At 38.1% G+C, this 57,671-nt stretch carries 41 protein-coding genes, 3 tRNA genes and 3 rRNA genes (2 of these 47 running past the window's edge); 29 read left to right on the forward strand and 18 right to left on the reverse strand.

The genetic code is table 11. From position 1 onward, the window contains the following. The 9 genes from MUB18_RS08775 to MUB18_RS08815 all read right to left on the reverse strand — a co-directional run. Nucleotides 1–1,992, reverse strand: partial view of a beta-N-acetylhexosaminidase gene (locus MUB18_RS08775; RefSeq protein ID WP_248755673.1) — the 5' portion only. 45 nt of this gene lie to the left of the window's left edge; 1,992 of the gene's 2,037 nt are visible here — the first part of the coding sequence; its start codon is at nucleotides 1,990–1,992; its stop codon lies off the left edge, out of view. Nucleotides 1,993–2,144: 152 nt separating this feature from the next. Then, the gene (pth, locus tag MUB18_RS08780; protein ID WP_045753797.1) at nucleotides 2,145–2,708 is read right to left on the reverse strand and encodes an aminoacyl-tRNA hydrolase; all 564 of its coding nucleotides are present in this window, start codon (nucleotides 2,706–2,708) and stop codon (nucleotides 2,145–2,147) included. Nucleotides 2,709–2,804: 96 nt separating this feature from the next. Further along, entirely contained in the window at nucleotides 2,805–3,551 is a 747-nt protein-coding gene (gene pstB / locus MUB18_RS08785; protein ID WP_248755674.1) for a phosphate ABC transporter ATP-binding protein PstB, read from the reverse strand. Continuing rightward, complete coding sequence (gene pstA, locus MUB18_RS08790) at nucleotides 3,541–4,398, reverse strand: phosphate ABC transporter permease PstA (RefSeq protein ID WP_248755675.1); 858 nt, start codon at nucleotides 4,396–4,398, stop codon at nucleotides 3,541–3,543. The genes pstB and pstA overlap by 11 nt, the downstream gene beginning before the upstream one ends. Continuing rightward, nucleotides 4,388–5,278, reverse strand: coding sequence for a phosphate ABC transporter permease subunit PstC (pstC, locus tag MUB18_RS08795; RefSeq protein ID WP_045753799.1), 891 nt, complete (start codon nucleotides 5,276–5,278; stop codon nucleotides 4,388–4,390). The genes pstA and pstC overlap by 11 nt, the downstream gene beginning before the upstream one ends. Nucleotides 5,279–5,286: 8 nt before the next feature. Beyond that, nucleotides 5,287–6,141, reverse strand: a complete 855-nt coding sequence (locus MUB18_RS08800) for a substrate-binding domain-containing protein (RefSeq protein WP_045753800.1) — start codon at nucleotides 6,139–6,141, stop codon at nucleotides 5,287–5,289. Nucleotides 6,142–6,318: 177 nt separating this feature from the next. Continuing rightward, nucleotides 6,319–6,915 carry a 50S ribosomal protein L25/general stress protein Ctc gene (locus tag MUB18_RS08805; protein WP_045753801.1) on the reverse strand — a complete coding sequence of 199 codons (597 nt, stop codon included), beginning with the start codon at nucleotides 6,913–6,915 and terminating at the stop codon, nucleotides 6,319–6,321. Nucleotides 6,916–7,056: 141 nt separating this feature from the next. Continuing rightward, entirely contained in the window at nucleotides 7,057–8,013 is a 957-nt protein-coding gene (locus MUB18_RS08810) for a ribose-phosphate pyrophosphokinase (protein WP_045753802.1), read from the reverse strand. 844 nt (nucleotides 8,014–8,857) lie between these two features. Then, nucleotides 8,858–8,928, reverse strand: a tRNA-Gln gene (locus MUB18_RS08815). A gap of 290 nt (nucleotides 8,929–9,218) precedes the next feature. On the opposite strand from MUB18_RS08815, the gene MUB18_RS08820 reads away from it, so the two are divergent. The 13 genes from MUB18_RS08820 (at nucleotide 9,219) to MUB18_RS08880 (ending at nucleotide 27,810) form a co-directional block, all read left to right on the forward strand. Next, entirely contained in the window at nucleotides 9,219–12,230 is a 3,012-nt protein-coding gene (locus MUB18_RS08820; protein WP_248755676.1) for a DUF2723 domain-containing protein, read from the forward strand. 288 nt (nucleotides 12,231–12,518) lie between these two features. Further along, nucleotides 12,519–14,255 carry a GMC oxidoreductase gene (locus MUB18_RS08825; RefSeq protein WP_248755677.1) on the forward strand — a complete coding sequence of 579 codons (1,737 nt, stop codon included), beginning with the start codon at nucleotides 12,519–12,521 and terminating at the stop codon, nucleotides 14,253–14,255. A 5-nt stretch (nucleotides 14,256–14,260) separates the two neighbouring features. Next, complete coding sequence (locus MUB18_RS08830; RefSeq protein WP_248755678.1) at nucleotides 14,261–14,899, forward strand: gluconate 2-dehydrogenase subunit 3 family protein; 639 nt, start codon at nucleotides 14,261–14,263, stop codon at nucleotides 14,897–14,899. Between the two features lie 152 nt (nucleotides 14,900–15,051). Further along, complete coding sequence (locus MUB18_RS08835) at nucleotides 15,052–16,449, forward strand: APC family permease (RefSeq protein WP_248755679.1); 1,398 nt, start codon at nucleotides 15,052–15,054, stop codon at nucleotides 16,447–16,449. 220 nt (nucleotides 16,450–16,669) lie between these two features. Next, nucleotides 16,670–17,218: a bifunctional pyr operon transcriptional regulator/uracil phosphoribosyltransferase PyrR gene (pyrR, locus tag MUB18_RS08840; RefSeq protein ID WP_045754571.1), complete on the forward strand. Its 549-nt coding sequence runs from the start codon at nucleotides 16,670–16,672 to the stop codon at nucleotides 17,216–17,218. A 28-nt stretch (nucleotides 17,219–17,246) separates the two neighbouring features. Then, nucleotides 17,247–18,185: an aspartate carbamoyltransferase catalytic subunit gene (locus MUB18_RS08845; RefSeq protein WP_045754572.1), complete on the forward strand. Its 939-nt coding sequence runs from the start codon at nucleotides 17,247–17,249 to the stop codon at nucleotides 18,183–18,185. Between the two features lie 235 nt (nucleotides 18,186–18,420). Then, nucleotides 18,421–21,456 carry a tetratricopeptide repeat protein gene (locus MUB18_RS08850; RefSeq protein WP_248755680.1) on the forward strand — a complete coding sequence of 1,012 codons (3,036 nt, stop codon included), beginning with the start codon at nucleotides 18,421–18,423 and terminating at the stop codon, nucleotides 21,454–21,456. 5 nt (nucleotides 21,457–21,461) lie between these two features. Then, entirely contained in the window at nucleotides 21,462–23,198 is a 1,737-nt protein-coding gene (locus MUB18_RS08855; protein WP_248755681.1) for a TonB-dependent receptor, read from the forward strand. A gap of 43 nt (nucleotides 23,199–23,241) precedes the next feature. Beyond that, a complete protein-coding gene (locus MUB18_RS08860; protein WP_248755682.1) occupies nucleotides 23,242–24,423 on the forward strand; it encodes an SPOR domain-containing protein in 1,182 nt (393 codons plus the stop codon). A 34-nt stretch (nucleotides 24,424–24,457) separates the two neighbouring features. Then, complete coding sequence (locus MUB18_RS08865; RefSeq protein ID WP_045754576.1) at nucleotides 24,458–25,159, forward strand: MotA/TolQ/ExbB proton channel family protein; 702 nt, start codon at nucleotides 24,458–24,460, stop codon at nucleotides 25,157–25,159. Between the two features lie 43 nt (nucleotides 25,160–25,202). Further along, nucleotides 25,203–25,610 (forward strand): ExbD/TolR family protein, encoded by a 408-nt coding sequence (locus MUB18_RS08870; RefSeq protein WP_045755600.1) that lies wholly within the window; start codon nucleotides 25,203–25,205, stop codon nucleotides 25,608–25,610. A gap of 61 nt (nucleotides 25,611–25,671) precedes the next feature. Further along, on the forward strand, nucleotides 25,672–26,499 hold the full coding sequence (locus MUB18_RS08875; RefSeq protein WP_045754577.1) for an energy transducer TonB: 828 nt from the start codon (nucleotides 25,672–25,674) through the stop codon (nucleotides 26,497–26,499). Between the two features lie 12 nt (nucleotides 26,500–26,511). Further along, on the forward strand, nucleotides 26,512–27,810 hold the full coding sequence (locus MUB18_RS08880) for a bifunctional folylpolyglutamate synthase/dihydrofolate synthase (RefSeq protein WP_248755683.1): 1,299 nt from the start codon (nucleotides 26,512–26,514) through the stop codon (nucleotides 27,808–27,810). Between the two features lie 192 nt (nucleotides 27,811–28,002). Here MUB18_RS08880 and MUB18_RS08885 read toward each other — a convergent pair whose 3' ends face one another. The 5 genes from MUB18_RS08885 to MUB18_RS08905 all read right to left on the reverse strand — a co-directional run bounded on the left by MUB18_RS08885 (nucleotide 28,003) and on the right by MUB18_RS08905 (nucleotide 34,997). Beyond that, nucleotides 28,003–29,022 (reverse strand): asparaginase, encoded by a 1,020-nt coding sequence (locus MUB18_RS08885; RefSeq protein WP_045754579.1) that lies wholly within the window; start codon nucleotides 29,020–29,022, stop codon nucleotides 28,003–28,005. An 8-nt stretch (nucleotides 29,023–29,030) separates the two neighbouring features. Continuing rightward, nucleotides 29,031–29,798 (reverse strand): TatD family hydrolase, encoded by a 768-nt coding sequence (locus MUB18_RS08890; protein WP_045754580.1) that lies wholly within the window; start codon nucleotides 29,796–29,798, stop codon nucleotides 29,031–29,033. A 415-nt stretch (nucleotides 29,799–30,213) separates the two neighbouring features. Next, the gene (locus tag MUB18_RS08895) at nucleotides 30,214–31,209 is read right to left on the reverse strand and encodes an FKBP-type peptidyl-prolyl cis-trans isomerase (protein WP_045754581.1); all 996 of its coding nucleotides are present in this window, start codon (nucleotides 31,207–31,209) and stop codon (nucleotides 30,214–30,216) included. 19 nt (nucleotides 31,210–31,228) lie between these two features. Further along, nucleotides 31,229–32,239: a DHH family phosphoesterase gene (locus MUB18_RS08900; RefSeq protein ID WP_094773302.1), complete on the reverse strand. Its 1,011-nt coding sequence runs from the start codon at nucleotides 32,237–32,239 to the stop codon at nucleotides 31,229–31,231. A 118-nt stretch (nucleotides 32,240–32,357) separates the two neighbouring features. After that, nucleotides 32,358–34,997, reverse strand: coding sequence for a PQQ-binding-like beta-propeller repeat protein (locus tag MUB18_RS08905; protein WP_248755684.1), 2,640 nt, complete (start codon nucleotides 34,995–34,997; stop codon nucleotides 32,358–32,360). Between the two features lie 156 nt (nucleotides 34,998–35,153). Between MUB18_RS08905 and MUB18_RS08910 the strand changes: the two genes are divergently transcribed. The 5 genes from MUB18_RS08910 to MUB18_RS08930 all read left to right on the forward strand — a co-directional run bounded on the left by MUB18_RS08910 (nucleotide 35,154) and on the right by MUB18_RS08930 (nucleotide 41,462). Then, on the forward strand, nucleotides 35,154–35,543 hold the full coding sequence (locus MUB18_RS08910; RefSeq protein ID WP_248755685.1) for a DUF423 domain-containing protein: 390 nt from the start codon (nucleotides 35,154–35,156) through the stop codon (nucleotides 35,541–35,543). 79 nt (nucleotides 35,544–35,622) lie between these two features. Beyond that, nucleotides 35,623–38,124: a primosomal protein N' gene (gene priA / locus MUB18_RS08915; RefSeq protein WP_248755686.1), complete on the forward strand. Its 2,502-nt coding sequence runs from the start codon at nucleotides 35,623–35,625 to the stop codon at nucleotides 38,122–38,124. A 133-nt stretch (nucleotides 38,125–38,257) separates the two neighbouring features. Then, nucleotides 38,258–38,914: a protein-L-isoaspartate(D-aspartate) O-methyltransferase gene (locus MUB18_RS08920; RefSeq protein WP_045752957.1), complete on the forward strand. Its 657-nt coding sequence runs from the start codon at nucleotides 38,258–38,260 to the stop codon at nucleotides 38,912–38,914. A gap of 312 nt (nucleotides 38,915–39,226) precedes the next feature. Continuing rightward, nucleotides 39,227–41,050, forward strand: a complete 1,824-nt coding sequence (locus MUB18_RS08925) for a MutS-related protein (protein ID WP_248755687.1) — start codon at nucleotides 39,227–39,229, stop codon at nucleotides 41,048–41,050. A 7-nt stretch (nucleotides 41,051–41,057) separates the two neighbouring features. Further along, nucleotides 41,058–41,462 carry an acyl-CoA thioesterase gene (locus MUB18_RS08930; protein WP_045752955.1) on the forward strand — a complete coding sequence of 135 codons (405 nt, stop codon included), beginning with the start codon at nucleotides 41,058–41,060 and terminating at the stop codon, nucleotides 41,460–41,462. A gap of 47 nt (nucleotides 41,463–41,509) precedes the next feature. Here MUB18_RS08930 and MUB18_RS08935 read toward each other — a convergent pair whose 3' ends face one another. Both MUB18_RS08935 and MUB18_RS08940 read right to left on the reverse strand, forming a co-directional pair. Next, nucleotides 41,510–41,884, reverse strand: a complete 375-nt coding sequence (locus tag MUB18_RS08935) for a DUF779 domain-containing protein (RefSeq protein WP_045752954.1) — start codon at nucleotides 41,882–41,884, stop codon at nucleotides 41,510–41,512. 340 nt (nucleotides 41,885–42,224) lie between these two features. Then, the gene (locus MUB18_RS08940) at nucleotides 42,225–43,727 is read right to left on the reverse strand and encodes an aldehyde dehydrogenase family protein (RefSeq protein ID WP_317233184.1); all 1,503 of its coding nucleotides are present in this window, start codon (nucleotides 43,725–43,727) and stop codon (nucleotides 42,225–42,227) included. A 252-nt stretch (nucleotides 43,728–43,979) separates the two neighbouring features. Here MUB18_RS08940 and MUB18_RS08945 point away from each other — a divergent pair, with 252 nt between their 5' ends. Further along, nucleotides 43,980–44,888: a helix-turn-helix domain-containing protein gene (locus tag MUB18_RS08945; RefSeq protein ID WP_045752952.1), complete on the forward strand. Its 909-nt coding sequence runs from the start codon at nucleotides 43,980–43,982 to the stop codon at nucleotides 44,886–44,888. A gap of 3 nt (nucleotides 44,889–44,891) precedes the next feature. On the opposite strand, the gene smpB is transcribed toward MUB18_RS08945, so the two are convergent. Next, the gene (gene smpB, locus MUB18_RS08950; protein WP_045752951.1) at nucleotides 44,892–45,347 is read right to left on the reverse strand and encodes an SsrA-binding protein SmpB; all 456 of its coding nucleotides are present in this window, start codon (nucleotides 45,345–45,347) and stop codon (nucleotides 44,892–44,894) included. 393 nt (nucleotides 45,348–45,740) lie between these two features. On the opposite strand from smpB, the gene spt reads away from it, so the two are divergent. The 10 genes from spt to rrf all read left to right on the forward strand — a co-directional run bounded on the left by spt (nucleotide 45,741) and on the right by rrf (nucleotide 56,633). Further along, nucleotides 45,741–46,940, forward strand: a complete 1,200-nt coding sequence (spt, locus tag MUB18_RS08955; protein ID WP_045752950.1) for a serine palmitoyltransferase — start codon at nucleotides 45,741–45,743, stop codon at nucleotides 46,938–46,940. 9 nt (nucleotides 46,941–46,949) lie between these two features. After that, complete coding sequence (locus MUB18_RS08960) at nucleotides 46,950–48,074, forward strand: hypothetical protein (protein WP_045752949.1); 1,125 nt, start codon at nucleotides 46,950–46,952, stop codon at nucleotides 48,072–48,074. Then, the gene (locus MUB18_RS08965) at nucleotides 48,071–49,066 is read left to right on the forward strand and encodes an NAD-dependent epimerase/dehydratase family protein (RefSeq protein ID WP_248755688.1); all 996 of its coding nucleotides are present in this window, start codon (nucleotides 48,071–48,073) and stop codon (nucleotides 49,064–49,066) included. The genes MUB18_RS08960 and MUB18_RS08965 overlap by 4 nt, the downstream gene beginning before the upstream one ends. Before the next feature lie 9 nt (nucleotides 49,067–49,075). Continuing rightward, nucleotides 49,076–49,765: a CDP-alcohol phosphatidyltransferase family protein gene (locus MUB18_RS08970; RefSeq protein WP_045752947.1), complete on the forward strand. Its 690-nt coding sequence runs from the start codon at nucleotides 49,076–49,078 to the stop codon at nucleotides 49,763–49,765. 3 nt (nucleotides 49,766–49,768) lie between these two features. Further along, nucleotides 49,769–50,155, forward strand: a complete 387-nt coding sequence (locus MUB18_RS08975; RefSeq protein WP_045752946.1) for a GtrA family protein — start codon at nucleotides 49,769–49,771, stop codon at nucleotides 50,153–50,155. Nucleotides 50,156–51,476: 1,321 nt separating this feature from the next. Beyond that, nucleotides 51,477–53,006: ribosomal RNA gene (locus tag MUB18_RS08980) — 16S ribosomal RNA — on the forward strand. A 129-nt stretch (nucleotides 53,007–53,135) separates the two neighbouring features. Beyond that, nucleotides 53,136–53,212, forward strand: a tRNA-Ile gene (locus MUB18_RS08985). A 9-nt stretch (nucleotides 53,213–53,221) separates the two neighbouring features. Continuing rightward, nucleotides 53,222–53,295: transfer RNA gene (locus tag MUB18_RS08990), tRNA-Ala, on the forward strand. Between the two features lie 227 nt (nucleotides 53,296–53,522). Next, nucleotides 53,523–56,411 (forward strand): 23S ribosomal RNA (locus MUB18_RS08995). A 110-nt stretch (nucleotides 56,412–56,521) separates the two neighbouring features. After that, nucleotides 56,522–56,633: ribosomal RNA gene (gene rrf / locus MUB18_RS09000) — 5S ribosomal RNA — on the forward strand. Together the 16S, 23S and 5S rRNA genes with 2 tRNA genes alongside form the textbook arrangement of a ribosomal RNA operon. Before the next feature lie 1,008 nt (nucleotides 56,634–57,641). On the opposite strand, the gene MUB18_RS09005 is transcribed toward rrf, so the two are convergent. Then, a protein-coding gene (locus tag MUB18_RS09005) for a LacI family DNA-binding transcriptional regulator (RefSeq protein ID WP_045752132.1) crosses the window boundary here: on the reverse strand, nucleotides 57,642–57,671 show its 3' portion. Its footprint extends 996 nt past the window's final position; 30 of the gene's 1,026 nt are visible here — the last part of the coding sequence; its start codon lies beyond the right edge, outside the window; it ends in the stop codon at nucleotides 57,642–57,644.

A 57,671-nucleotide genomic window follows, 5' to 3' on the forward strand; every position in this document is an offset into this window, starting at 1 on the left:
GAATGTAAAATTTCCATTTGAATCCGTACCGCCAACACTTCTGACTAGAGCCCTAATTATATATGTTGCATTTGGATGGTATTGTTTAACTTCAAAATTGTAGAAAAAAGGCTTGATTTTATTGGTACCTCTAAATTTATCAGCTAATGCATGGTGATCATCTACGGCGATGACTTTTCCATTCTCCAATAGTTCGACACCATCGATCTCTAAAAAGTTTTTTCCACCTGTAAAAAAGAAACCAGCTTGCACGCGGCCTGTAGTATACACCTTTTTAGTAACATCAATTGTCATTTCTTTAAACTGCTCAGTAACTGTAGCGGGACTCCATTTTGCTACAGTATATCCCCCGCTTTTATAATAATCAACTTTCAATTCATCCAATCGATCATAATGTTGATCCAAACGAAGAGAAAAATCACTAAAGTCTTTTTTACTTTGAGCTGTCCATCCTGTTTCAGCAACAGCAAGTAACCGAGGGAAATTTTGTACATTCATATCCTTCACCTCTTGTGGAAGAGCTGTCCATTGATTTGCTTGAACACCTAAAACCAGCTTTTCCTCTTCTGGACTGAGACCCTGACTGGGGTCATATTGATAAACACGTGCTATGGTATTGATATTGCCATAAGCTAGATCGCTCATCGTCCCATCATCCCGGTCAGCTTGTGTGATATCAAAATACATAGGCGCAGTAGGAGTTGCCACGCTTTCAAATCCATTTTTCACTGCTTGCTTAATAGCATCCGCACCTAACCAACTCATGATAGCAGTTTCTTTCGGTAGATTTTTAGCATCCACCAGAATATCATTCCATCCCATTGGTTTTCGGCCTTTGCTGCTGATGATATGAGATACACGCTTGACAAAATAACTCTGTAATTCGGTAACTGTTTTAAAATTATTTTTTTTCATGAAATCCGTGACATGAGGTTCCTTTTCCCACAGATCGTGGCGAACTTCATCACCACCAAAGTGAATGTATTGTCCAGGAAATAGTCCTACAACCTCAGTAAACACATCGTCAAGAAATTGGTAAACAATTTCTTTAGTGGGATCTAATGTGTTGGGAGTAAATTGATTGCCCCAATATCCCCATGAAGAAACAAATGGAAACACATGATTAGGGTAACTGTTCTGATTAACTCCCAATTCCGGATATACCAAAATAGTAGGCCAAGAGTGTCCGGGTACATCAATTTCAGGGACAATCGTAATGTGGCGTGCTTTGGCATAAGCAACTACCTCTTTAATTTGTTCCTGCGTGTAGAATCCGCTGCGTTCGGGTGGTTGATGGGTGGTGTGGTGGAAAACAGTCGCTTTCTCGGATGTTAATTTGGGATACTTTTTGATTTCAATGCGCCAGCCTTGATCGTCAGTCAAGTGCCAGTGGAAAGTATTCATTTTATAGAGCGCCATGACATCCAAGTATTTTTTGATCACATCTACACTATAAAATGTACGGCTTGCATCCTGCATATATCCGCGCCAATGGTACCTCGGAGCATCTGTAATCGACAGATTTGGAACAGTCCATAGGCCATTCTGGACGATAGATTGCTTTTCAATTGTACTAGGTAACAGTTGCCTCAACGTTTGTGTCGCATAGTACAGACCAGTCGCAGATGCAGCTTTAACAATGATGTTATCCGATTTAATATCCAATGTGTACCCTTCTTGCGGTACGTTTTTTAATTGCTGATCAAGAACAAAGTGAATTCCTTTTTTACGGGCATTTTCTTGTTCGATTTTAAGATCAAATCCTGTTGCGGTTTTAATCAATTTTACAAATTCCTGTATTTCAGAACGATTTTCCTTATTTATGTAGATCAGCGTCTGGGGATTTAAAGAAAACTCGCCATTTTGTGCAATCATCTCGCTAGGTTTGGGTATGATCGCAAAGCGTGATTCCTGTGCTTCTAGTTGATACGAAAGCAATAAAATGGCTATAATGGAAAGGCATTTTTGCTTTGTTTTTTTGATATAAAACATGCTTTATTCGGTTTTGATTGATATTAGTTCCTTTAAAGGTAGAAAATCATTTTAACTTAAAATGATGCTTTTCGATATCAAACGTTTGCGCTTTTTTGGGATGGCGGGCTCATAAAGCAGGAAGCCGTTAATCTGTTTAACGGCTTCCTTCTTTATTTTGTATTTAAATTTGTCATCGTCAGCTCAATCCCGATATGGACAAAACTATGGATCATTTTTACTGCGTGGTCGATCAGGCGTGGAAGTTCTTTCTGTTCCTCAGGATCAAATGGACCTAAGACATAATCAATTTGCCTGCCTTTTGGATAATTATCACCAATTCCAAAACGAAGACGAGGATAAGCTTGTCCTCCGCACAAAGCTTCAATCGATTTTAATCCATTATGCCCCGCAGCTGAACCTTTAGGTTTAATCCGTAATGAACCAAATGGAATAGCCAGATCGTCGACAATCACTAATGTGTTTTCGATAGGTACCTTTAGCAGTTGCATGTAATAATTCATGGCCTTACCACTTAAATTCATATAAGTCGTGGGTTTGATCACATACACGTTATGTCCACGCTGCTTGAACTCGGAGTAGGCAGCCAATTTTAACGTTGAAAAAGAAGCATTGGCCTCTTTCACCAGTTGATCAGCAACCATGAAACCAATATTATGACGCGTGTCGGCATATTCTCTTCCGATATTGCCTAATCCTACGATAAGATAATTCATTGTTTAATACTTAGCCTGCAAAAGTAAGGAAACCTTTTCAAATACAATAGACATGCTATGCTTTAACTGGTAAAATAACAACGATTAGCTGACTCCTTATCCAAAGTGACCGTTAATGTAGTTTTTCGTGATCTCGTGCTGCGGATTGTTAAAGATATCGATCGTAGCACCCTCTTCTTTGACTTCACCTAGGTACATAAAGATCGTTTTATCAGCGACACGCTGTGCCTGTTGCATATTATGAGTAACGATGACAATGGTATATTGATCCTTTAACTGATGGATCAGTTCTTCAATTTTCAACGTACTAATCGGATCTAAAGCCGAGCAGGGTTCATCCATTAAAATAACATCAGGTCGAAGTGCAACTGCACGGGCGATACATAAACGTTGTTGTTGTCCGCCGGATAATCGGGTTGCTGGTTTCTTAAGATCATCTTTCACTTCATCCCAAAGATATACCTCCTCCAAAGCCTTTTGAATCACAGCAGGGCTTGCATCCAAATTATTCAACTTTAATCCGTAGGCGATATTTTCCTGTATACTTTTTGGGAATGGATTTGCCTTTTGGAAAACCATACCGATTCTTTTGCGGATATCCGTCACAGATATCCCTTTTTGGTAGATATTCTGACCGTCAATACTTACCATTCCTTCAATTCTGGCATCTGGCACCAGGTCGTGCATACGATTAAACGATCGCAGCAAAGTACTTTTGCCGCATCCAGAAGGGCCAATTAAAGCAGTGACTTTTTTTTTAGGAAATTCAATATCAATTCCCTTTAAAACATGTTTAGAACCAAACCAGATATTCAGGTCTTTGGTATATAAATTATTGGTCATTTTTTCTGTATTTATAACGAATGTAGAAAGCGGTTAAATTCATTAAGAAAACCACCATGATCAGTACGAGTGCAGTTCCATACGCTAATGGACGAACTTCTTCAATAGATTGATGTTGCGTCGATAGCATGTAAAGATGGTATGGTAAAGCCATAAACTCTTGACTGGTATTGACAGAAACATCTGTGATATAAAATGCAACACCTGTAAATAAAATGGGAGCAGTTTCTCCAGCAGCTCGAGATAATGTCAAGACAACACCAGTCAATATACCAGGTAATGATGCAGGTAAAACAACATCTTTAATGGATTCAAATTTTGTCGCTCCTACAGCGAGAGCAGCCTCGCGCATACTGGCCGGAATACGGAGTAATGCTTCTTCTGTTGTCGTGATGATATAGGGTAATGATAGAAGACCCAGCGTCAATCCTGCAGATAGGAGCGATGTTCCGAAGTGTAAGCCCTGTACAAATAATGCTAATCCAAATAAACCATAAATAATAGAGGGAACACCCGATAGGTTACGGATTGAAGCTCTAATGGTGCGCGTCAACCAAGTATTCTTAGCATATTCATTTAAATAGATTGCGCAGCAAACGCCAAATGGAATAGAAAATAGAGCTGTGATTAACGTTAAAATAACAGTTCCGATAATCGGAGAGAGCACGCCCCCCTTTGTCATGCCGTCTGTAGGTAATTCGCTGATGAAAGACCAGGACAAGGAAGACCATCCCTTTGAGAAAATTTCGTATAGGATGACTATTAAGAAAAAGCATACCAATCCCGTTGAGAGCAGTAGTGATCCCCATTCAATAATAGGAGTTATTTTTTTAAAATTAAGCCGCATGATATTTTCTAAAACGATTAATAAAATATTCACCAACCAAATTGGCAATTAAAGTCATAAAGAATAAGACGATCGCAATAGCAAATAAAGCAAAGTAATGTGTCGTCTGATAAGGTACTTCGCCCATTTCAATGGCAATAGTTGCTGTGATGGTCTTGACCGAGTCAAAAAAGTCTTGCGGAAAAAGTGCCGCATTTCCCGTTGCCATTAATACGGTCATCGTTTCGCCGATCGCACGTCCCAGCCCCAACATAACTGCAGCAATTATACCTGGAGCAGCAGCTGGAATCGTAATTTTAATTAACGTTTCCCATTTACTGGCACCCAAAGCATAACTCCCTTCACGATAGGTTTTGGGGATGGCATGTATGGCATCTTCAGATATGGTAATAATAGTTGGCAATGCCATGATCGCAAGTAATAAAGAACCGTTTAAAGCATTTAAACCATTAGGTAGATCCGTAAGTTCCGCGATTTTTGGTCCCACCAATACAATGCCTAAAAAACCGATGACAACAGATGGTATGGCAGCCAACATCTCGATTAACGGTTTTAATATGTTTTTAACCTTTGGACTTGCATATTCTGAAATGTAAGCTGCTGTTCCAATACCCAGAGGAATAGCAATTACCATAGCACCAAATGCAACAATTGTCGTACTGACGATCAGGGGTAAGATACCGTAGGTCGGAGTAGCAGCTGTGGGATTCCATTCACGGCCAGTTAGAAAATCAAAGGGTTTAACCTCTAAAAAGAAGGATATGGCGTTATATAATAACATCCCAAAGATTCCACCCAGAAGTGCCAATACCAAATATCCTGTCAGCTTGAAGGTGTGTTGTGCAACACGATCAATTACAATTCTATTTTTATACTTCATAACCTATATTAGTGAATAACATAATACCCTGATGCTTCGATTAGATTTTTGCCCTTAGCATTTTTTTCAAATGAAATAAAGGGTTCTACCTTTTTCCAAGACTTTTCGGGAATAAATTGGAATAATGGACGCTGGAAATAATAGCGATTTTGACGAATAGCCTCTTGATCCAATGGAGAAACTGCCGTATTCGTGTTATCAATAATTTTTAAAACCTTGATACCTTGTTGGACATTGGTATTTTGCGAGATATAACCTGCACCGACATATCCGATACCGGATTTATCCAATTTTACACTTTCCAAAATCTGGGAATTACCCGTCATTTCTTTAGCAGCCTGACTAAAAGTAATTTTTAATTTTTTCTTGACAAAAGAGTATGTTCCAGAGCTACTTTGTCTACCATAGATAGTAATGGGCGATTTATTATTTGATAATTTTGACCATGAATCTTGTGTTCCATCTAAAATTTCTGCTAAATCTTTTAAGTTGATCGCTTCAAGCGGATTATCTTTATTGACGACAAATGCGGTTGCATCCTCGGCAAAGACAACCGTTCGCAAAGGAATGTTCTTCTGTTTAAATAGGTTTATTTCGTCTTCCGTTAAAGGGCGAGAAGAGTTTGCAATATCAGCTTGCCCGTTGAGTAGCGCAGTGATGCCCAGACCAGAGCCTCCTCCAGAGATGGCAATACTAAAATCAGCATTCTCTTTTGAAAATTCCTCTGCAAGATTTACAGCTAAATTGACCTCGGTGTCTGAACCTTTCATTTTGATGGCATGATCCGCATCAGCGCAGCTTTGAGTCAAAACAAGGATGGAGAATAAGAAGAGCTGTGGATATCCAAAAATGTGCTTTTTCATTACTTTTATAAAACAAGTCGAGACTTTAAGATGTTTTCAAAAGTAATGATACACTGTTAATTCGTCATGAACCCAATGTTAAGAAGGTGTTAATAATTAATTTGCTAAACTTTTCTTAACAAAAAAGGCATCGAATGATCGATGCCTTTTAAAAGCTGTTTAATAAATCTGGAAAGATTATTTTTTACCACCTTTAGTTGCTTTCGCAGCTTCTTGTTCTGCTTGACGTAAAGCACGTGACATAATAACAGATACGATAGTATCGTCAGAATTGTTTAATACTTTAGCGTTTTCTAAAACTACTTGAGCAACGCGGAAAGATTTACCAACTTCCAAAGATTCCATAGGAACTTCAATTTCTTGAGGTAAGTCACCAGGTAAAGCTTTAACACGTAATTTACGTAATTTTTGAACTAATTTACCCCCTAATTTAACACCTGGAGAAGTTCCAGTTAATTTTACAGGAATATTTATTGTAACTTCTTTCTCGTCATTTAACTCTAAAAAGTCAATATGAGTAACTAAGTCAGTTAATGGGTGGAATTGAGCGTCTTGAACGATAGCTTTTACAGTTTTTCCATCAAGGTTTAAGTCAATGAAGACAACCTCTGGAGTGTAAAGAACTGCTTTCAAATCAGCTGCGGATACAGAAAGGTGTGTTTGTGTAGAACCACCATAAAGAACTGCAGGAACATTACCTACGTAACGCAATTCTTTTGAATCTCTTTTCCCTACGTTCTGTCTTACAGAACCGCTAATAGCAATTGATTTCATCTTTAATTTGATTAAATTTTGAGGTGCAAAGATATGTATTTTTATTTATAATAATAGGTTGATAGCTATTATTATAAATAAAAAAACCTTTCTCTGTAAAAGAGAAAGGTCATGTTATATCATTAATGGTCAACAGAATGATTATTCAACCTCGAATAAATCAGAAATTGAACCGTGTTGATTGACATTTTTAATTGCTTTTCCAAATAATTCAGCAGTAGATAACACTCTGATTTTAGTGGAAAGTTTCATTTTTTCTGGATCTAATTGAATCGTATCTGTAACAATCATTTCTGATAATACCGAATTTTCAATAGTTTCGTATGCTTTACCTGATAATACAGCATGTGTACAAACCGCTCTAACAGATTTGGCTCCACTTTCCATAATCAATGCCGCCGCTTTTGATAATGTGCCAGCCGTATCGCAAATGTCATCGATCAAAACTACGTCCTGACCAGTTACATCGCCAATGATAGACATCGACTCAATTTCATTAGCACGTTTACGACGTTTGTCACAGATGATCACTTCTGCATTAAAGAATTTTGCAAATGTACGAGCGCGGTAAGAACCACCCATGTCTGGAGATGCAATCGTCAAGTTAGGAAGATTCAGTGATTTGATGTAAGGGACAAAGATAATTGAACCATCTAAGTGATCAACAGGGATATCGAAGAAGCCTTGGATTTGAGCAGCGTGTAGATCCATGGTCATGATGCGGTGTGCACCTGCAGCAGTAATTAAATTCGCAATCATTTTAGCACCGATAGCCACACGAGGTTTATCTTTACGGTCTTGACGTGCGAAGCCAAAATAAGGAACCACTGCGGTAATGTAATGTGCTGAAGCACGCTTTGCAGCATCAATCATCAACAATAATTCAAATAAATTATCTGTTGGCTGATTGGTCGATTGAACGATAAATACGTCGCTACCACGAACAGACTCATTGTAAAAAGGCTGGATTTCTCCATCGCTAAAACGAGCTAACGTTTTATCTCCAAGAGGTTTCCCATAGGAAGAAGCGATTTTTTCTGCTAATTCTGTAGTGCCAGAACCGGCGAATAACTTAACCGTGTTGAATTGCAAAGGCATGGTTTTTTATTTTTGATATAGTGGATTAGAATAGAATTTTCTGTTTGTATGTTGCCAATTACTTTCTAATGACTTAAAAAAAAAGGATTGTTTTTGATAACAATCCATTTCTTTCTTTTTTAAAGTTGCTCGACCTGGATTCGAACCAAGACAAACAGTACCAAAAACTGTCGTACTACCCTTATACTATCGAGCAATCTATCTTAAAGATTTGTTTGATATTGCAACCGCCCTTATCCTTTCGATGGTGCAAAGTTAGATAAATGTTTTTAATTTCAAAATCTCAATCAAAAAAAAATGTCAAAAATTTAAATACTGCCTCATTATGAGCATAAAAAAGTATATGACCCACTTCCGTACTGATTGCGTTGTGCCGACACCTAGTTTCAATCGTCAAAATCTTACGGATATAAATTTTCGCTCCCCGTACATTATATATTGGATATAATCCACATGAGGTTATTCAGTTTTTATAATTATTTGGAAGTATCTTTTTAATAAAAAAGTGAAGTCATGTTCCGTCTGTGAAGCGTAAGTTCTGTATGGGTTCGATCGCCATGCTATATGATGGATAGTCTATGCTCTCAGGCAATATGTTGCAGCACTTTAAATATACTTCTTTCGACAAGTTTGAGCCTGTATTTATTAACGAAGTATAAATCAACTAAGAATAGCAATGTGAATACAAATTGCTCCTATAAATTTTAAGGAGGGTGATAAGTAATGAAAGCGGTTACTTATTAGGAATATATGGAGAATTGTTTTGTGAATAAGTTGGGTGGACTATCAATTTCCAAAAATGTTAAAACGAAAAAAGGCTTACCGAAGTAAGCCTTTTTAAATGTTGCCCGACCTGGATTCGAACCAAGACAAACAGTACCAAAAACTGTCGTACTACCCTTATACTATCGGGCAAACATGCTCAAAAGAGTAACACTATGGAAGCGTGTTGGTCACTTTTGATGATGCAAATATACGGTGCTTTTTCATTTCTGCAAATAAAAAAGTATCATTAAATCCATTTTGATTGATTTTCAGGCTGATAATTTTAAAATTTATTTTCAAGAAGGATTTGAAACCCAATTTTGACACGGATGTCACGGTAACAAATTTGACTTTTACTGGATAAAAAAATATAATTTATTCGTTTCTTATTAAATATCCTTATTTTCGGAACGTATTATAATCTTTATACAGTATAATTTATGAACTATACTAAAATTAACAATGTTTTAGGGTGGACGTGTGCAATTATTGCTACGGTCACTTATATGTTAACCGCTGAAAGGTCAACGAGTTGGTGGGACTGTGGCGAGTTTATTGCCTCCGCATATAAAATGCAGGTCGTTCACCAACCAGGTGCTCCTTTATTTTTGATGATTCAAAATATATTCTCAAACCTTGCGGGTGGAGATGTAACACGTATCGCTTTTTGGATGAATGTGGGATCTGGTGTATGTAGCGGTATCACTATTCTGTTTTTGTTTTGGACCATTACAGCATTAGCGCGTAAAGTGGTCACAAAATCTATAGACGGAGAATATACAAGTGTTGATCTGATCAAAATATTTGGATCGGGTTTGGTAGGAGCATTAGCTTATGCCTTTTCAGATACATTTTGGTTCTCGGCAGTTGAATCCGAAGTATATGCGATGTCATCTTTATGTACAGCAGTCGTTTTTTGGGGCATTTTGAAATGGGAAAATCATGCAGATGAGCCAGGAGCTGATCGTTGGTTGATTCTGATCGCTTATGTGATGGGTCTGTCAATTGGTGTTCACTTATTGAACTTACTGGTCATACCGGCAATTGCATTGGTGATTTACTTTAAAAGAGCCAAAACAATTACGAGTAAAGGAGCAATTCAATCCTTCTTATTAGGTGTTGTCGTACTGGCAGTTATTTTATGGGGTATCATTCAATATTCGGTTAAGTTTGCGGCTTATTTCGATTTATTCTTTGTGAATACCTTAGGACTGGGATTTGGAACAGGATTTACATTTTTTGTTGTTCTATTAGTGGCATTATTAGCTTATGGTATTTGGTATTCAATCAAAAAAGTGAAGCCTATTTTAAATATCGTATTGATCAGTGCTTCATTTATTATTTTTGGTTATAGTTCTTTTGCCATGATTATGATTCGTGCAAAAGCAAATCCAACGTTAAATAATAGTGATCCTGAAAATGCTTTTACATTTTTAAGTTACCTAGGTCGTGAACAATATGCCAGTGAACCTTTATTTAAAGGGCCTAACTTCGATTCTAAAATAACCGGTGTAGAGCCAACTTATTCTTATCGAAAAGATAAAGATAAGTATACGAAGATCCAGACGGGATCTACTTATCAATATGATAAAGAAGTATTATTTCCGCGTGTATATAGTAATAGAGATGGTCACCCAGGGTATTATCAAGATTATTTGAGATTAGGAGAGGGACAATCCCCAACTTTTGGTGATAACTTAAAATTCTTCTTAAATTATCAGATTGGACATATGTACGGACGTTATTTCCTATGGAATTTTGCTGGTCGACAAAATGATCAACAAGGTCATGGTACTTATACGGAAGGAAATTGGATTTCGGGTATTAAGCCTATAGATCAGATGTTGGTCGGTGGACAGGATGCACTGCCTGATTCATTGAATACAGACCCATCAAACAATAAATATTTCTTTTTACCATTAATCATTGGATTGATTGGAGCCTTCTGGCATTTTGGTAAAAGACAAAAAGATGCAGGTGTTGTTGGTTTGCTCTTTTTCTTTACAGGATTGGCGATTGTATTATACCTAAATCAAAGTCCATTACAGCCGCGTGAACGTGATTATGCTTATGCAGGATCTTTCTATGCATTTGCGATATGGATTGGACTAGGTGTATTTGCGATAGCAGATTTCTTAGGTAAGAAAATGAATCCAAAGACAGCTGCAAGTTTGACAACAGGAGTTTGTTTATTAGCAGCTCCGGTTTTATTAGCTAAGGAAAACTGGAATGACCACGATCGCTCCCATAAGTTAACAGCGCGTGATCTTGCTAAGGATTATTTAGAGTCATGTGCTCCAAATGCGATATTGTTCACCTACGGTGATAACGATACCTATCCATTATGGTATGTACAAGAGGTGGAAGGTGTACGTACAGATGTACGTGTCGTCAACTTAAGCTTATTAAGTGCAGATTGGTATATGGCTCAAATGCAACAAAAAGTTAATGATGCAGATGCCTTACCGATTAATATTGAAAAAGAGAAATTCAAAAAAGGTGTCCGCGACGTCATGTATTACCAAGATGTTCAAGTACCTGGACATGTTGATCTGAATTTAGTATTGCAGATCATGCTATCGGATGACCCTAAAAATAAAGCGCAGTTGAATTCTGGTGAGTTTGAAAACTTCTTACCAACGAAAAATCTAGCATTAGCGGTAGATCGAAATGCGGTCATTCAAAATAAAACAGTACCAAAAGAATGGGAAAGTTCAATTCCTGATACTTTGGCATGGACCTATAACAAAAACTATGTGACTCGTGCAGAATTGTCGATCTTATCTATTTTGGCAAATAACAACTGGAAAAGGCCTATTTATTTTGCTGCAACAGTGCCAAATGATAACTATTTAGGATTAGATAAGTATTTAGTACAAGAAGGTTTTGCATACCGATTGATGCCTGTGCAGGTGGCAAAAGAGAATGAAGGTTCTCTAGTAAACGCAGATGCTGCTTATACTGCTATTACCAAAAAATATAGTTGGGGCAATATGGCGACTTCACCATACCTAGATCCAGAGTCTTATCGTATGATCGGGTTAATTACCAATTCCATATTGGGAAGTACCGCGACGCAGTTGATGGAGCAAGGAAAAGACAAAGAAGCAAAAGAAGTCGCTTTACTGGCTTATGAAAAAATGCCAAAACGTGTTTTCTTAATGCGTGATGCTTTAAATTATACTCCGATCATCAATATCTTGTATAGTGTTGGAGAAACTCAAAAAGCAACTGATATTGTCAATCGCAATCTCGTATTCTTAAAGCAAAATATGGCATATTATAATGCTATTGCACAAACGAAAACAGAGTTAGAATATGCAAATATTCAAACAGCGCTAAGGACATTGGGTGTTTATAAGAGTATTTTGTCTCAGACCAAAGAGACAAAATTACAACAAGAAGTCGAGCAGCTTGAAAATAATTATAAAAAGCAATTTGGCTTAGAATAAATACTGTGATACACAAAAAAATAGGCTTACAATTTTGTAAGCCTATTTTTTTGTGTATTATATTTTAATTTGACGGAACAAGCTTGAGCGTTTAAAATATGAAATGAATTGTAAAGGCTTGTTTACAAAGTGCTAAATCGATAAAATTGTTTTGAACTTTCAAGAATTTTAGATAATTTGTCGCTTCATCTAACAATTAATTATAACCAAACAGTTTTGAAGTTTCATCTTTATTTTATTGCATATCATGGTAACATGGATGGCTTCGGAGAAAATTAAAAATTAATTATGGTAAATTATCAAATAAAGGAAAGTGCAGAAGTCTATGATGCTATTGTCGTGGGATCAGGAGCCGGTGGTGGAATGGCGGGCTATATCCTTGCCAATGCCGGGCTAAAGGTACTGATGTTGGAGGCAGGTCCTTTTTACGATCCAGCAAAAGATTCATTACAGTTACGTTGGCCTTGGGAGTCTCCGCGACGTGGAGCTTCGACCACGCGGCCGTTTGGAGACTTTGATGCCGCATTTGGAGGCTGGCAAATCGAAGGAGAACCCTATAGCAAAGTAGCAGGTACTGAATTTGAATGGTTCCGTGCTCGCATGTTAGGCGGACGTACTAATCACTGGGGTAGGATATCGCTGCGCATGGGACCTGATGATTTCAAACCCAAAGATGGTGTCACCGATGAATGGCCAATTACTTATGATGAAGTCAAACCATTTTATGATCGTGTAGACCGGATGATCGGTGTATATGGCACCAAGGAGGGTATACAAAATGAACCCGACGGGATTTTTATGAAACCACCAAAACCAAGATTAAATGAGTTGTACATCGCAAAAGGAGCCAAGAAAGCAGGAGTCCCTGTTATTCCGGGCCGTGGAGCCGTGCTGACCGAAGTATCGAAAGAGATCAAAGGTAGAGGTACATGTTTTTACTGTGGTCAGTGTGGTCGTGCTTGTAAAGTGTATGGCGATTTTTCATCTTCATCTTGTTTAGTCATACCAGCAATAAATACAGGCAATCTGAAAGTAATTGACAACGCTATGGTAAGGGAAGTCCTGACCAATGATGAAGGGTTAGCCATTGGTGTTTCTTATGTGAATACCAAAGATATGCAAGAATATGCCGTAAAAGGGAAAACAGTTATTTTAGGAGCTAGTGCCTGTGAGAGTGCGCGTATTATGCTCAATTCCAAATCTAAAGCTCATCCTGGTGGAGTGGGTAATAGCAGCGGTGTAGTCGGTAAATATCTGCATGATTCTACCGGTGCCAGTCTGTCTGGTTTTTTACCACAATTGTTAGATCGAAAACGTTATAATGAAGATGGTGTAGGAAGCGTGCATATTTACTCTCCATGGTGGGAAGATAACAAAAAGCTTAATTTCCCTCGTGGATATCATATTGAATATGGAGGTGGACTCCATATGCCTTCGTATGGATTCTTGAATTGGGTCCCTAATGTAAATAATAATGCGAAAGGTGCCGATGGAAAGCAAAAGCCATTAGGTGGATATGGAGAGTCATTGAAGCAAGACTACAATAGCTTCTATGGTGCAAATGTGGGTATGGCTGGTAGAGGAACCGCTTTAGCACGAATTGATAACTATTGCGAGATTGATCCCAATAAAGTAGATAAATTTGGTATTCCTGTGCTACGCTTCCATTATAAATGGGCTAATGAAGAAATAGCACAGGCCAAGCATATGCAAGAAACGTTTCAATCCATCATGCATGAAATGGGGGCTGTGATCACCTCTAAGATTCCAGGAGCAGATACACTATATGGCTTGGAGGCGCCAGGTAAGATTATACACGAAGGAGGAACGACCCGCATGGGTAATGATCCTAAAACTTCAGCATTAAATAAATGGGGGCAGGCACATGATTGTAAAAATCTGTATGTCGTAGACGCAGGACCATTTGTTCAACAAGGGGATAAAAATCTGACTTGGACGATATTAGCCCTGTCGATGCGCACTGCAGAATATATTTTACAAGAAAAGAAAAACTTAAATAGCTAGGACTCATGAATAGAAGAGAATCACTAAAAGCATTAGGTCTCATTGCAGCAGGAACGGGCCTGTTGGCAGGATCCTGTAATACCGATAAAAGTAAAACAGCAGCGGTAGATACTTCAGACCGCCTTCCAGGAATACAGGATTTTGAATATGAACGCACAAAAGCACTATTAGAAGAGAAATTTTTTAACGAACATGAGTTTGCGACCATTACTGTATTAGCCGATATCATTATTCCTAAAGATGCGTCTTCGGGAAGTGCCTCAGATGCAGGGGTGCCCGACTTTATTGAGTTTATCGTGAAAGATTTACCAGATAATAAAATTCCAATGCGGGGTGGCTTAAAATGGCTAGATGTACAATGTCAAAAAAGATTTGGACAAGCATTTGTTAATTGTAAGCAGCAGGAACAATTGGCTATCGTCGATGATATTGCTTATCCTGAATTAGCGAGACCTGAAATGCAGCAAGGAGTTGCTTTCTTTTCACTCATGCGCAACCTGACTGCTTCTGGATTTTATACCAGCGAAATCGGAGTAAAAGCAATCGGTTTTCAAGGAAATACACCAGGCGTGTGGAACGGTGTTCCAGATGATGTATTGAAACAACATGGATTTGATCCAACTAAATTTTTGGATAAAACATAAAAAATAACTGCCTGACATATTTAAAAAAGGACGTTCAGACCCATGCCCTTATTTCTATTTTATTAGAAATAAGGGCATTTTTTTTATTCGTGTTAACCTCTTGTTTTTCAAGAATATTTGTAAGTTTGTCAAAGGTAACCAGCCTATAATATATGAATCGACAACTCAAACTTTGGGATGCTATTATGATTGTAATGGGATCAATGATTGGAAGTGGAATTTTTATTGTTTCATCAGATATGATGCGACAGTTAGGTTCGGGATGGTGGGTCATAATCGTATGGGGCATTACAGCCGTGATGACTGTTTCTGCAGCCCTATGTTACGGCGAGTTGTCCGCTTTATTTCCCAAAGCGGGAGGCCAATATACCTACTTGACTGAAGTCTTTGGAAAAATGACAGGCTTTTTATACGGCTGGAGCCTATTTACCGTGATTCAAACCGGAACTATTGCTGCAGTAGCAGTGGCATTTGGAAAATTTACAGCCTACCTCATTCCTGAACTCAATAACGCTCCCCCCTTATACCAAAATGGCTCCTTTAAGATTACCTGGATTCAAATACTTGCGATGTTCGTTATCTTAATACTCACCTTTATCAACACTAGGGGAGTACGAAGCGGAAAAATAATACAATCCTTTTTTACATCATCAAAGATCATTGCCTTAATTCTACTCATAATAGGCGGTATATTTATGATCAAAGAAAATCATTTTTCTGAAAACTTGAGTTATGGCTTAAATTCCTATCAAAATTTGAAAGGTCTCGGCTGGACAGATATCAGTGGTGGGATTTTGTTAGGAGGTATTGCTGCTGCAATGGTAGGTTCAGTTTTCAGTAGTGTTGCTTGGGAGAACGTCACTTTTATTGCAGGGGAAATTGAAAATCCCAAACGCAACGTTGTTCGGGCGATGGTGATCGGTACATCCTTAGTGATGGTGCTTTATTTACTCTGTAACTATGTGTACTTATCTGCATTAAGTAGGGAAGAGATTGCATTTGCTGTCAATGACCGTGTGGCGGTCGCGACAGCCAATAAAATATTGGGCGAAACAGGAACGATTATTATGGCTATTCTAGTCATGATATCCACATTTGGCTGTGTCAACGGTATTGTGCTCTCCGGCGCAAGGGTATTTCAACGGATGGCAAAAGATGGTTTATTCTTGAAGCAAGCTATACCTAATAATAAATACGAAGTACCTGAAAAATCACTATGGTTGCAGGGAATATGGGCTTCACTACTATGTTTGAGCGGTCAGTATGGAGACTTGCTTGACATGATATCTTTTGTGATTGTCTTATTTTATATGATCACGGTATTTGCTGTGATTTGGCTTCGATTTAAACAACCAAATTTAGAACGTCCTTATAAAACGGTAGGATACCCGATCGTTCCTTTAATTTACTTACTTATTGGAGCGGCATTTTGTATCTTATTGATTTTATATAAACCACAATACACATGGCCTGGTTTTATTCTTATTATTCTGGGACTACCTGTTTACTGGTTGATAAACAAGAAAAGAACAGCTACGATAGATTCATAAAACAAGCTTATGAGAGCCTGCTCGCTTATTTTGCCCGGTATACGATAAATCCTGTTCTGGATGGCGCTTAGAAATTAGAAATGTATACAATGATTTTATAGGAAGGGTAGGGGCATTTCTAGTTTTTAATGGTGCTTTTATGTCGTTCATCCGACAATAAATTCATCTTTTATTCGGATTTTTTCGAAAAAAGTGGTACGTTTGCTTAAACATTCCCTTAATGAAACAGTCGATTTTATTAGATGGACCAAAATTTCAGATTACCATTCAAAGACTTTGTCGTCAATTGATTGAGAATCATGGAGATTTTTCAAATACAGTTATAATTGGTATACAACCTCGTGGAACTTTCTTAGCCAGATGCATTGTCAAAGAATTGGAGAAAATGTTGGGTACATCAATTTTAAGTGGAGATTTGGATATTACATTTTACCGTGACGATTTTCGTAGAAAAGGTAATGATGGTCCCATTTTAGCTAACAGCACAAACATCAATTTTATTGTAGAAGGTAAAAAGGTCATTTTGATGGATGACGTCCTTTGGACTGGTCGAACCATTCGTTCTGCGATGGATGCCATTCAAGCATTTGGTCGAGCCGAACGTATCGAACTACTTGTGCTCGTTGACCGTCGTTTTTCAAGACAGATCCCGATCCAACCCGATTATATTGGAATTCAAGTGGATTCTATTGATTCGCAAAAAGTGATTGTGAACTGGCAGGAGTCGGATAATCAGGATAGTATTATCTTGGTAACAGAGAAAAAATAGAATAACGAAAATCTGAATACATTATAAAATGTCATCAACAGCTGAACACTTAAGTACACGTCATTTGTTAGGAATAAAAGATTTGAACGAATCCGATATCCAATTGATTTTAAATACTGCGAGCAACTTTAAAGAAGTTTTAAATAGACCGATCAAGAAAGTTCCCTCTCTGCGTGATATTACAATCGCAAATGTCTTTTTTGAAAACTCCACGCGCACACGTTTATCATTTGAGCTAGCAGAAAAGAGACTTTCAGCAGATATTGTCAATTTTGCAGCCTCATCTTCTTCTGTAAGTAAAGGTGAGACGTTGATCGATACGGTCAATAATATCTTAGCGATGAAAGTGGATATGATCGTGATGCGTCACCCATATGCTGGAGCAGGCGTGTTTTTGAGTAAGCATGTAAACGCACAAATTGTCAATGCCGGTGACGGTGCACATGAGCATCCTACACAAGCGTTATTAGATTCGTTCTCGATTCGTGAACGTTTTGGTGATGTAGCTGGACGTAAAGTAGCAATCATCGGTGATATCACCCATTCACGTGTAGCGCTATCTAATATCTTATGTTTACAAAAACAAGGTGCAGAAGTTATGGTCTGTGGACCAACTACGCTAATTCCTAAATATATCACTTCATTAGGTGTTAAAGTAGAACACGATTTGATGAAAGCATTGAACTGGTGTGATGTAGCGAATATGTTACGTATTCAATTGGAAAGACAAGATATCGCCTATTTCCCATCTTTACGCGAATATACCATGCTTTATGGCTTAAATAAAACCCTATTAGATTCACTGGATAAAGAAATAACAATTATGCATCCAGGACCGATCAATAGAGGAGTAGAGATCACATCTGATGTTGCAGATAGTTCACATTCGATTATATTAGATCAAGTGGAAAATGGTGTAGCCGTGCGTATGGCAGTCCTTTATCTGTTAGCAGGACAGCGAGGTTAACAACAAATTGTTTAAATAGATCAATATGCCTGGTTTTATTTTTAAATCAGGCATATTTTTTTTGTATTAAATACGTTATACTTCTAATAATGTTAACAATTGTGAATAACTTTTGAGGAAAACTCCCTATTTTAGGCTTAATTTAGTACTTTGAAGATTACTATGAGTTTTACTTGGCTTTATTGAGTTAAGTGCTTGTAATATAAAATAAAACATATAAAATATTTTACATATTATGTATAAAAAGATTTACCAGGTAGGGTTTGCGCTAAGTTTGATGGCGACACCAGCTTTAGCACAGCAGACAGAGTGGCAACAAATCAACAAAGCATACAAGTCCGGAATGGAATTGTTTGAAAGAGGTAAGTTTACTTCTGCTTCCGAACAATTTAATCGTGTAGAAGCTTTACGTACCAAATCATCATTACAATTAGATGAAACAGAGGAGCTGACACTCCTAAAAGAAAATGTTCGCTATTATCAAGCGGTATGTGCTCTTGAGCTTGGAGAAACAGATGCTGAAGCACAATTTCTGAAATATATCAAAGACTATCCTTCAAGTGCGAATGCTAAAGCTGCATATTTTCAGATTGGAAAATCGTATTATGCAAAGAAAGATTATGTAAAAGCAATTGAATGGTTTACCAAGATCGATAGTAAAAATTTAGCAGGAAATGAAAGTGCAGAGTATCGTTTTAAATTGGGATATTCTTATTTTACAACTAAGAATTATACGGCTGCAAAACCACTTTTTGAAGCTTTAAAAGATCAGAAATCGGAATATCAAGAAGCATCTATTTATTATTATGCTTACTTATGTTATCTAGATGCGGAGTATAAGACTGCTTTGAATGAGTTTGAACGTCTGAATGGATCAAAAACTTTTGAAACCAGTTATCCGTACTATATTACAGCCTTGTATTTCTTAGATAAGCGCTATGATGATGTTTTGGATTATGCTTTGCCCATTATGCAACGCACCAAACAAGAAAATGAAACGGAATTGTTCCGTATTATCGCAGCGACATACTTTATTAAAGGAGATCTGAAATCATCTAAAAACTACTACGATAAGTTTCAAGCACAAGATCAGGGAAAGACACAAAACAATCAAGATAGTTACCAAATCGGTTATATCGCCTATAAGTTAAAAGATTATGATAAGGCGATTACAGAATTGGAGAAAATGACCGAACCTGATGCTTATTATCAAAGTGCGATGATTACATTAGGAGATTCATTCTTGAAAAAAGGTAATAAACAAGCCGCTCGTAATGCATTCTTCAAAGCATCTAAATTAGATTTTGATAAAGATCTGCAAGAAGAAGGTTTATTTAATTATGCTAAACTTTCTTATGAACTGGAATTCCACCAAGTAGCGTTAGCTTCTACGCAGGAATATTTAAAAACATATCCAAATTCAAAACGTCAGGAAGAGGCTAAAACATTGTTAGCTGAAGTGTTGCTGAGTACTAAAAATTACCGCGAAGCTGTTGATATCTTAGAAACTATTCAGAAACGAGGAAAAGAAGCAAATGTAGCTTACCAAAAAGTAACGTACTATAGAGGTTTGGAATACTATAATGAGCGTGCATTTGAAAATGCGATCTCCTTATTCATGCGTTCGGAAGCGAATCGTTATGATGAAGAGATTTATGCATTAGCTACTTACTGGAAAGCAGAAGCGATGTATGAGGTGCGTAAATATGGTGAAGCAGTAACGAACTTCAATAAATTTTTACGTTTACCAGCAGCTAGCAAAACGGATGTGTACAACTACGCCAACTATGCATTAGCATATGCCGCATTTAGAAATGGTAATTACAATACCGCTGCGAATTATTTTGAACGCTTTTTAGCGACAGGTGGTTCCAAAGGAATTGAATTAAATACCCGTAACGATGCTATCGCGCGTTTAGGAGATTCGTATTTCTCAGCAAAAAATTATGGTAAAGCCATGGAGCAGTATGATCGATTGATCAATGCAAAAGCAGCAAGTCAAGATTATGCTTTATTCCAACGCGGTATTATCCAAGGGCTACAAGGTAATAATGAAGGCAAAATTGCAACGCTTAAATCTGTAATCGCCAAATACCCATCGTCAAACTATGCCGATGATGTTTCCTTCGAGATTCCTTATACCTATTTCTTGATGGGGCAGTCGGATCAAGCTATTTCAGGATTACAAACGATGGTGGAGAAATATCCACGTAGTAGTTATGTGCCTCGTGCTTTGGTTACAATTGGTTTAGTACAATATAATCAAGATAATAACGAAGCTGCTTTAAAGACCTTCCAACGTGTAGTTGATCAATATGCGACTACAGATGAGGCCAAACAAGCGATGCGTTCTATTGAAAATATTTATTTGGACAATAGTGATGCTACTGGCTATATCAAATATGCTACTGGTACCAATATTGGAAATTTAACCACATCTGAGCAAGATAGCCGCACCTTCTCTACTGCTACCACCTTGTTCTCAAGATCAAATTATCAAGGTGCAATCGAAGCTGTCAATGCTTATTTTGACAAATTCCCTAAACCAATTCAAGAAAAATATGCTCGTTTTATTCGTGCAGAAAGTAATGCCGCACTAGGTCATATCGATGAGGCTCTACACGATTATAACATTATCTTGAATGATTGGACAAGTGCTTACACCGAACGTACTTTGGTCAGTGTGTCACGCTTGTATTTGAAGCAGAAGAAATATAATGAAGCAACACAATTGCTCAAAAAATTAGAGTTGACTTCTGAATACAAATCGAACTACAGCTATGCGATCAACAATTTAATGGTGAGCTATTTTGAGATTGGTGATTATAAAGAAACGTTGAATTACTCCAATGCAGTAAGGAATTACGAGAAATCATCGGAGGAAGAAATTGCTAACGCTTCTTTATATGCAGGTAAAGCATATTTAAAACAAAGCAAGCGTGCAGAAGCTCTGAAAGAATTTAATTTAGCAGCCTTAAAAAGCCGTACAGTTATTGGTGCAGAGGCACGCTATAATGTTGCTTTGATGCAGTATGAAAACAAGGAATATGAAGCAGCTATTAAATCAGCTTTTGATGTTTCAGATTCATTCTCTTCTTATGATTACTGGGTAGCAAAAAGCTTTATCTTAATGGCTGATGCTTATGTCGGAAAAGGAGATAATTTCCAAGCAAAATCTACTTTAGAGAGTGTGATTGAAAATTATGATGGTAAGGATGATATTTTGCCTACAGCAAAAGCTCGTCTAGAAAAATTGAACAAAAAGAAATAGGAATAATGAAGAAGTTGCACAATACAACAGTGAAGAAATATACATTAGCAACCTTGTTATTGGGTGCTGGAATGCACTCCTTTGCACAAGAAACACCAAAAAAAGTTGATCCTGCTACACCAGTGACAATCGATTCTTTTGATGTCGTACGTGATTATAAACCTATTCTTGCAGATGCGGTAAAAATCCGTCGTAGTCCTGATATGACTAATAAAAGAGAATATCAGCCAAGATTGACCTATAATAATATCACAGATAAAAAACTAGATATCAATACTGGATTGCGCGAATTGAACGTCAAAGAACTGCCTTTCTCGCAACTAGCGGATCAAACCAGTAACTATGTTAAATTTGGCGTAGGTAACTATAACACGATTCTAGGTGAAGCATATTTAGCCGTTGATCAGTTTGAAAATACACGTTTTGGATTATTTGCCAAACATTTGAACCAAAAAGGAAGTATTGAAGGACAAAAGTTCGCAACACAAGATATCGGTATTTTCGGACGACGTGTTTATGAGCCTTTTACTTTAAATGGTACTTTAGGTTACAACCGTTATGCAACAAACTTCTATGGACAGGTCTTTGATCAGAGTTCTAATCTAATCAATACAACTCCAGAAGCACAAGCTTTTAATGATATCTATTTTAATGGTGAGCTGACCAGTAATACTGATGTGGATAAAGAAGGAGCAGTAAGTTACTCGGCAAAAGCGGATGCTTACCTATTTAAAGATAAGTACAATGCAAAAGAGAATTCATTTGCACTGTCGGGTTATCTGAATAAAAAGATCAACACCTTTAATGTTGGAGCAAATTTAAGCGCAAGCTTTAATTCTGTTGAGGACGTTGAGGTATCGACAAAAAACCATGTGGCATCCATTAATCCGTATATTAAATTCAAAGGCGATAATTATAATGTAACTCTAGGAGCTAATCTCGTGTCGGAGTTTGGTGATAGTAGCCGGTTTAATGTATTCCCAACAGTAGAAGCTGATTTTGCTGTAGTACCAGAATATGTGTACTTATTTGCAGGAGCAAACGGTGGAGTGAAACAAGGATCATTACGTGGTTTTGCAAAAGAAAACCCTTACTTGAATAGCAATATTGAAGTGCGTAACACCTTAGAAAAATTAAATATCTATGCAGGTCTAAAAGGTAATGCAGGCGCAAATTTTGGTTATAAAGTAAAAGCATTTTACAAACAGATCGAAGGACTTCCTTTATTTATCAATAGTAGAGAGGAATTGGGAGAAGGATTTGTTCCCTATAAATTTGATGTTATTTACGATGGCTATTCCAGTAAAGCAACTCATTTTGGGATAGAGGGAGAGATGAACGTTCGTGTTTCACAATTGGTGAACTTAGGGGGTAAGATCAATATTGATGATTACAAAGTAAAAGATACGGAAGAAGCATGGTCATTGCCAAAATTCCGTTTCTTAGCCAATGCAAGATTTAATATTTCGGATAAATTCTTTGTAGATGCCGAGTTATCAACGCAAGGACAAACATCAGCTTTAGCCTATACGTATACAAGTGCTACAGTACGATCCGAAAATCCATCGAAAGTGACGATACCTTCTTTTGCAGATTTTAATGCCGGTGCCGAATATCGGATTAAGAAACAATTAGGCGTATTTGTAAAAGCAAATAATATCTTTGGAACCGAATACGAGCGTTATCAATACTACCCACGTCTAGGTTTTAATATAATTGGTGGTATAAACTTTTCTTTTTAATACAAGAAGATTATAACTTTGCGTTAGCAAATAAGGAACAAGAATGAATTTAGGTAAAAACATCAATAATCTATTAAAGCGTTACTCAGAAGTTTACGTTAAGGGCTTGGGGGTGTTCAAAAGAAAGCATTCTGCGGCACAGTTAGATAGACAGCGTGACCTGTTTTTACCACCTATCTCTTATGTAGAATTTGATTCTACAGCAGAAAATGGGTTTAACTTTATTCATTATATTCAGCAACAGCAAAATCTAAACTTGGATGCAGCCACGCAAGTATTGCAAGATGCTGTGGCAGATTTAAAAGATCAACTGATCCAAAATGGACAAGCAAAACTGGAAGACTTAGGTCATATCGTGAGCTACGGTTCTAGTTTAGTTTTTAAACCATTGGATTTATCAGGATTTAATTTTGAACCGATCAAACATGTTGTTGTTCCAGAAATAGAAACTGTCATTCCAGACCGTGAATTGGAGGAAATTATTCCTCTGATTCCTGTTGAAGAGCAGGAAAGTGTCGATGATGAGCTTGAAGAGGAGAAAGAGGTAGATACCGTAGAAGTAGAAGAAGAGATTGTTACTGAAGAAGTAGAGTCAATTCAATCGGATCCAGTTGTCGAACCGGTGGAAATAGAACCTGTTGTCTTTACTCACGAACAAATCGTGGAGCAAGAGCCCGTAGTGTTGTATGAAGAAAGAACGACACAGTCCAGTACGATGTGGTATTATATTTCTGCCGCAATCATTATTGTCGTATCTGTCATCGTAGCTTTCATGCTCAATCCAACTTTAAAAGATCAACTGTTTGGAAAGAAGCCGGCAGTTGCTCCTGTTGTTGTTGTTGCCCCCGTGGATACAGTAGCAAAAATAGACAGTACGCAATTGAAACAAGATTCAACAGCTCTAATTGACACGTTAAACCAGGATACGGTAATACTTCCTGCAGCGACAAAAGAAACGCTTGTTGTCAAAGAGTCTGTGCCGGTAGCACAGCCCAATTATCAACTGGTCATTGCCACTCCGAAAACGATGGCATTGGCAGAAGAAGAGGTCTTAAGGTTACGAAAAAAGGGATATACAACTGTGCGAGCAGTGGATAGCAAATTTAAGAGGAATAAAAAACGCGTGATTTGGGACACCTATATAACAAAAGAAGAAGCAGATCGTGATCAGGCAACGGTTGCGAAAACTTTCTCAGGAGCATGGGTTGAAAAAATATCGAAATAGTCTAATATAAACAATTTTAAAAATATACATTATTATGTCATTGATTCAGAGCGACAGCAATCTTTTGGACACCATTAATCACGCAGCACAACAGGCGGTACCTGTAGTCAGAGAAGAGAATTTGAGTTTAATTCAAATGATGATGAAGGGGGGATGGATTATGGTTCCCATTTTATTATTGTTGTTTATTGGTTTAATTATCTTTTTTGAACGTTTCCTGACTATTCGTAAAGCGGCAAAATATGATGTTTCATTGATGTCACAAGTAAAAGCAAGTGTTTTATCAGGAAAATTGGATGCAGCTTTAGCTGTTTGCCGTTCTAGTCATTCTGCATTAGGACGTATGTTACAAAAAGGATTACTACGCGTAGGTCGTCCCATCAAAGATATTGAAGGCGCTATTGAAAACGTAGGTAAGCTTGAAGTGGCTAAATTGGAAAAGAACATTAATATTCTGGGAATCATCGCTGGTATTGCACCGATGCTTGGTTTCGTAGGAACTATTTTTGGAGTTATTACGATTTTCCATGAGGTAGAGATGGCTGGTGGTATTGATATCGGTTCGGTATCTGGTGGTCTTTATGTGAAAATGGTTGCTTCGGCTTCAGGTTTGACGGTTGGTATCCTAGCTTACATTGGTTACCATATCTTAAATATGATGGTTGAACGTTTGATCTTACGCATGGAAACGGATGCAGTAGAATTTATTGATTTATTAGATGAACCTGGCGTATAATCGCAGGATCGTATCACTAATTCATCAATTAAAATTTATTAAAATGAATCTAAGAAGTAGAAAAAATAAACCAGCAGCAGAAGTACATACTTCTGCATTGAATGACATCATGTTCTTTCTGATGTTGTTCTTTTTGTTGGCATCTGCTGTCTCCAATCCGCAAGTAGTGAAGTTATTACTTCCAAAATCTAGCGCAGGAGAGCAGTCGGTATCGAAAAAAACATTGACGGTTTCTATTACATCGGATCTAGCTTATCATGTTGAAAAGGCAGTTGTGCCCTATGAAGCATTAGAAGCTGCAATCCAGTCACAAATGAAAACGGGAGAGGAATTGACTATTATGATGTATGTAGACAATAGTGTGCCTATTCAGAATGTGATTTCAGTAATGGATATTGCCAACAAATTAAAGATAAAAGTTGTTTTGGCAACAGAACCAAAGAAAGATTAAAGAGCATTAAACCTTTGAACAGGTTGAAGTCTAATTTTTAAAGAGATAGGAGATATAATACATGGCTTACCATCTTCAACATGAGGAAAATAACTTCCCAAAAGCGCTAGGGATTTCTACTGCTATTATGGGGATTTTGGTATTGATAGGTTTCTTTGTCATTTTTGGCACCAAGACACCTGATGAATACGGTATGGGTGGCATGATTGTCAATTATGGTACAGCAGAAGAAGGCATGGGTGACGATTACATGAGTGTGGAAGAGCCCTCGGTAGATCCCAATGCTAATCATGTAAAACCTGATCGCGTCGTTCCGGAAGAGATTCCTACACCAACACCTTCACAGCAAGTCGCAGATAAAGCTGTCGTAACACAAGATGTAGAAGATGCACCTGCAGTGACCAAATCTTCAAAACCAGTCAAAACAGTAGCTCCTGAAACCACTAAAGAAGTCAAGGATAGTAAACCTACTGTTAACTCAAACGCCCTTTATAAAGGTAAAAAGAATAATGGTACAGGTTCTGGTGACGGGACAGGTTCCGTACCTGGTAACCAAGGAAGTAAATTGGGAGATCCTTTAGCGAGTAATTATGGTGAAGGTGGTTCTGGTAACGGTAATATGATGCTTTCGATTGAAAACCGAAGCTTTACACAGCGACCTCAGATTGATGACAATGGACAGCAGGCAGGAAAGGTAGCAGTAGAGTTCCGTGTTAACCAATCTGGAGTGATCATCTATGCCCGTGCGGGTGTAAAGGGTACAACCATTACGGATCCAGGTTTGTTGGAAAAATGTGAAAGAGCTGTTCGTGGAGCTCGATTGAATCAATTGGCAAATGCACCTGACTCCCAAACAGGTAGAATTGTATTCAATTTTAAGTTAAGATAAAATTTATTGTCAATGCAAAATTATAATGAGGTAATCGAGTATTTATATGCTCGATTACCTATGTTTACCCGTGATGGAGCTTCTGCATATAAAAAGGATTTAGATAATACTTTAGCACTGCTTGATGCTTTGGGCAATCCGCAGCATCAATTCAAGTCTATCCATATCGCAGGAACTAACGGAAAGGGATCATCATCCCATATGTTAGCCTCAATTTTTGCAGAAGCAGGGTATAAAACAGCCCTGTATACTTCCCCACATTTATTGGATTTTAGGGAACGTATCCGTATTAACGGGCAAATGGTCGACGAACAATTTGTGATCGATTTTGTCCATAACCAGCAAGCATTAATCGAACAGATTCAGCCGTCATTTTTTGAAGTGACCGTGGCTATGGCATTTGATTATTTTGCAAAAATGCAAGTCGATATCGCAATTATCGAAGTGGGTTTGGGTGGACGATTAGATTCCACTAATGTGATCCAGCCTTTAATCTCCCTGATTACCAATATCGGCTTTGACCATATGAACATGCTTGGAAATACCCTCGCAGAAATTGCATTTGAAAAAGCAGGTATAATCAAACATGATACTCCAGTTGTCGTTTCAGAATACAATGAAGAGACAGCTCCGGTATTTGTAAAAAAAGCTGAACAGGAACAGGCATCGCTTGAGTTTGCTTCTGAAAAACTGCAATCGAGCATAATAGCAGTCAACGAAGACTATTTGCAGATTGATGTGGTCAACCTACAAGGTCAGACAGAACAGTACGAACTGGATTTAAAAGGAAGTTATCAATCTAAAAATATCTTAGGTGTTTTGCAGATCGTTGATCAGATGCGTAAGCTAGGGTATGATCTGCCGCTTGCATCCGTTAAAAATGGTTTGCGAAAAGTACAATCCTTTACGGGACTTCAAGGACGTTGGCAAACATTGTCAAAAGATCCATTTGTTATCTGTGACACTGGGCATAATGAAGATGGAATCAGGGAAGTATTAAAGAATTTGGATAAGACAAGCTTTAGACAATTGCATTTTGTGATAGGAGCAATGAAGGATAAGGATTTGGGGCATATGTTGCCACTCTTACCAAAAGATGCAATTTATTATTTTAGTAACCCCGATATGCCAAGAGCAATGCCCTCCGTGGAACTGGCAGCGGAAGCACATCAATTGGGATTAAAAGGTAATGCTTATGGTCCGGTAGTAAAGGCTTTTGAAGCTGCTAAGGAGCACTATCAAAAAGGAGATTTAATCTTTGTTGGCGGAAGTAATTTTGTAGTGTCAGAAGTACTCTTACAGCTCAAATAGTAATCTAAAAGTTTCTATACAAAAGGATTTAATGTTTCCTATATTCAAATATTAAAAAATACAAAAGGCTATCCATCATTCGATTCGATAGCCTTTTGTGTATCATGATCTCTTACTTCCTCATCATCCATTTTTGACATTCTTCGAATGACATGCTGGGGTAGAAGCTAGGATCAATTTTACAGGCAATGACTAGTCATTGACCGTCAATTCACCTCTAATATTTTTTTCGACCCAATAAGCAACTTCTTTTTGGTCTTCAAGCTCTCCTTGAAGATACATGAGCTTGGTTACAGCCGCTTCAAATGTCATGTCGTATCCATTGAGCACACCAATAGCTTTTAATCCTGTGCTGGTCTCATATCTTCCCAATTCGACCGAACCGACTTTACATTGCGATATATTCAGAATGTTCTTACCATTATCTATCGCTTCTTTTAATAGATCCAAGAACCATTGATCTGTCGTAGTATTACCTGAACCGAAAGTTTCCATCACAATGGAGCGAACATCGGAATTGAGCACAGCTTTAATTGTACTAGCGCTTATTCCTGGAAAAAGTTTTAATACCGCTACCCGATCATCTAGTTTAGTGTGCAAAATAAACTCTTTGCCACTGTTATTTAAGAGTGCATCTTGATTATATTGTAAGTGTATGCCCGCTTCTACAAGAACAGGGTAGTTGGGCGATCGGAATGCCTCAAATTTAGCTGAATTATATTTAAATGATCGGTTTCCTCTAAATAATTTATTATCAAATAAAATGCAGACTTCCTGAATCATGGATATGCCAAAATGTTTAGTAGAAGCGATTTCCAATGCTGTCATCATATTCTCACGTGCATCAGTACGAATTTCACCGATAGGCAATTGGGATCCCGATAAAATAACGGGCTTTTGCAATCCTTCTAACATAAAACTAAGCACAGATGCCGAAAAGGACATCGTATCTGATCCATGTAAAATCACAAAACCATCATATTCATCATAATTATCTTTGATAATCTGCGCCATCTCAATCCATATTTCAGGCTTCATGTTTGATGAGTCAATAATTGGATCAAATGAATGTACCGTCAATTTATAGTCTAAACGACTCAAATCCGGAAGATTACGTTTGATCAATTCAAAGTCGAATGGAACAAAGGTTCCGGTTTCATCTTTGACCATTCCGATGGTGCCACCTGTGTATATGATAAATATGTTACGCATAATATGATTTAGATTCCAAATATTCTTTGTGAGTTTTCAGTTGTTATTGCTGCCACATCTGCTATTGATACCTCTTTTAGGTCTGCGATTTTCTGCGCGATATAGTATAAGTAGCTGCTTTCGTTTTGCTTTCCTCTAAAGGGAACAGGTGCCAAATAAGGGGCATCTGTTTCTAAAACGATATGTTTCAGATCAATTTGTTTAACCACTTCATCCAGGCCAGCTTTTTTGAAGGTAACCACTCCGCCGATTCCCAATGCAAATCCGAGATCAATCGCCTGTTGTGCTTGTTCAAAGTTACCTGTGAAACAATGTAAGACACCGAAAAGCTTCTCATCTTTCAACTCCTCCAACAATTCAAATAGTTCGTCAAAAGCTTCACGGCAATGAATATCTATAGGTAAATGGAGGTCTTTAGCCCATTGCACCTGTTGGCGGAAGGCATCCTTTTGAATTTCTAAGGTCGATTTGTCCCAGTAGAGATCAAGACCAATTTCCCCAATGGCGTAGACTTGATGCTGTTGTAATGCGGTATAGATCTGCGCTAATTCCTCCTGATAGTTTTCTTTTACATCGCATGGATGTAGACCGAGCATTGGAAAACAATTTGCAGGATAAGCATCTACAGTCTTCATCACGGCTGAAATAGATGCGCTATTCACATTAGGAAGAAATAAGCGCTGTATATCGTTATCAAAACAACGTTGCATCTGTTCTGCTAATGTATTGCTATCGACGTGGTAGTATATATGGGTATGGGTATCTGTTAATAACATGGATTATAGTTATAGCGACGGTAAAAATAAAAGATTAGGTTGATATGACCTAATCTGATAAAAGTTAGCCATTATCATCATGATGTAAATATGTTCAATGCATTGAAAATTAATAAGTAATAGGGATGTTTTGTTGCGAATATATATTAATTGTGGTTTTTTTTTGATTTTTTTGGTAAAAATCGAATAAGCTATCTTTTTTAAGTATGGTTTATTTAGAACTAATATTTTGTCTGCTCAATGTTTAAATTAATAAGGTTTTATTAGTTTAATCTATTGAACAATATAGTATCCCTACTGATTATTCGATCACAGACATTTGTGATCATCTGCTAAGTGCCTAAAACAATGATTCCATAAAAAAAAGCGCTTATCGGTTATCCGATAAGCGCTTTTAACGTAAAAGATTATTTACTTATTTTTTAACTGGCGTAGTTGTAGTAGCCGGTGCAGTTGTAGTAGCTGGAATTGGAGTTGGAGCAGCAGCAGGTGCTTTTCCAGGGATAATATCAACAACCTCTACATCAAAAACTAAAGGTGCATATGGAGGAATTTGTCCTGCATTGCGCTCACCATAAGCTAATGCTGAAGGAATAACCAAAGTTGCTTTTGAACCTTTGTTCAATAATTGGAATGCCTCAGTCCAACCTGTGATCACACCATCCACACCTAAATGTAAACGTAATGCTTCATAAGGTCTTTGTGGATTGAAAACTTTATGTTTTTTAGCTAAATCTGCTTGATTCGTATCAAATACTTTTTCGTTAGTCAATTTACCAATGTAATTAACAACTACCGTATCGCCAACAACAGCATTTTTACCTGTTCCTTGTTTAGTAATCACATATTGTAAACCAGAAGCTGTTTTCTTTGGTTCCAATTTATTATTTTTTAAGTAAGCTTCAACTTTTCCAGCTTCAGCGCCTTTTAACTTTGCAGTTTGCTCTTCAAAGTATTTCGTTACTTGCTCACCCAATTGTTGATCAGTCAATTTACCTTTTTTGAAGTGTTTTTGAACTTTCAACGTATAGATGATATATTTGTCAGCAAATGCTGGTTTTGGTTGTTGTGTTTTAGCAGCTACAGAATCTAAATCGATTTTGAATACCAAACTATCACCTTCACCTACAAATTTGAATAAACCTGTTGGATCTCCTGGATTTTGTTTGATGATACTATCTGGATATAATTGTACGATCTGTGGAATCCCAGCATCGTAAGTACTATTTAATAATGAATCTCTATCAGTCTTAACAACCATGTCTACTGATAATAAATCACCAGATACAGCTTTATCAGCACCAGCATCTTTAGCGATTTTGTACTCTAGGCCGCCCTCAGCCTTTTTGAAATTTTGGCAAGCAGTGAATAAGAATCCTGCTGACGCCAATAATAGAATTGATTTCTTCATTTCAGTTTAATTGCTATCTTTATTTTGTTAATATTTCTTTATAATTTGGTAATGCAGATTTAAATGTATCGATAACCGTTTGTAGATCATCGTGCGAATTTCCTCCTGATGCATTGAGATGTCCACCGCCATTGAAATAGATTTTACAGATTTCATTACAAGGAACATCACCAATTGAGCGCAAAGATAATTTAATTTGTTCAGTTCTGTCAATAATTAATGCAGCTAAACGAATTCCCTTTATCGATAAGGCATAATTGACAAGTCCTTCAGTATCTCCTGTGATCACCTCAAAGCTTTTTAGATCTGCTTGCGTGACATAAATCATAGCGGTATTGTACTCTGGGAATACCTCTAAACGATTAAGTAGGCAATATCCTAAGAATTTTAATCTTCCTTCAGAAGAGCTGTTGTAAATTGATTCATGGATAGCCCAGTTTTGAGCCCCACAGTCAATTAAGCTTGCGATAATGCGGTGGATCTCTGAAGTTGTAGAACGGAAACGGAATGAACCGGTATCGGTCATAATACCAGTATATAAGCAAGTCGCCATATCTGCAGATATGTTTTCTTCATCCTGCATTTCCTCTGTGATAAATCTAAAAATCAATTGTGCTGTTGCAGCAGCTTTGGGGTCCCAGTAAGCATAATCATGAAAACCTTGTGGTTCCAAATGATGATCGATCATGCATTTAAGACCGGTTGCTTTTTCTACAGGAACTGCCATGTCGTGGATACGGCCAAGGCCATTGAAATCTAAGCAAAAGATGATTTCTGCATCAGCAATTAATTGTTGATTTTCTTGCACCTCTCTGGTATAGATGCGCACATGTTCCAGACCTGGAAGCCAGTCTAAAAAGGCCGGAAAGTCGGAAGGAACGATAAGGCTTACATCATGTTTATGGGCTTTCAGCCAATAAAATAGACCTAATGAAGAACCAAGCGCATCGCCATCTGGCTTATAGTGCGTCGTGATTACAATTCTTTTAGGTTCGGATAAAAGTGTCTTTAGTTGTTCTGATGTCAGCATATTCGTATTAAGTCTGCAAACCTACTATAAAAAAAAATATTTCTAGCATTTTTTTATAAACATTTGAGACGATTTTGATCGTTTAATTTTTGTTTTTAAATTTTTGAATTACAATTTGTTAAAACTTGTAAGCGTAAAGTTTGTGATCTCGTTTAGAGCTAATTAAATACGAGGCATTATTCCCAAAATCAATAGGCCCAAAATAGAATTTGGATAGGCCCTCGACAGGAAAACCATTTCTGACCAATCCATCTTCACTAAAGATATAGATCATGCGATTATTCGTGCCGACAGCGACAAGATCATTGTTGTTCGTCACCTTGAAGAAGTTGGGTCTATTGCTCACTTCATCTACAAATTTATATTCAAAATATTTACTATTGTCTTTCTGATTGTAAACCGTTAGATTGTTGTCACTAAGCACGACATAATCTTTATCTGCACTACCGCTCACATCTTCAAAATTGAAGGTGAAATTTGATCCCCAGTCACCTATTTTTGATTTGATAGGCTCACCGTCAAATGGTACTTTAATTATTTCTCCTTGAGTTGCCGGAACGATAACGAAAGAATTTTTCTTGTCAGAAGTCGTAATTAATCCAATTGGATTCTTTAAGGTCTGACCATTGGTATTGAGTTCTTGTTTATTGACTAGGCTTCCTATTTCATTAAAGAAATATACCGATCCTTGACTCGTTGCAGCGATAATATAATGTTGATTGGCAATGGTAGTTGCTTTTAGATCATATAAAATTTTACTATCAACGGTAGGGTTTTTCCAATTTTCGATTTTTTTACCAGTAAGGTCATACGCAGCAATTTGATTGGAGCATGGGATATAAATCCTTTTCTCATTATTGAAAGTTGATAATATCAATCCTGCGGAGGCATTATTTTCTAAACCTATAGAAAAACCAGGAAGTAATTTGCCATCAGGTGAAAATCGGTAGAGGCGACTTCTGGTGTTCAATAATATGCTCCGATCTTGCAATTGTATCGGTTGTCCTAAGATTTCTCCCTGAAATAAAGTCTTCCATAATTCTTTTCCCGAAGGACTAAGAGCATATACAGTATGATCTTGTTCTTGTACTAATATGAATTTGCTATTTTCTGTTTGATTAAAGACCCATGGATTATTGATCAATTTAGAGTTCAACTGAAACGTCCATTCTGCGGTACCTCCAAGACGATTTTTAGATTTGTAAAGCGCATAGAAACCTGAAACAAATTCACCCTCATTGCCACTTAATTGAAAAGATGTTGAATAAAAGTTTTGATAGCCAAATTGCTCTTTATCCCTAAAATCTTTGGCATACTCTGATTTCAAGTTGTTTATGATGGTATTTTTAGCCGTCTCAGGTTCAATATAAAATGTCACATTTGCCCGGTTACTCTGAATCGCACTATGATTTTTGAAGATGGCAGTTCCAGACATCATTTGGTTATCGAAATAGGCTTGACGATACTTGCGTAAAATTCCAGTTTGATTTGCAATCACAAGCACTTTACCTATTCTGGTAAAGTAAGGACGCTGGAAAGTTTTGAATGGATCTCCAAAACTTGAATATAAAATATTGGAGTAGTCAAACTGGTAAATATCATCACCTTGATTGCTACTTATTTTTTTAGCCGTTTCTACAAATTTAGTACTATCCGCTAGACTGACTAAACCAAGCATGGCCTCATTGTCCAGTTCTGCAATAGCAAACTCATCGTTCCACAGCGATAATATATCGGATTGAAAAATCACCTTTCCTTCATTTTCAATTAATTTCTGGTGGCTTTTTATTTTGTCAGCCTCTTTTCGATAGGCAAATAAATCATTCAGACCACTATGAAAGCTAGTAATATTGGAGAGGCTATAGTTGATATAAGAAGCGGTGTTTTTTGGTAAAAAGTTAGCCAGAGTTTGTACCTGTGGCGATTGATTAGCGAAAAGATGAAGGTATTGATGATGGTTCAAATCTAGCTTTGTTTCTCCCTTAAAAATTAGAGCATCATCCTTGAAATTCAAATTCCATGCAGTAGATCCTTGTAGAGAATCGATTTGATTCAGATATACACCAAACTTAGGGCGCATGATTTTTTTCGCAAATGCTGCAAGTTGATGATTATTGAAATATAGACTTAAAGGAGTATTTTTACTATTCTGTTCAATAAAAAACTCAATTTGTTTAGAATCTAATTTTTTAACTTTTTTATCCATTACTTGATAAATAATGGGGCGTTGGTAACTCGCGAAAAGTATATTCTCATACAGTGTACAATATAAAATAGAGTCTTTAATTCCTTTATCAAAACTATAGATGCGATGGCCTAAAGTGTCTGTATGATTTTGTTTATATTTCTTATCAATTCCTTGAAAGATAGCTTCTAATGACTTGTTGTTTAATTTTTCATTTAAGGCTACTGTATATAAGGTTGCTATTCCAGATGTACTGGGGTGGTAAGAAAGAATAATTTCGACATCTTGCACCTTTGCTTTTAGGGCTTCTGAGCTAAGAAAATCTTGTTTTAATGTTTTGAGGTTGTCAAAATCTTGTTTTCCTTGAATAGCTTCAAATAATTCAAAATGTTGAAATATAGTATCTGTTGTTTCGTTGTTTCTGAAGGCAGTAATAAAATAAGTGTCTTCCGGTAAATATTGAAGTGCTTTTGTCGCATTTTCTTGCCTGCTGCTGCTGTCGGAGAAGTAATAGATGGAAGCCGCAACTACGGCTATAAATAGTAAGACAGTAACAATAATTGTATTTCTCATATCTAATAACAAACCTACTAAAAAATATCTGGAACCTGAGTTATCTTACCTAAGAACTCCTTTTGTAACAATAAATTTAATAAATATTCTCCTTTTCTGAGGAAGATTTGATACATTTAGCCAACATTAATAAAATATAGACATAATTTTAAATTAATGAATAAGAGAATCATCCTAGTGGCTGCATTTTTTGGTGCACTAGCTGTTATTTTAGGCGCTTTTGGAGCACATGGTTTAGAAGGAAAGATAAGTGAACAACATATCGAAACTTGGAAAACCGCTAATCAGTATCATTTTTACCATACGTTGGCCTTGTTGTTCTTATCAACTTTTTCAAGAGCAAAAACAGCATCCATTCGTGTATCATTTATTGCTTTTATAATTGGATTGCTTTTCTTTTCAGGATCGTTATATCTGCTCAGTGTACGGGAGATCACAGGTTTCGGCAATCCAGCTATTTTAGGCCCTATCACACCTTTAGGTGGAGTAGCCTTTATTGTCGGATGGTCAGCCTTGTTTGTCGCCGCTCTAAAAAATAAATCATAGTTATACGGTAGTAATACTGTAAAAAATAAGCCCTCGAAGAAATTAACGTTTTTCGAGGGCTTATTTTTAGTAATTTTACATGATACTTGAAATGAATATGCCAGAGCCTCAAAATTTATTTTTCACAGACCGGACGACTGTTTTTGTCGATGTTATTTTGCCTTTAGCACTGGCCAATACCTATACCTATCGTATTCCGGTGGAATGGAACGATAAGATTCAGGTCGGTGTTCGTGTCATGGTGCAATTTGGAAAGAATAAGATTTATTCTGCTATTGTAAAACAAATCAGCAAGGAAGCGCCTAAGCATTATGAAGCAAAGTATATTTTAGATATTATCGATGAAAAACCGATTGTTGATGCCGCACAATTGTTCTTGTGGGATTGGATAGCTGATTATTATATGTGTTCTTTGGGAGAGGTCATGCAAGCTGCATTGCCCTCTGCATTGAAGCTCGCAAGTGAAACTAAAATTGTATCGGCTATACCCGATAATTTTGATCGATCGACATTGACAGACAAAGAATACCTGATCATTGAAGCGCTTGAAGTCGCAGGAGAACTAAAAGTAAACGATATTGTCAAACTATTGAGTCAAAAATCGGTATTCCCGATCCTGAAAGTCATGTTTGATAAAGGTATTGTTTTGATTTCGGAAGAGATTACAGAACGATATAAACCCAAGACTAAAGTTTTCTTCTCTTTTGCCCCAGAATTTCGAGATGAAGATGGGAAACGAAATCTATTGGATGGACTAAACCGAGCTCCCAAACAGCAAGATGCGGTTTTGGCATTTATGCAATTAGCAAAAATGGGTACAGATGTCACCCGTCAGATGATTATGGAAGCTTCAGGCTGTGGTTCAGGCGCGATTACTGCACTTATAGATAAGGGGGTGTTTCAAGTTAAAGAAAAGGTGGTCAGTCGCTTTCAGGGAGAGGATATTGAGTTGGATGCTAATTTTGAATTTAATGCGGATCAACAACGTGCTTATAACCAAATTCAAGAGTGCTTTGAAACTAAAGACGTTACTTTATTGCATGGGGTGACTGCATCTGGAAAAACCCAGCTATATATTCGATTAATTGAGCAAGCACTAGCTGCTGGAAAGTCTGCACTATATCTCTTACCTGAAATTGCTTTAACAGCTCAAATAACCGCGCGCTTAAAATTGCATTTTGGAGATAAACTGGGAGTCTATCATTCCAAATTTAATGATAATGAACGTGCAGAGGTGTGGCATAAAGTAATGAAAAATGAGTTTCAGATTATTGTAGGCGCACGTTCCTCGGTCTTTTTACCGTTTCAAGATTTGGGAATTATCTTAGTCGATGAGGAACACGAAAGTTCATACAAACAATATGATCCAGCTCCAAGGTATCATGCGCGCGATACCGCTATCTACCTAGGTTATATTCACCAAACGAAAGTTTTATTGGGTTCAGCAACGCCTTCCATCGAAAGCTTTTATAATGCAAAATCAAATAAATATGGTTTTGTACAGCTATTAGAAAGGTATGGTAGTGCCCAACTTCCTGATATCCATATTGTCGATATACCACAAGAAGGAAGAAAAGAAAATATGTTTTCATATTTCTCCGGTAATTTACTGAAAGCGATAGAAGGGGCTCTAGAAAGAAAAGAACAGGTTATATTGTTTCAAAACCGACGTGGTCATACCACTATTATCCAATGCAATACCTGTGGTTTTGTCGCTAAATGTGTAAACTGTGATGTTAGTATGACCTATCATAAGAGTTCAAATATGATGCATTGCCATTATTGTGGTCACGTGGAACCACCAATCAAAATATGTCCAGCATGTGGTATGCCTCATATAGAAAGTAAAGGTTTTGGAACGGAGCGGGTAGAGGAAGAGTTAGAATTGCTCATGCCCAATGCGCGCATTGGCCGTCTGGATTTGGACTCGACAAAGGGGAAAAATGGTTTTGATAAGATCATAGGTGCCTTTGATGAACATGAATTTGATATTCTGATCGGTACGCAAATGGTCGCCAAAGGATTGGATTTTGGTCGTGTGAGCTTAATTGGTATTATCAATGCCGATACGATGATTAATTTCCCTGACTTTCGTGCTTATGAACGAGCTTTCTCACTCTTTTTGCAAGTCGCAGGTCGCGCTGGTAGAAGAGAAGCCGGTGGACAGGTCATCATTCAGACCTATACGCCAAAACATCGTGTTTTGGAGCAGGTAGTTGCACATGATTATCAAGGAATGTTTGATACTGAGATAAAAGAACGTAAAAACTTTGCTTATCCTCCTTTTTATCGGGTGATTCGTATTGATATTAAGCATATGGATATCCAAAAATGTTATGATGGAGCTAAGAAATTTGGATCAGCGCTAAGACAGCAGCTAGGCGCTAGAGTTTTAGGTCCTGAAACGCCATTGGTAGGAAGAGTACGGAATTATTTTATCCAAACCATAACGCTTAAAATCGAAAGAAATAATATCAGTATTGTTAAAGTAAAAGACTTAATCAAGCATGTGAAAAATGATTTTATTGCAGATAAATCAAATAGCGGGACGCGTATCGTGATCGATGTAGATCCTTATTAAATCATTGGCTTGTTAAATGAAATTAGCCAAAAATTATTAATTTCAAATGAAAGAGCTTGCCAGTTAATTGATTAGTTGTGAAAATGTTCTTATAGTGGTAATTATTAAATAACAATAGTATTTTTGAGTCATAATGGCGTATAAATTTGTAGATAATTATAGGGAAAAAGGTGCTCGTAAGCAATTGGTGCAGCTACTGAAGACAAGAGGTATTACTGACCAAAATGTATTGAATGCTATCGCTAAAGTACCTCGTCATTTTTTCTTTGATGAGACATTTTGGAATCAGGCGTATAAAGATATCGCTTTTCCTATAGGAGACGGGCAAACCATCTCACAGCCCTATACTGTTGCTTATCAATCGGAATTGCTCCATGTAAAAAAGGGAGATAAAGTGCTGGAAATTGGAACGGGGTCTGGATATCAGACCTGTATCTTAATGGAGCTGGGGGCAAATGTTTACACCATAGAAAGACAAGAAAATTTATACCAGAGAACGATACAGGTTTTACCGTATATGGGATATAAACCTCATTTCTTCTGTGGAGATGGTTCCAAAGGAATTGAGCAACATGCACCATATGATAAAATAATTGTGACTGCAGGGGCTCCCTTTGTGCCGGAAATTATGCTCAAACAATTAAAAATCGGTGGTATATTCGTAATACCAGTTGGTGATGAAAAAGAACAAAAAATGGTAACCATCATTCGAGCTGGAGAAAATGATTTTGATCGAATCGAGCTCGATACCTTTAGATTTGTTCCTTTGGTGGGGGATCAAGCTTGGTAAAAACCAAGCTTTTTTAGTTATTTAAATCAATAAAATAACAGGATTAAAGGCTTATATCAACTGTTAGTTTGAGTTCAAGAGTGAATTTTAGAAGCAAACTAAGCTCATGACCTTTAATGACGAAATGAAGCATGTGTGTTTTCAAAAAAATAGATCATGAATACAAAATACGAGTGCTAGTACAACAGGTTTTACTTGAAATCATACACTCATAAATAATTAAATTTTGATGAAGCCAGCATGAGCATACCGCTCATAAACAGCAGTTAAGATGCACATGCTAAACTCATTATGGTAAAAAAATATTCTCCAATGAAAAATAAAATTATGGACATATACCTTAGTAATAAGGTACAGATCGAGCAAGAAGTAAAGAAACTGGACCGAGCAATTAACCAAAATAGTTTCTTCCGTCTCGGTGTGATCATCTTTGGCGGTGCTGCTTTATTTTATTCATTTCAATTAGAAAATCTACTGCTCGTTCTGATTTTATTTTTTGCACTGATATTTCTTTTTGCTTTCCTGGTAAGTAGGCAAAGTAAATTAGAGAAAATTACTGCGTATCAGAAAGCATTGCTGGCTGTGAACCTAAATGAAATTGATGTCGAAAATAAAGGCGTTAATATGTATGATAATGGGGCACATTTAGAAGATAATAAGCATCCCTATAGTGCAGATCTGGATATTGTTGGAAGCCACTCTCTATTTGAATTGTTAAATCGTTCAACCACAAAAATGGGTTTATCCGTTTTAGGACAATGGTTACTTACTGATGCAAAAAGAGATGAAATTGTAAAAAGACAGGAAGCTGCGGCTGAAATTGCAACTGATATCACATGGAGCCAAGATTTTCAAGCAAAATTGTTGTCAAATTTGAACCAAAAATTAGATGTTAAATCTTTTCTAGCCACATACTTTCAGTCTGCAGATTTCTCATTCGGTCATTCATTTATGCGCTTATACGTGAAGCTAGCCCCATTTTTATTTATCGGTGCTGTTATTCTTGCGGTTATTATTCCTGCTGCAGCATACATACCAGTGGTAATCGGATTGGGACATGTTTTTTGGTCTATGGCCAATGGGGGAAAAGTTTCTTTCTTCTCTAGTCGAATCGATAAAGTTGGCAATCTACTGGATTCGTATGCCGCAAGTATGGAGCTAGTTGAGAATCGAACTTGGAAGGCAACTCGTAATCAAGAATTACAGAAACAACTAAACATACAGGGGTCATCAGACTCAGTTTCTCATGCCTTTAAAAAACTGGGTAAACTGATCAGTAACTTGGATGCTCGAAATAATATGATGGTCGGAACAATCTTGAACATGATATTCTTATGGGATTTTAAGCAGGTATTGGCTATCGTAGATTGGAAAGCAAAGTACCACGTTAATATATTGGAATCATTTGATACGCTTGCTGAAGTAGAAGCATTGGTAAGCCTAGGTACCTGGAACCGTAACCATCCTGACTGGACAGCCCCAATATTATTAGAACAAATGGATTCACCTGTAGAAGCTGTTGATTTGGCTCATCCTCTGATTTCTGCTGATAAAGCCATTGCAAATACATATACCAATGTTGATCATCAGATCGCATTGGTTACGGGTTCAAATATGGCAGGAAAGAGTACATTTTTGCGCACTGTCGGTATCAATGCTGTCTTAGCTTATGCCGGTGCAGTAGTACCCGCTACTTCTTTTAAACTTCCGATCTTTCATTTGATATCCTATATGCGAATAAAAGACAATTTGAATGAGAGTACTTCGACATTTAAAGCAGAACTGGATCGTATGAAATTTATCTTAGAAACAGTAGCGCAGCGTGCTGATAGTTTCTTTTTAATCGATGAGATGCTAAGAGGAACTAATTCGGTCGATAAGTATTTGGGATCAAGAGCCATTATTAAAAAATTGATCATGGAGAATGGTAAGGGGATGGTTGCAACACATGATTTGCAATTGTCGACTTTAGCAGATGAATATCCAAAAATAGTCAAGAATTATCATTTTGATATACAGGTGATTCAAGACGAGATGCTGTTCGATTATAAACTCAAGATCGGAGAGTGTAAAATATTTAATGCTTCAATGTTGTTAAAAGGTATTGGAGTCGACGTAGAACAAGGAAGAAATTAAATAAATAATGACATTACAAGAAAGAATTGAACAGTCGAGAACACATCATTTTATAACTGTTTTCCCGTTTACAACAAACCATCATTCCACTTTGTTCGGAGGTAAAGCTATGGCTATTATGGATGAAGTAACATTTATGTGTGCAACCAGATTCTGCAGAAAAGCACTTGTAACCGTCTCTTCAGACAAGATTGATTTTGAAAAAGCGATCCCTGCAGGTAGTATGATCGAAGCAATCGCTGAGGTTATACACGTTGGGCGAACAAGTTTAAAAGTAAAAGTTGAAATCTTCTTAGAAGATATGTATAAAGACGGTCGCGAATTGGCTGTTAAAGGTGTTTTTTCTTTCGTAGCCTTGGATGATAATAAAAAACCAATACCCGTATTAGAGGGGCTTGAAATCGAGGATTAAATCAGATTACATCTTCATGAAATTACGAATGGAATAACACAAGTTGGTTATTCCATTCGTTTTATAGGCGACAATTCTTTTAATTCCTCCTCTGTGAAAAGCCTATAGTGAACTTTAAATGTTTTCCCTAAGGATGATTCCAATGAAAATCCACCTGGTCCAAACCCATCGAGGACATCCAGGGTGAAATGCGAAAATTTCCAATATTCAAATAAATCGCGATCGATCCAAAATTCATAACCTTCCGCAAGGCCGATCATCGCATCATTCATTCGGGGGTAGAATCCACCTTTTTCAAAACATTGTGGTTGTGTACCTTCACAACATCCCCCTGCCTGATAAAACATCAAATCCCCATGAGTGCTTGATAATTCCTTTATTAGTGCTTTTGCTTTTTCCGTTAACGCTAATCTTTCTACCATAATCCGTTCTATTTTATGCTTTATTTAAAGCTTTTTAAGGGGGTATTTTTAACGATCACCAAAGTTCCAATAGTATGACAGTGGATCCATTTGTTCCCGAATGTTATTGCTGAAAATCTCATCTGTTTTGCTTGATTGTATCCTGCAATAATGTGACCATCTTTCTGCTTGACCTGATATTAATATTGGTCACCCGCGAGGAGTAATTTTGCAAATTGGGCTCAGATACCTACGGTATCCTTTTCGATAATTGAATTTTGTTATTCCACATGATACATTAAGAATTAAAAAAAATGGGATTATAGTAATAACCCCATTTTTTTAATTTTATTTTTCGAGATTAAAAAAAACCAAGTTTTTCTTTACTGTATGAAATCAACATGTTTTTTGTTTGACGGTAATGATCAAGCATCATTTTATGGTTTTCACGACCGATACCAGATTGCTTATAACCTCCAAAAGGAGCGCCAGCAGGGTACGAATGATATTGATTGACCCATACACGTCCAGCTTGGATAGCACGTGGGATTTGATACAGCTGATGTGCATCACGTGTCCAGACTCCAGCTCCCAAACCATAGATGGTATCATTAGCAATTTCTAACGCTTCTTTCTCATCTTTGAATGTTGTAACAGCTAATACAGGACCAAATATTTCCTCTTGGAAAATACGCATTTTGTTATGGCCTTTAAATAAAGTTGGTTTGATATAATACCCTTCTTCCAGACCTTCGCCCAAATGATTTTCATCACCACCAGTTAACAGCTCAGCACCCTCTTCTTTACCCAGTTTGATATAAGACATAATTTTGTCCTTTTGGATTTTTGAAGCTTGAGCACCCATCATCGTTTCTGGATCTAAAGGATCGCCAACTTTAATTTGATTGACACGATCGATCACTTTAGCTATAAAACGATCATAGATATCCTCCTGAATCAGTAAGCGAGAAGGACAAGTACAGATCTCTCCTTGGTTCAGGGCAAATAAAACAGCACCTTCTATTGCTTTATCTAAGAATGCGTCGTCATGATCCATGACCGAACTAAAGAACACATTGGGAGATTTACCACCTAATTCCAATGTTACAGGAATGATGTTTTCCGTAGCATACTGCATCACCATACGGCCAGTTGCAGTAGAGCCAGTAAATGCGGCTTTTGAAACCTTAGGATTGGTGACCAATGCGCGGCCCAATTCTCCACCGAAACCATTGACGATATTGATAACACCATCTGGAATTAGATCACCGATTAATTCCATTAAGACAAGAATAGATACAGGTGTACTCTCTGCTGGCTTTAATACCACACAGTTACCTGCGGCTAAAGCAGGGGCCAATTTCCAAACAGCCATCAAAATTGGGAAATTCCAAGGAATAATCTGCGCAATAACACCGATTGGCTCATGAACAATTAAAGAAACGGTATTTTGATCCAATTCACTTAAAGATCCCTCTTCTGCGCGTATTACACTGGCAAAATAACGAAAGTGATCAATCGCTAATGGAATGTCTGCATTTAACGTTTCGCGAACAGCTTTTCCATTGTCAACCGTTTCAACTGCTGCAATGTATTCCAAGTTTTGCTCGATGCGGTCTGCAATTTTATTTAAAATGATGTTTCTTTCCGTCGAAGAGGTTTTTCCCCAGGTTTCAAATGCTTTTGAAGCTGTATCAACAGCTAATTCTAAATCTTCCTTTGTAGAATGTGCAACCTGTGTAAATACTTTACCATCTAAAGGAGAGATATTGTCAAAGTATTTTCCTAATGTTGGTGGAACAAATTTTCCACCTATGTAATTACCATAACGCTCTTTAAACGACGGTCTTTGAATTGCTGCCATAATATTTGTTTTTTATAATGTTATACAAATTGTTGTATCTCAAATTTAGTAAAAGTGTTTGCTTACTTACAGCATTATAGTTTCAAAGGGTAGCATTATAATTTCATCATCAAAGCGGCAGATAACCCATAAATCGATGTTGGAGGCGGTGATTGTAGATGAAATAATCCAATATTCGACATAATTATCTTGTATTTTAAAGACAATTTGTCTAAGTTTGATTACCAGCCAATTATAATAAAAGATAGGGATATGATAAACAACAGGCTTGTAAATTCGTTGCCATTTTCATCGCGTCATGAACTTTCTACGCTGGTAGAGAATAGGAGAGCGTTTACTTTAGAAAATCTAGAATTAAACGTATTTGAGACTTATCAAAGATCTGAGAAAGTTGCTTTACAATTTGATGATCTGGTGATTATCAATATGATTCATGGAAAAAAAATTATGCACCTCCAGCAACGAGATTCCTTTGAATATTTACCTGGTCAGACCATGATATTGCCTGCATACAGTAAAATGCAGATCGATTTTCCAGAAGCTACTTTTACAGCGCCTACACAATGTACCGCTTTGACAATAAGTAAAGCGAAGATAGATGAAGTGATTAACCATCTTAATGAGCACTATCCAAAAGCAAATGCAGTAATGGATTGGAAATTAGACTTAAACTTGTTTCATCTGTATAACACTCCAGAATTGACGGATTTGATTAATAAATTATTCCAAACCATCACTAGTGATAATCCGTTGAAAGATGCCCTAGCTGATCTTACCTTTCGTGAACTTGTTATCCGTTTACTTCAAACGCAATCGTTACTGTCTCTTGATATTGGTAAGACAAAAAATAATACAGCTTTAGAGCATATCCGAAATTATATACATGCCCACCTTTCCGAATCCATTACAGTGGAAGTCTTAGAAAAGCAGGCAAATATGAGTAAGTCTAGTTTATTTCGCCTTTTTAAAAACGAATTGGGGATTACACCAATAGAATACATTATCAGAACACGTATTCAGCAGGCAAAGAGTTTGTTACGGAAAACAAAAAGCGTTAAAGAGACTTGTTTTCGTGTTGGATTTAATGATGTCAATTATTTTGTTCGTCTCTTTAAAAATAGAGTAGGTATAACACCTGGAGCTTACATCATATGCGGGTAGGCACTATCTTTTTAGCGCTCGATCCAGCTCTCTTTTGCCTTCTCTGTCTTTGATGGTATCACGTTTATCAAAGTCTTTTTTACCTTGCGCTAAAGCTATTTCCACTTTAGCAAAACCTCTAGGACTGATGAAAATACGTAGCGGAACGATGGTAAAACCCTTTTCCTCTCCTTTTAATCTTAATTTTTTCAATTCTCTCTTTGTCAATAACAATTGACGATCACGCTTTGCCTCGTGATTGTAAAACGATCCATGCGAATACTCTGCGATATGCATGTTTCTTAGATAAAGACCGTCATGAAAAAAATTGCAAAAACTATCATTGATATTTGCTTTTCCTTCTCGAATTGATTTGATTTCTGTGCCAAGCAGTCTAATTCCAGCGACATATCTGTCAAGCAAATGGTATTCAAACGATGCCCTTTTATTTTTTATATTGATATCTGATGATATTGCCATAATTTCTTAATATATTTATTCCCATTCCATTTCCAAATACAAACCCAGCTAAGTTTGTGATATGTAAAGCCACGGAAAAGCAAATATAAATATTATAATGGTGTTTTTTTTAGCATTGTTATTTTTTGGATTTTAATTTAAGTGTTAAATTAAAATTATTTTTACGATATTTATATGTGAAAAATATGACTAACATTAAGTGAAAGTCAGGTTTTGTTTTCGTATGTTTGCATCGTTTTTGATTTAATATTGTATTTCACGCAGTATTTAGGAAGTCATTTTGTATTAATCTATTTGGAAGTAGGAATTGAAAGTGCTGATGATGAAGCTGATATTTTGGTAATCATTGCAGTCAAAAACAATTATAAAATTTAAGAAATACCTTTTAATCGCATGAGTAAAGGAAAATTAGGCGAGAGAATATCGCAATTTAAAATCGTTAGTGAGTTAAAAGCTAAAGGCTTATATGCTTATTTTAGACCCATTCAGTCGAGACAAGATACCGAAGTAAAAATTGATGGCAAACGTGTTTTGATGTTTGGTTCTAATTCTTATTTAGGATTAACGACGGATGAACGTATTATCAAAGCTTCTCAAGATGCATTAGCAAAATATGGAACCGGTTGTGCTGGATCTCGTTTTTTAAATGGTACTTTAGATATTCATGTGGAGCTTGAGGAGAAATTGTCGGCTTATGTGGGGAAAGAGTCAACTATTTTATTCAGTACGGGTTTTCAATCAAATTTAGGACCATTATCATGTCTTACGGGACGTAATGATTATATCTTATTGGATGAACGCGATCATGCTTCCATTATTGATGGTAGTAGATTGTCCTTTTCTAAAGTGATCAAGTATGCGCACAACGATATGAACGATCTGCGTGCAAAAATAGCTAGATTACCAGAAGAAAGTGGCAAATTGATCGCAACAGATGGTATCTTCAGTATGGAAGGGGATATCGTTAACTTACCAGAATTAATAAAAATTGCAGACGAGTTTGATGCGACAGTAATGGTCGATGATGCACATAGTTTAGGTGTGATCGGAGAAAAGGGAGCTGGTACAGCGTCACATTTTGGACTAACTGATAGCGCCGATTTGATTATGGGTACCTTCAGTAAATCATTTGCTTCATTGGGCGGATTTGTTTCTGGAGATGCTGATGTTATTGAATACTTGAAGCACTCTGCACGCTCGGTCATGTTTAGCGCTAGTATGACTCCAGCTTCTGTTGCTTCGACATTGAAAGCTTTGGAGATCATTCAAGCAGAGCCTCAACATATTGAAAAATTGTGGGCAAATACAAATTACGCTAAAAAATTATTATTAGAAAGTGGTTTTGATTTGGGTGCGACAGAGAGCCCGATTTTACCAATTTTTATTAGAAATAACGAAAAGACATTCTGGGTAACTAAAATGCTTCAAGACGATGGTGTTTTTGTCAATCCAGTAGTTTCACCTGCTGTTCCTGCGGAAGAATCTTTGATTCGTTTCTCACTAATGGCAACACATAGCTTCGATCAAATTGATGAAGCGATCGAGAAGATGGTTAAAGTCTTCAAATTAGCAGATGTTGAATCATTAATCTAAGTGTCTATTATGATACAGGTTATCCCCGTTGAAACTAAGAAACAGAAACGGTTGTATATAGATTTTCCGCATACTTTATATGCGGAAAATCCTTATTATGTACCAGAGCTATATCTTGCTCAGTATGATTTGCTAACTCCTGGCAAGCATCCCTTTTACAAACATTCCTCAACACAATTATTTTTAGCGTACAAAGATCAGAAATTGGTCGGTCGTATTGCTGCAATTTGGAATGTGAATCACAATGCCTTTAATCAAGTGCAGGAAGGTCAGTGGGGATTTTTTGATTCCATAAACGATCAAGAAGTTGCAAATGCTTTATTTCAAGCTGCAAAAGATTGGGTAAAAGCTAAAGGTGGAACGAATATCGTCGGTCCAATTAATTTAACGACCAATGATACCTGCGGTTTATTGGTGGAAGGATTTGATAGTCCTCCTGTAGCCATGATGCCTTATAATTTTGCTTACTATCCAGATCTGGTAACAAATGCCGGTTTTCAAAAGAAAATTGATTTGCGTGCTTATCTGGTGATGGAAAATAAAGCAAGTAAACGATCTGTTCTTCTGCTGGAAAAACTAGAAGAGCGGTTAAATCGTTCCGGAATTAAGATCCGTCAAATGAATTTGAAGGATTTTAAAAATGAAACAGAGCGAATCAGAGAGATTTATAATAAGGCGTGGGATAAAAACTTAGGTTTTGTGCCCTTTACGGAAGATGAATTTAATTACGCAGCTAAAGAAATGAAAATGATTGTTGATCCTAGATATGCTTTGTTGGCAGAAAAGGATGGTAAAGTCATTGGATTTGCTTTAGGTATTCCAGATATCAACCAAATTTTAATTAAAATCAAGCGCGGAAGATTATTACCTACCGGGATTTTCAAATTATTATTTGGATTGAAAAAGGTAAATCTGATTCGTGTTCTGATGCTTGGGGTACTGGATGAGTACCGTAAATTAGGAATTGAAGCCTGCCTTTATGGTAGCATAATTAAAAATTCTGGAGACGGATTTACCGTTAAAGGAGCAGAATGCTCATGGATGCTTGATACTAATTATATGATGAATCATGCTATCGAGCAAATCAATGGAGAATTGTACAAACGCTATCGTCTGTACGAGCAAGCGCTATGAGAAAAAAAATCTTAATCACAGGCGCAAGTGGTTTTGTCGGTTATCATCTCGTTCAAGCTGCCTATGAGGCAGGCTTGGAAGTGCATGCAGCCGTTAGGAAAACCAGTGATGTCAGTGAAATAAAGTCTTTTGTTGATCAATTTGTTTATCCTGATTTTAAAAATAAGGATTCATTATTGGAACTGTTAGAGCTAGAGCAATATGCCTATATTGTTCATGCAGCTGCAATGACAAGAGCAAAGAACGAATTAGATCTTGTTGAGGTAAATGTTGGGTATAGCGAATGCTTGGCAGACGCAGTCTTTGAATCCAATATACCGCTTGAACGATTTGTTTTTATTAGTAGTCTCGCAGCGATCGGACCAGTGGCTTATGACGCACCTGCGATCAATGAGCAAAATGATTATCACCCTGTAACAGCATATGGCCGTAGTAAAGTCCTGGCTGAAAAGATGCTTGATAAATATGTTGACAATAAACTTTCCATTATCCGTCCTACTGCAGTATATGGACCCAAAGAGAAAGATCTTTTTGTGTTGTTTAAAACATTAAATACGGGTTTAGATGCTTATATTGGAAAATCACCTCAAAAATTAACTTTTGTTTTTGTAAAAGATCTCGTTAATGCTATTCTGAATGCATGCTTTTTAGATAAAGGCGGCAAGAAAGTTTATAATATTACCGATGGCTTAGTGTATGACCGTTATGAAATGGCAACAATTTTTAAAAAATATACTGCTAAGTCCCTATATAGATTACACCTTCCACTTCGCTTGGTTAGAGGTGTGGCTCAAGCAATGGATCTCGCATATAAAAAATCCAAATCAATACCGGTATTGTATCCGGAAAGATTAAATGAATTGACAGCCGCTAGTTGGGCATGTGATATCAGTTCATCAATAAAAAATATTCAATATAAACCTATTTATGATTTGGATGCTGGCTTGAAAGTTACAATTCAATGGTATCGTGATCATAAATGGTTAAAATAACAAAGAGAGATGAGTGGTCAAAAAATAAACAAAAAACTTTTTCAAGATAGAAAGAGAACAAATATATTGAGTAATCCAGAACAGAAATTTATTTCGTATTTAGTTCCGCGTATTCCAAATTGGATTTCATCCGATGGACTAACAGCAATTGGTTTGTTTGGTTCCTTAATGATTATGGTAAGTTTTATCCTAGCGCAATATTGGGATATTAATTATTTATTATTAGGTATAGTAGGTTTTTTTATTCAGTGGTTCGGTGATTCACTTGATGGTAGAATTGCTTTTTATAGAAATAAGTCTCGTAAATGGTATGGATTTTCTTTAGATATTGTCATGGATTGGATTAGTACGGTGATGATCGGACTGGGATATGTATTCTATGCTAAAGGTAATTTTGAATTAACTGGTTTTGTTTTGGTGGCTTTGTATGGTTGGGCGATGATTTTATCCTTGCTGCGCTATAAGGTAACCGACAAATATACAATAGATGCAGGTATCGTTGGACCAACAGAAATCCGCGTTATTATTTGTCTTGTATTGCTGGTTGAGGTATTCTTCGTAGGTGCCATCCATTATTTAGTGATGGGAATCTGTGCTATTCTTTTTGTTATCAATGCTATTGATACTAAAAAATTACTGGATTTAGGAGATATCAGAGATGCTGAAGAGAAAAAAACGAAAGAGCCTGAAAACGTTTAACATATGAATGCAAAACTAAAAGAATTCTTTAGAGCGCAATTATCAGCTTTTGTAGGTGGTCTTTCAGATTTTGGCATTTATACTTTCTGCTATAAAGTACTCAGTATTTCGCCCGCATTTTCAAATGTAATTAGTGGCTCTTTAGGGGCGGTCGTTAATTTTGTAATCAACCGTTACTGGTCTTTCAATAATACTTCGGCCCCACTTGGAAAACAGCTAGGTAAATTTGTAATCGTAGTTGCTGGAAGTATACTCCTAAAGTCACTTGGCATTTATCTGTTGGATGACAGATTACATTTACATCCTTTGCTATCAAAAGTGATTGTGGAGATTATTGTTTCGTTAGGATTCAATTATACGCTTCAACGCTTTTGGGTTTTTAAAAAGTAGCGGTAAAAGAATTAATCCATAATAGGATTGTCAGGTCATCTCAGAAGAGATGACCTTTTTTATTCCCTTTTACTATAAAAAAATAAATGTTTTCGATAGCTATGCATTTTTTATAAAAATGATCGCTCATCAAATAGTTTTATGTTATATAGATCGAGTATTCATTTAAGGGATCATTAGAACTGGATTAGGGCAATTATGCTGCTTTTTTAAAATGAAAGTCGGAGAGGATAAATTTTTACTCTGCTAAAAGGAAAAGGGTTTAATAAAATGTATGATAAATCTTATACTTTAAGTAGACGTGTTAACATGCAAGTATTTTATCTAAGGGAGAGTAGTGATGTGAAATGGATATCTGATTGCTACTAACTACATACCAAATTCTGACCAACTTCGTATTTAATACCGGTATAGTAGGGGGGGTATAGGGGGTTTATAGGGGGTTAGTAGGGGTATACCCCTACTAACCCCCTATAAACCCTAAGTAATGTCTGGTGTATTCCCCATTTAATAGTGAAGTTGGTATGTAGTTGGTCAGAATTTGTCTTTAAGATCTGGTATATATTGAAAAGTAACGGAGTATCGAGTAACGCAGTGATTTAGTGACGGAGTAAAGCAGTAACATAAAAGGGTAACGCAGTGATCGAGTAACTAGGTAACATAGTAACGGAGTGACGAAGTAACCGAGTAACGCAGTACTTGTATGATGATCCCATATATGGACAGGTGACGGGCGTGTCCGCACACAGATGGCCCCAGACCAATTAGCAATGTGATCCATAGCAAAAGCTAATCCATATCCGAACCAGCATGCTCATCAGGTGGCATCCAGATAAATTATCGGTCACATTTCTAGCCCTTTACCGTGCCGCGGTAAACTATTTCCGGAAAACATTAGGAAGTGAAGGATAAAAGTTCCTATCTTTGCACCACTCCGCAAGGGAGGAACGGCTGATCCGAAAGGAGAGGCACTGAGAAAAGAAGGGTTTAATTTAGTTTAAACGCGGAAACGAAAGGAAAACAAAAAAATAAATTTTCACATTTATTTTGGAGATACCAAAAAGATTTCTACCTTTGCAGTCCCAACGGAAACGAAGGGAAACAGACAAGACCGATACCGGCGCAATGCCGACATCATATAAAGCCGAAGCGAGATGCGGGAGCGAAGAAAGTTCTTTAAAAATATAATCATGTAACGTAACGAGTAGTGTTGAGAAACAACGAAAGTTAAAAAAATCAACCTGTTCAATTTTAGAATTAGAAATAAAAATACAAGACAATTCTATTTATTATAAATAGTCTTGATCTTACACTTCATTTTACAATGGAGAGTTTGATCCTGGCTCAGGATGAACGCTAGCGGCAGGCCTAATACATGCAAGTCGGACGGGATTGAAATTAAAGCTTGCTTTAATTTCATGAGAGTGGCGCACGGGTGCGTAACGCGTGAGCAACCTACCCATATCAGGGGGATAGCCTCTCGAAAGAGAGATTAACACCGCATAACATCATTTACCGGCATCGGATTATGATCAAATATTTATAGGATATGGATGGGCTCGCGTGACATTAGCTAGTTGGAGGGGTAACGGCCCACCAAGGCTACGATGTCTAGGGGCTCTGAGAGGAGAATCCCCCACACTGGTACTGAGACACGGACCAGACTCCTACGGGAGGCAGCAGTAAGGAATATTGGTCAATGGAGGGAACTCTGAACCAGCCATGCCGCGTGCAGGATGACTGCCCTATGGGTTGTAAACTGCTTTTGTCAGGGAATAAACCTTTCCACGTGTGGGAAGCTGAATGTACCTGAAGAATAAGGATCGGCTAACTCCGTGCCAGCAGCCGCGGTAATACGGAGGATCCAAGCGTTATCCGGATTTATTGGGTTTAAAGGGTGCGTAGGCGGTCCTATAAGTCAGTGGTGAAAGACGGCAGCTTAACTGTCGCAGTGCCTTTGATACTGTAGGACTTGAATCTATTTGAAGTGGGCGGAATAAGACAAGTAGCGGTGAAATGCATAGATATGTCTTAGAACTCCGATTGCGAAGGCAGCTCACTAAGTTAGTATTGACGCTGATGCACGAAAGCGTGGGGATCAAACAGGATTAGATACCCTGGTAGTCCACGCCCTAAACGATGATAACTCGATGTTTGCGATACACAGTAAGCGTCCAAGCGAAAGCGTTAAGTTATCCACCTGGGGAGTACGGTCGCAAGATTGAAACTCAAAGGAATTGACGGGGGCCCGCACAAGCGGAGGAGCATGTGGTTTAATTCGATGATACGCGAGGAACCTTACCCGGGCTTGAAAGTTAGTGAATGATCCAGAGACGGATCAGTCCTTCGGGACACGAAACTAGGTGCTGCATGGCTGTCGTCAGCTCGTGCCGTGAGGTGTTGGGTTAAGTCCCGCAACGAGCGCAACCCCTATGTTTAGTTGCCAGCACATTAAGGTGGGGACTCTAAACAGACTGCCAGCGTAAGCTGTGAGGAAGGTGGGGACGACGTCAAGTCATCATGGCCCTTACGTCCGGGGCTACACACGTGCTACAATGGATGGTACAGCGGGCAGCTACATAGCAATATGGTGCTAATCTCTAAAAGCCATTCACAGTTCGGATTGAGGTCTGCAACTCGACCTCATGAAGTTGGATTCGCTAGTAATCGCGTATCAGCAATGACGCGGTGAATACGTTCCCGGGCCTTGTACACACCGCCCGTCAAGCCATGAAAGTTGGGGGTACCTAAAGCATGTAACCGCAAGGAGCGTGTTAGGGTAAAACCGATAATTGGGGCTAAGTCGTAACAAGGTAGCCGTACCGGAAGGTGCGGCTGGAATACCTCCTTTCTAGAGCATTCAGGATTGAAGCTCGTTACGTACACACATGGTTTATATAAGAAACAAACAAGAGACAAAACATTTGAAGAAATGTGCCCATCCCTGATTGGATGGTCCAGAGAGATAGAAAGATAAGCTAGTCCCGTAGCTCAGTTGGTTAGAGCACTACACTGATAATGTAGGGGTCAGCAGTTCAAATCTGCTCGGGACTACCAAAAATACACGGGGAATTAGCTCAGCTGGCTAGAGCACCTGCCTTGCACGCAGGGGGTCATCGGTTCGACTCCGATATTCTCCACAGGTATCCGCGCCGTATAAGATATTTACGGCATATACAGCGGAAACAAAGAGTTCTTTGACATATTGAAAGAAAAAAAATTACAAGAGAAGACAACAGTAGAGACAATACTGTGGTGTGCCTGATGTATTATGAAGACCCTCGGTCAAGGCCGAACGGATTAATGCGTAGCACCATGGTTATATATATCAAAAAGCAACCCATAGTAGCAAAAGGGCTATGAGGTGAAGAAAGTAAATAAGGGCACACGGGGGATGCCTAGGCTCTCAGAGGCGATGAAGGACGTGATAAGCTGCGATAAGCTTCGGGGATTAGCAAATGTGAGATTGATCCGAAGATTTCCGAATGGGGCAACCTAGCATACTGAAGGTATGCTGTAAAATACGCGAACGCGCTGAACTGAAACATCTAAGTAGGCGTAGGAGAAGAAAATAATAATGATTTCCCAAGTAGTGGCGAGCGAACGGGAAAGAGCCCAAACCAACTTTGTTACGGCATGGTTGGGGTTGTAGGGCTGCGAAGTGGCATTAGCAAACAGAAGTGGAATGGGATGGGAAGCCCAGCGATACACGGTGATAGCCCTGTACACGTATAGAATGCTAGCCTAGCAGTACCCTGAGTACCGCGGGGTCGGAGACGCCCTGTGGGAATCTGTCAGCACCATCTGATAAGGCTAAATACTCCTGAGAGACCGATAGTGAACTAGTACCGTGAGGGAAAGGTGAAAAGAACCTCGAACAGAGGAGTGAAAAGAACCTGAAACCGTGTGCTTACAAGCGGTCGGAGCTGGCAGGTCCAGTGACGGCGTGCCTTTTGCATAATGAGCCTACGAGTTACTCTTGTCTGGCAAGGTTAAGTGGTTCAGCCACGTATCCGAAGCGAAAGCGAGTCTTAATAGGGCGCATAGTCAGATGAGGTAGACGCGAAACCTTGTGATCTACCCTTGGGCAGGTTGAAGTTGCAGTAACATGTAATGGAGGACCGAACCGATAAACGTTGAAAAGTTTCCGGATGACCTGAGGGTAGGGGTGAAAGGCTAATCAAACTGGGAAATAGCTCGTACTCCCCGAAATGTTTTTAGGAACAGCGTCGGCATGGAGTCTTATAGAGGTAGAGCTACCGATTGGGTGCGGGGGAGTCAAATCCTACCAAATCCAGACGAACTCCGAATGCTATAAGATATGGCCGGCAGTGAGGCTTTGGGTGCTAAGGTCCAAGGCCGAGAGGGAAAGAACCCAGACCATCAGCTAAGGTCCCTAAATATACGCTAAGTTGAACTAACGAGGTCCGATTGCCTAGACAGCTAGGATGTTGGCTTGGAAGCAGCCATTCATTTAAAGAGTGCGTAACAGCTCACTAGTCGAGCGATCGGGCGTGGATAATAAACGGGCATCAAGTGTATTACCGAAGCTATGGATTCATACTGAAATATGTATGTCTGGTAGGGGAGCATTCTATTTACGGCGAAGCGGTCTGGTAATGGTCCGTGGAGTGGATAGAAAAGCAAATGTAGGCATAAGTAACGATAAGGCGGGTGAGAAACCCGCCCACCGAAAGACTAAGGTTTCCTGATCAACGCTAATCGGATCAGGGTTAGTCGGGGCCTAAGGCGCATCCGAAGGGAGTAAGCCGATGGACAACTGGTTAATATTCCAGTACTTTTTATAACTGCGATGTGGTGACGGAGTAGTGACACTGCCGCGAACTGACGGAATAGTTCGTTAAAAGGCGTAGGTATAGGGACGGTAGGCAAATCCGCCGACCCTGCTGAAACCCAATAGTACAGCAAAGCTTCGGCGGCGCTGATAGAGCAGGTAAACAGACTTCCAAGAAAACCCGCTAAGCTTCAGGTTATAAAAACCCGTACCGTAAACCGACACAGGTAGTCGAGGAGAGAATCCTAAGGTGCTCGAGTGAATCATGGCTAAGGAACTCGGCAAAATGGCCCTGTAACTTCGGGAGAAGGGGCGCTTCCTCCAGCAATGGAGAAGCCGCAGTGAAAAGGCCCAGGCGACTGTTTAACAAAAACATATGGCTTTGCAAAATCGAAAGATGAGGTATAAGGCCTGACACCTGCCCGGTGCTGGAAGGTTAAGAGGGGATGTCATCGCAAGAGAAGCATTGAATCGAAGCCCCAGTAAACGGCGGCCGTAACTATAACGGTCCTAAGGTAGCGAAATTCCTTGTCGGGTAAGTTCCGACCTGCACGAATGGTGTAACGATCTGGGCGCTGTCTCAGCCATGAGCTCGGTGAAATTGTGGTATCGGTGAAGACGCCGATTACCCGCAACGGGACGGAAAGACCCCATGCACCTTCACTATAGCTTAACATTGGAATTGGGTACAGGATGTGTAGGATAGGCGGGAGATGTTGAAGTGGCTTCGCCAGGAGTCATGGAATCAACCTTGAAATACCGCCCTTTCTGTATTCGGTTTCTAACTCGGTTATGCCGAGGACATTGTTTGGTGGGTAGTTTGACTGGGGTGGTCGCCTCCAAAAAGGTAACGGAGGCTTTCAAAGGTAAGCTCAGTACGCTTGGTAACCGTACGCGGAGTGCAATGGCATAAGCTTGCTTGACTGTGAGACCAACAAGTCGAACAGGGTCGAAAGACGGACATAGTGATCCGGTGGTTCTGTATGGAAGGGCCATCGCTCAAAGGATAAAAGGTACGCTGGGGATAACAGGCTGATCTCCCCCAAGAGCTCATATCGACGGGGAGGTTTGGCACCTCGATGTCGGCTCGTCACATCCTGGGGCTGGAGAAGGTCCCAAGGGTTGGGCTGTTCGCCCATTAAAGTGGCACGCGAGCTGGGTTCAGAACGTCGCGAGACAGTTCGGTCCCTATCTGTTGTGGGCGTTGGAAGTTTGAGTGGATCTGTCCTTAGTACGAGAGGACCGGGATGGACTGACCGCTGGTAAACCAGTTATGCCGCCAGGTGTACGGCTGGGTAGCTACGTCGGGAATAGATAAGCGCTGAAAGCATCTAAGTGCGAAACTAGCCACGAGATGAGACTTCCTTATAGGGCCGTAGTAGACTACTACGTTGATAGGTTGCAGGTGTAAAGGTAGAGATATCATAGCTGAGCAATACTAATCACCCGAAGCTTTCTCAAGCAACGCAGACACTGTTGTCTTCCTCTTTTAGTTTTTCTTTCAATTGTCTATAGATTAGTATGTTGGATGGGATATTGTATATTTCATTCTTATGACTAATAAAAACATTTTAGGTGCCTATATCGGCGGTGTCTACCTCTTCCCATTCCGAACAGAGCAGTCAAGCCCGCCAGAGCCGATGGTATTGCCGTAACAGGTGGGAGAGTAGGTCGGTGCCTTTTTTTATACAGAAGCCCTTGCTAAACAGCAGGGGCTTTTTTGTGCGCTAAACTTTTTCTCCCTTTCGGATGCAGCATATCCCAATCTGATTGCTTTAGAACAAGCCATTCCGCTGCTACAGTATAATCAATAGCGCTGCTTCCGGAACGATGCCGATGCAGCAATCAAGCCTCCTGCTGCCGCAGATAACCCCTTTCACAATCAAAGATATCGACTTGCTACGGCAGTACTGCAGACGCAGCACACTTACATTTCTTCTCCTTCATGTCCGACCTGGTTCTATATATGGCTATTGGCGGCACGGTTCCACTTCAAGCTCATCCTCCATATCCACGACAGGCAACTCCTGCTTTTGAAATACGCTTATAGCCCACCTGGTGAACTACTCTAAAACTGGTTTCTGTATTCAGTTTGTATGCGATGTGGTTTCCTTTTAAATGGATCTACATGAGCGGTGCTGCTAAGATCTTTGTTTGCCACTAAACTTTCCTCAAATAGAAATCAATAAATTACTAGTGATGAAGTTTTAATATTGATTTTATGAGTTTTATAAACTGCTTTATAACGAGTGGTTTACATATTAATATCCTTATTATTAGTGTTTTCCTTTCTTTTGGTATAGTATTTGGCTAAAGAAAGGAAAGAATATTTTATTTATGAGAGCAAAAATTGCATTTTTTTTGGGAGGATTAATATTGTTAATATCAGCTAGTTCTTGTGTGGGATATTATCACGATCACGGACCTAGGCATCCACATGGACACTATAAGAAAGGTCATAATAAGCATTATAAAAAAGAACACAAGAAGCATAACAGGGGCCACGGTAAGCATCGAGGAAGACATTAATTGTTGGGTGATCATAGATTATGATCACCTTTTTTATTATCTTTTGAATATCCTCCTGGATTAATTTATTACTTGTTGGACTATAACTCTATTTATAAAGCTCCTTTTGAAGTATGATGACCATCATCTACCATGAGATGATTCCAAGAATTTGAATAATCATTATATCGATTCTCGGATTGTAATGTCAGC

The sequence above is a fragment of the Sphingobacterium sp. PCS056 genome (assembly GCF_023273895.1).
GTDB lineage: Bacteria > Bacteroidota > Bacteroidia > Sphingobacteriales > Sphingobacteriaceae > Sphingobacterium.

What these genes read in the sequence shown, in the direction of transcription:
- pth (WP_045753797.1), bottom strand. Translation starts at nt 2,708, where the DNA reads ATGAATTATCTTATCGTAGGATTAGGCAATATCGGAAGAGAATATGCC.
- pstB (WP_248755674.1), bottom strand. Translation starts at nt 3,551, where the DNA reads ATGACCAATAATTTATATACCAAAGACCTGAATATCTGGTTTGGTTCT.
- pstA (WP_248755675.1), bottom strand. Translation starts at nt 4,398, where the DNA reads ATGCGGCTTAATTTTAAAAAAATAACTCCTATTATTGAATGGGGATCA.
- pstC (WP_045753799.1), bottom strand. Translation starts at nt 5,278, where the DNA reads ATGAAGTATAAAAATAGAATTGTAATTGATCGTGTTGCACAACACACC.
- MUB18_RS08800 (WP_045753800.1), bottom strand. Translation starts at nt 6,141, where the DNA reads ATGAAAAAGCACATTTTTGGATATCCACAGCTCTTCTTATTCTCCATC.
- MUB18_RS08805 (WP_045753801.1), bottom strand. Translation starts at nt 6,915, where the DNA reads ATGAAATCAATTGCTATTAGCGGTTCTGTAAGACAGAACGTAGGGAAA.
- MUB18_RS08810 (WP_045753802.1), bottom strand. Translation starts at nt 8,013, where the DNA reads ATGCCTTTGCAATTCAACACGGTTAAGTTATTCGCCGGTTCTGGCACT.
- MUB18_RS08820 (WP_248755676.1), top strand. Translation starts at nt 9,219, where the DNA reads ATGAACTATACTAAAATTAACAATGTTTTAGGGTGGACGTGTGCAATT.
- MUB18_RS08825 (WP_248755677.1), top strand. Translation starts at nt 12,519, where the DNA reads ATGGTAAATTATCAAATAAAGGAAAGTGCAGAAGTCTATGATGCTATT.
- MUB18_RS08830 (WP_248755678.1), top strand. Translation starts at nt 14,261, where the DNA reads ATGAATAGAAGAGAATCACTAAAAGCATTAGGTCTCATTGCAGCAGGA.
- MUB18_RS08835 (WP_248755679.1), top strand. Translation starts at nt 15,052, where the DNA reads ATGAATCGACAACTCAAACTTTGGGATGCTATTATGATTGTAATGGGA.
- pyrR (WP_045754571.1), top strand. Translation starts at nt 16,670, where the DNA reads ATGAAACAGTCGATTTTATTAGATGGACCAAAATTTCAGATTACCATT.
- MUB18_RS08845 (WP_045754572.1), top strand. Translation starts at nt 17,247, where the DNA reads ATGTCATCAACAGCTGAACACTTAAGTACACGTCATTTGTTAGGAATA.
- MUB18_RS08850 (WP_248755680.1), top strand. Translation starts at nt 18,421, where the DNA reads ATGTATAAAAAGATTTACCAGGTAGGGTTTGCGCTAAGTTTGATGGCG.
- MUB18_RS08855 (WP_248755681.1), top strand. Translation starts at nt 21,462, where the DNA reads ATGAAGAAGTTGCACAATACAACAGTGAAGAAATATACATTAGCAACC.
- MUB18_RS08860 (WP_248755682.1), top strand. Translation starts at nt 23,242, where the DNA reads ATGAATTTAGGTAAAAACATCAATAATCTATTAAAGCGTTACTCAGAA.
- MUB18_RS08865 (WP_045754576.1), top strand. Translation starts at nt 24,458, where the DNA reads ATGTCATTGATTCAGAGCGACAGCAATCTTTTGGACACCATTAATCAC.
- MUB18_RS08870 (WP_045755600.1), top strand. Translation starts at nt 25,203, where the DNA reads ATGAATCTAAGAAGTAGAAAAAATAAACCAGCAGCAGAAGTACATACT.
- MUB18_RS08875 (WP_045754577.1), top strand. Translation starts at nt 25,672, where the DNA reads ATGGCTTACCATCTTCAACATGAGGAAAATAACTTCCCAAAAGCGCTA.
- MUB18_RS08880 (WP_248755683.1), top strand. Translation starts at nt 26,512, where the DNA reads ATGCAAAATTATAATGAGGTAATCGAGTATTTATATGCTCGATTACCT.
- MUB18_RS08885 (WP_045754579.1), bottom strand. Translation starts at nt 29,022, where the DNA reads ATGCGTAACATATTTATCATATACACAGGTGGCACCATCGGAATGGTC.
- MUB18_RS08890 (WP_045754580.1), bottom strand. Translation starts at nt 29,798, where the DNA reads ATGTTATTAACAGATACCCATACCCATATATACTACCACGTCGATAGC.
- MUB18_RS08895 (WP_045754581.1), bottom strand. Translation starts at nt 31,209, where the DNA reads ATGAAGAAATCAATTCTATTATTGGCGTCAGCAGGATTCTTATTCACT.
- MUB18_RS08900 (WP_094773302.1), bottom strand. Translation starts at nt 32,239, where the DNA reads ATGCTGACATCAGAACAACTAAAGACACTTTTATCCGAACCTAAAAGA.
- MUB18_RS08905 (WP_248755684.1), bottom strand. Translation starts at nt 34,997, where the DNA reads ATGAGAAATACAATTATTGTTACTGTCTTACTATTTATAGCCGTAGTT.
- MUB18_RS08910 (WP_248755685.1), top strand. Translation starts at nt 35,154, where the DNA reads ATGAATAAGAGAATCATCCTAGTGGCTGCATTTTTTGGTGCACTAGCT.
- priA (WP_248755686.1), top strand. Translation starts at nt 35,623, where the DNA reads ATGATACTTGAAATGAATATGCCAGAGCCTCAAAATTTATTTTTCACA.
- MUB18_RS08920 (WP_045752957.1), top strand. Translation starts at nt 38,258, where the DNA reads ATGGCGTATAAATTTGTAGATAATTATAGGGAAAAAGGTGCTCGTAAG.
- MUB18_RS08925 (WP_248755687.1), top strand. Translation starts at nt 39,227, where the DNA reads ATGAAAAATAAAATTATGGACATATACCTTAGTAATAAGGTACAGATC.
- MUB18_RS08930 (WP_045752955.1), top strand. Translation starts at nt 41,058, where the DNA reads ATGACATTACAAGAAAGAATTGAACAGTCGAGAACACATCATTTTATA.
- MUB18_RS08935 (WP_045752954.1), bottom strand. Translation starts at nt 41,884, where the DNA reads ATGGTAGAAAGATTAGCGTTAACGGAAAAAGCAAAAGCACTAATAAAG.
- MUB18_RS08940 (WP_317233184.1), bottom strand. Translation starts at nt 43,727, where the DNA reads ATGGCAGCAATTCAAAGACCGTCGTTTAAAGAGCGTTATGGTAATTAC.
- MUB18_RS08945 (WP_045752952.1), top strand. Translation starts at nt 43,980, where the DNA reads ATGATAAACAACAGGCTTGTAAATTCGTTGCCATTTTCATCGCGTCAT.
- smpB (WP_045752951.1), bottom strand. Translation starts at nt 45,347, where the DNA reads ATGGCAATATCATCAGATATCAATATAAAAAATAAAAGGGCATCGTTT.
- spt (WP_045752950.1), top strand. Translation starts at nt 45,741, where the DNA reads ATGAGTAAAGGAAAATTAGGCGAGAGAATATCGCAATTTAAAATCGTT.
- MUB18_RS08960 (WP_045752949.1), top strand. Translation starts at nt 46,950, where the DNA reads ATGATACAGGTTATCCCCGTTGAAACTAAGAAACAGAAACGGTTGTAT.
- MUB18_RS08965 (WP_248755688.1), top strand. Translation starts at nt 48,071, where the DNA reads ATGAGAAAAAAAATCTTAATCACAGGCGCAAGTGGTTTTGTCGGTTAT.
- MUB18_RS08970 (WP_045752947.1), top strand. Translation starts at nt 49,076, where the DNA reads ATGAGTGGTCAAAAAATAAACAAAAAACTTTTTCAAGATAGAAAGAGA.
- MUB18_RS08975 (WP_045752946.1), top strand. Translation starts at nt 49,769, where the DNA reads ATGAATGCAAAACTAAAAGAATTCTTTAGAGCGCAATTATCAGCTTTT.